Source organism: Marseilla massiliensis (genome assembly GCF_023336985.1).
In the GTDB taxonomy this organism is placed as follows: domain Bacteria; phylum Bacteroidota; class Bacteroidia; order Bacteroidales; family Bacteroidaceae; genus Prevotella; species Prevotella intestinigallinarum.
Genome location: NZ_JAMBLP010000004.1, coordinates 57672 through 115342, shown reverse-complemented (window position 1 = coordinate 115342; position 57671 = coordinate 57672). Strand labels below are relative to the sequence as shown.

General features: G+C 58.2%; 44 protein-coding genes and 1 tRNA gene (2 of these 45 cut by a window edge). 13 read left to right on the top strand and 32 right to left on the bottom strand.

Translation table 11 applies throughout. The features are described 5' to 3' along the window. The 4 genes from M3089_RS04590 to M3089_RS04575 form a co-directional block, all read right to left on the bottom strand. Positions 1-1004, bottom strand: partial view of a glycoside hydrolase family 2 protein gene (locus M3089_RS04590; RefSeq protein ID WP_249081989.1) — the start only. Its footprint begins 1738 nt before the window's first position; 1004 of the gene's 2742 nt are visible here — the first part of the coding sequence; its start codon is at positions 1002-1004; its stop codon lies beyond the left edge, outside the window. 86 nt (positions 1005-1090) lie between these two features. Then, positions 1091-4372, bottom strand: a complete 3282-nt coding sequence (locus M3089_RS04585) for a DUF5107 domain-containing protein (protein WP_249081987.1) — start codon at positions 4370-4372, stop codon at positions 1091-1093. Positions 4373-4573: 201 nt separating this feature from the next. Continuing rightward, positions 4574-5959, bottom strand: a complete 1386-nt coding sequence (locus tag M3089_RS04580; RefSeq protein ID WP_249081985.1) for a sugar porter family MFS transporter — start codon at positions 5957-5959, stop codon at positions 4574-4576. 231 nt (positions 5960-6190) lie between these two features. Beyond that, a complete protein-coding gene (locus M3089_RS04575; protein WP_249081983.1) occupies positions 6191-8086 on the bottom strand; it encodes a polysaccharide lyase family protein in 1896 nt (631 codons plus the stop codon). 423 nt (positions 8087-8509) lie between these two features. On the opposite strand from M3089_RS04575, the gene M3089_RS04570 reads away from it, so the two are divergent. Beyond that, on the top strand, positions 8510-9391 hold the full coding sequence (locus M3089_RS04570; RefSeq protein ID WP_205108578.1) for an AraC family transcriptional regulator: 882 nt from the start codon (positions 8510-8512) through the stop codon (positions 9389-9391). Between the two features lie 22 nt (positions 9392-9413). Here the strand turns inward: M3089_RS04570 and M3089_RS04565 are convergent, their stop codons facing one another. The 6 genes from M3089_RS04565 to M3089_RS04540 all read right to left on the bottom strand — a co-directional run bounded on the left by M3089_RS04565 (position 9414) and on the right by M3089_RS04540 (position 17130). Then, the gene (locus M3089_RS04565) at positions 9414-10967 is read right to left on the bottom strand and encodes a TlpA family protein disulfide reductase (protein ID WP_249081981.1); all 1554 of its coding nucleotides are present in this window, start codon (positions 10965-10967) and stop codon (positions 9414-9416) included. A gap of 291 nt (positions 10968-11258) precedes the next feature. Then, the gene (locus M3089_RS04560) at positions 11259-12533 is read right to left on the bottom strand and encodes an ABC transporter permease (RefSeq protein WP_249081979.1); all 1275 of its coding nucleotides are present in this window, start codon (positions 12531-12533) and stop codon (positions 11259-11261) included. A 4-nt stretch (positions 12534-12537) separates the two neighbouring features. Further along, positions 12538-13626 (bottom strand): ABC transporter permease, encoded by a 1089-nt coding sequence (locus M3089_RS04555; protein WP_249081977.1) that lies wholly within the window; start codon positions 13624-13626, stop codon positions 12538-12540. A 99-nt stretch (positions 13627-13725) separates the two neighbouring features. Then, entirely contained in the window at positions 13726-14715 is a 990-nt protein-coding gene (locus tag M3089_RS04550; protein WP_249081975.1) for an HlyD family secretion protein, read from the bottom strand. Positions 14716-14717: 2 nt separating this feature from the next. Next, entirely contained in the window at positions 14718-16232 is a 1515-nt protein-coding gene (locus M3089_RS04545; RefSeq protein ID WP_249081972.1) for a TolC family protein, read from the bottom strand. Between the two features lie 22 nt (positions 16233-16254). Next, positions 16255-17130, bottom strand: coding sequence for a hypothetical protein (locus tag M3089_RS04540; protein WP_249081971.1), 876 nt, complete (start codon positions 17128-17130; stop codon positions 16255-16257). A gap of 520 nt (positions 17131-17650) precedes the next feature. Here M3089_RS04540 and M3089_RS04535 point away from each other — a divergent pair. From M3089_RS04535 to porE, 6 genes are all read left to right on the top strand, one after another. Next, positions 17651-17890, top strand: coding sequence for a DUF4492 domain-containing protein (locus tag M3089_RS04535; RefSeq protein ID WP_249081969.1), 240 nt, complete (start codon positions 17651-17653; stop codon positions 17888-17890). Positions 17891-17919: 29 nt separating this feature from the next. Continuing rightward, positions 17920-19509 carry a cytochrome ubiquinol oxidase subunit I gene (locus M3089_RS04530; RefSeq protein ID WP_205108560.1) on the top strand — a complete coding sequence of 530 codons (1590 nt, stop codon included), beginning with the start codon at positions 17920-17922 and terminating at the stop codon, positions 19507-19509. Positions 19510-19663: 154 nt separating this feature from the next. After that, a complete protein-coding gene (locus M3089_RS04525) occupies positions 19664-20806 on the top strand; it encodes a cytochrome d ubiquinol oxidase subunit II (protein WP_205108559.1) in 1143 nt (380 codons plus the stop codon). A gap of 122 nt (positions 20807-20928) precedes the next feature. Beyond that, complete coding sequence (locus tag M3089_RS04520) at positions 20929-21564, top strand: lactate utilization protein (RefSeq protein WP_249081968.1); 636 nt, start codon at positions 20929-20931, stop codon at positions 21562-21564. Positions 21565-21818: 254 nt separating this feature from the next. Next, entirely contained in the window at positions 21819-23864 is a 2046-nt protein-coding gene (locus M3089_RS04515; RefSeq protein WP_249081967.1) for a DNA topoisomerase 3, read from the top strand. A 142-nt stretch (positions 23865-24006) separates the two neighbouring features. After that, positions 24007-26070 carry a PorE family type IX secretion system protein gene (gene porE / locus M3089_RS04510; RefSeq protein ID WP_205108650.1) on the top strand — a complete coding sequence of 688 codons (2064 nt, stop codon included), beginning with the start codon at positions 24007-24009 and terminating at the stop codon, positions 26068-26070. 380 nt (positions 26071-26450) lie between these two features. Here the strand turns inward: porE and M3089_RS04505 are convergent, their stop codons facing one another. The 3 genes from M3089_RS04505 to M3089_RS04495 are packed head-to-tail and all read right to left on the bottom strand — an operon-like array spanning position 26451 to position 27974. Continuing rightward, the gene (locus M3089_RS04505) at positions 26451-26792 is read right to left on the bottom strand and encodes a DUF5056 domain-containing protein (RefSeq protein ID WP_249081966.1); all 342 of its coding nucleotides are present in this window, start codon (positions 26790-26792) and stop codon (positions 26451-26453) included. Beyond that, complete coding sequence (locus M3089_RS04500) at positions 26782-27324, bottom strand: RNA polymerase sigma factor (protein ID WP_249081965.1); 543 nt, start codon at positions 27322-27324, stop codon at positions 26782-26784. The genes M3089_RS04505 and M3089_RS04500 overlap by 11 nt, the downstream gene beginning before the upstream one ends. Positions 27325-27326: 2 nt before the next feature. After that, positions 27327-27974: a DUF6249 domain-containing protein gene (locus M3089_RS04495; protein WP_249081964.1), complete on the bottom strand. Its 648-nt coding sequence runs from the start codon at positions 27972-27974 to the stop codon at positions 27327-27329. Between the two features lie 105 nt (positions 27975-28079). Here M3089_RS04495 and M3089_RS04490 point away from each other — a divergent pair, with 105 nt between their 5' ends. From M3089_RS04490 to M3089_RS04480, 3 genes are read left to right on the top strand one after another with little or no spacing between them, the layout of a single operon-like run. Further along, the gene (locus M3089_RS04490; protein ID WP_249081962.1) at positions 28080-29507 is read left to right on the top strand and encodes a methyltransferase RsmF C-terminal domain-like protein; all 1428 of its coding nucleotides are present in this window, start codon (positions 28080-28082) and stop codon (positions 29505-29507) included. A 23-nt stretch (positions 29508-29530) separates the two neighbouring features. Beyond that, entirely contained in the window at positions 29531-30325 is a 795-nt protein-coding gene (locus M3089_RS04485; RefSeq protein WP_249081959.1) for a thymidylate synthase, read from the top strand. A gap of 21 nt (positions 30326-30346) precedes the next feature. Beyond that, positions 30347-30838 (top strand): dihydrofolate reductase, encoded by a 492-nt coding sequence (locus M3089_RS04480; protein WP_249081957.1) that lies wholly within the window; start codon positions 30347-30349, stop codon positions 30836-30838. Positions 30839-31436: 598 nt separating this feature from the next. On the opposite strand, the gene M3089_RS04475 is transcribed toward M3089_RS04480, so the two are convergent. From M3089_RS04475 to M3089_RS04430, 10 genes are all read right to left on the bottom strand, one after another. Next, positions 31437-31940 (bottom strand): Lrp/AsnC family transcriptional regulator, encoded by a 504-nt coding sequence (locus M3089_RS04475; RefSeq protein WP_249081955.1) that lies wholly within the window; start codon positions 31938-31940, stop codon positions 31437-31439. Positions 31941-32030: 90 nt separating this feature from the next. Further along, the gene (locus tag M3089_RS04470) at positions 32031-32498 is read right to left on the bottom strand and encodes an ExbD/TolR family protein (protein ID WP_249081954.1); all 468 of its coding nucleotides are present in this window, start codon (positions 32496-32498) and stop codon (positions 32031-32033) included. Beyond that, positions 32495-33091, bottom strand: coding sequence for an ExbD/TolR family protein (locus tag M3089_RS04465; RefSeq protein WP_249081953.1), 597 nt, complete (start codon positions 33089-33091; stop codon positions 32495-32497). Before M3089_RS04465 ends, M3089_RS04470 begins: the two co-directional genes overlap by 4 nt. Positions 33092-33100: 9 nt before the next feature. After that, entirely contained in the window at positions 33101-33616 is a 516-nt protein-coding gene (locus tag M3089_RS04460) for a hypothetical protein (RefSeq protein ID WP_249081952.1), read from the bottom strand. Next, entirely contained in the window at positions 33600-34472 is an 873-nt protein-coding gene (locus M3089_RS04455; RefSeq protein ID WP_249081951.1) for a MotA/TolQ/ExbB proton channel family protein, read from the bottom strand. The genes M3089_RS04460 and M3089_RS04455 overlap by 17 nt, the downstream gene beginning before the upstream one ends. Before the next feature lie 31 nt (positions 34473-34503). After that, positions 34504-34591: transfer RNA gene (locus M3089_RS04450), tRNA-Ser, on the bottom strand. A 62-nt stretch (positions 34592-34653) separates the two neighbouring features. Next, on the bottom strand, positions 34654-35451 hold the full coding sequence (locus M3089_RS04445) for a TatD family hydrolase (RefSeq protein ID WP_249081950.1): 798 nt from the start codon (positions 35449-35451) through the stop codon (positions 34654-34656). A 414-nt stretch (positions 35452-35865) separates the two neighbouring features. Next, positions 35866-36564 carry a hypothetical protein gene (locus tag M3089_RS04440; RefSeq protein WP_205108529.1) on the bottom strand — a complete coding sequence of 233 codons (699 nt, stop codon included), beginning with the start codon at positions 36562-36564 and terminating at the stop codon, positions 35866-35868. Positions 36565-36716: 152 nt separating this feature from the next. Continuing rightward, positions 36717-37691 (bottom strand): polyprenyl synthetase family protein, encoded by a 975-nt coding sequence (locus tag M3089_RS04435; protein WP_205108527.1) that lies wholly within the window; start codon positions 37689-37691, stop codon positions 36717-36719. Positions 37692-37783: 92 nt separating this feature from the next. Beyond that, entirely contained in the window at positions 37784-38518 is a 735-nt protein-coding gene (locus M3089_RS04430; RefSeq protein ID WP_249081949.1) for an energy transducer TonB, read from the bottom strand. Between the two features lie 122 nt (positions 38519-38640). On the opposite strand from M3089_RS04430, the gene porQ reads away from it, so the two are divergent. Next, positions 38641-39585: a type IX secretion system protein PorQ gene (gene porQ / locus M3089_RS04425; RefSeq protein ID WP_249081948.1), complete on the top strand. Its 945-nt coding sequence runs from the start codon at positions 38641-38643 to the stop codon at positions 39583-39585. A gap of 3 nt (positions 39586-39588) precedes the next feature. Continuing rightward, positions 39589-40290, top strand: coding sequence for a (d)CMP kinase (gene cmk / locus M3089_RS04420; RefSeq protein ID WP_249081947.1), 702 nt, complete (start codon positions 39589-39591; stop codon positions 40288-40290). 164 nt (positions 40291-40454) lie between these two features. Here the strand turns inward: cmk and bglX are convergent, their stop codons facing one another. From bglX to M3089_RS04390, 6 genes are all read right to left on the bottom strand, one after another. Beyond that, the gene (gene bglX / locus M3089_RS04415) at positions 40455-42716 is read right to left on the bottom strand and encodes a beta-glucosidase BglX (RefSeq protein WP_249081946.1); all 2262 of its coding nucleotides are present in this window, start codon (positions 42714-42716) and stop codon (positions 40455-40457) included. Beyond that, on the bottom strand, positions 42713-43600 hold the full coding sequence (locus tag M3089_RS04410) for a 4-hydroxy-3-methylbut-2-enyl diphosphate reductase (protein ID WP_249081944.1): 888 nt from the start codon (positions 43598-43600) through the stop codon (positions 42713-42715). The genes bglX and M3089_RS04410 overlap by 4 nt, the downstream gene beginning before the upstream one ends. Positions 43601-43935: 335 nt before the next feature. Next, entirely contained in the window at positions 43936-45036 is a 1101-nt protein-coding gene (gene meaB, locus M3089_RS04405; protein WP_249081942.1) for a methylmalonyl Co-A mutase-associated GTPase MeaB, read from the bottom strand. Between the two features lie 3 nt (positions 45037-45039). Continuing rightward, positions 45040-46101: a DUF1573 domain-containing protein gene (locus M3089_RS04400; protein ID WP_249081940.1), complete on the bottom strand. Its 1062-nt coding sequence runs from the start codon at positions 46099-46101 to the stop codon at positions 45040-45042. A gap of 49 nt (positions 46102-46150) precedes the next feature. Next, the gene (locus M3089_RS04395) at positions 46151-51670 is read right to left on the bottom strand and encodes an alpha-2-macroglobulin family protein (protein WP_249081939.1); all 5520 of its coding nucleotides are present in this window, start codon (positions 51668-51670) and stop codon (positions 46151-46153) included. A 751-nt stretch (positions 51671-52421) separates the two neighbouring features. Then, positions 52422-53741: an MATE family efflux transporter gene (locus M3089_RS04390; protein WP_249081937.1), complete on the bottom strand. Its 1320-nt coding sequence runs from the start codon at positions 53739-53741 to the stop codon at positions 52422-52424. A gap of 208 nt (positions 53742-53949) precedes the next feature. On the opposite strand from M3089_RS04390, the gene bcp reads away from it, so the two are divergent. Then, complete coding sequence (gene bcp, locus M3089_RS04385; protein WP_249081935.1) at positions 53950-54405, top strand: thioredoxin-dependent thiol peroxidase; 456 nt, start codon at positions 53950-53952, stop codon at positions 54403-54405. A 232-nt stretch (positions 54406-54637) separates the two neighbouring features. Here bcp and M3089_RS04380 read toward each other — a convergent pair whose 3' ends face one another. From M3089_RS04380 to M3089_RS04370, 3 genes are all read right to left on the bottom strand, one after another. Then, on the bottom strand, positions 54638-55147 hold the full coding sequence (locus M3089_RS04380) for a hypothetical protein (protein WP_249081934.1): 510 nt from the start codon (positions 55145-55147) through the stop codon (positions 54638-54640). A gap of 363 nt (positions 55148-55510) precedes the next feature. Continuing rightward, entirely contained in the window at positions 55511-55789 is a 279-nt protein-coding gene (locus M3089_RS04375) for a hypothetical protein (RefSeq protein ID WP_249081933.1), read from the bottom strand. A gap of 158 nt (positions 55790-55947) precedes the next feature. After that, on the bottom strand, positions 55948-57671 hold the 3' portion of the coding sequence (locus M3089_RS04370; protein WP_249081932.1) for a hypothetical protein. The gene runs 22 nt beyond the window's last position; only the last 1724 of its 1746 coding nucleotides appear in the window; its start codon lies beyond the right edge, outside the window — the gene reads right to left on this strand; the stop codon is at positions 55948-55950.

The window sequence follows — 57671 nt, the reverse complement described above, 5'->3', positions numbered from 1 at the left end:
GCAAACACTTTCAGCCATCCGTCTTCGGTTGTCGGCGGCGTGCCGGTGAGCGGAAAGACACAGCACTCGAGCGTGCCCCGCAGGAAGGTGCGCCTCCCATTGACCAGCAGTCGGCCTCCTTCGGAGCCAATCTCGCGCATGCCGAAGGTAACGTTGCGCCCCGCATGTATGCCACCGCCGTCATATTCGGCTGTAAGCTCGTAGAGTGTGGGGTCGAACTCGCTCCACAGCCTTACGTCGTCGCCCATGTCATACCATGCCGTGACATCGGTGGCAGAGTCGGGCAATGCCACCCTCAGGCTCTTCACAGGCAGCCTGCAACCTGTTGAAAGTTGCCTCACGCCCAAGGTGAGCACGCCCTTGGCGCGACCGCCGCCATGCTTCGACAGCCTGGCAGCCACGCTGATGCGCCGTCCGGCCACGTCGGGATAAACATCGAGCGACGCTATCTCGACGTCGGCCAGCGCCGTTATCTCCATCCGTCCGAGCACCCCGTTCCATTTGATTTGTGTCTCATCGGTGTAGGCATGGCACATCTCATTGTACAATATATCGTATTGCTTGCTGTTGTCCACGCGAAGCTCTATCTCATGGGCGCCTTCGGCAAGCCCCCGGGGGATGGTGTAGACATGCGGGGAGACAAGGCTTTCCTGGCTCTGGCCCATGTCGCGACCGTCAACAAAAAGCCGGCTGCGCCACAACACACGCTCAAACGTTACCCTAAGCGGCCGTCCGGCCATGGCCTTGGGTATGTCGACACGGCGCAGGTAACGCGCCTCGCCCATGAAACAATGGCGTCGCGTGAGGTGGGTCAGCTGTGGCTTGGCCATTGCCGGCCCCAGCCTGTTAGGCTCTCCGAGGCGTGCGTCATCGGTGGTTCCGGGCAGTCTGACTGGCGTCGTGCCCCCGCAAAGCCATTCGCCGCTGATGTCAAGGCAGTCTTGCGCGGCGGCGGCTGAAGCCATGACGGCCACGAGTATCAATGAAAACAGATATTTGTACATAAGAAAAAGAACAATGTGCTAAGACGGGTTTGCAGATAAAGGCAAGCCGGTGGGCCATGACCAAAGCCACGGCCCACCGGCGTCAATCAAAACAACGAATGCAACGTGCGCAGTGCCTGCACTCCCTGGTGGTTTATGTCCATGCGCTCTACCTCGCCGAGATAGCGCAGCGCGTGCTTCATGTCGCCCAGTCCGTAATAGCCGAGCGCAAGCATATACGTGCAGTGTATGGCGTTCTTCGCGTCGAGCGAGTCTTCCCAGATGAGCAGGTCGGGCAATGAAACGGCAAAATAATCCATCACCACCTTCTCAAAAACATGCTGCTTGCCATAGTTGACAAGTCGATGGAAGCGCCCGTTGGCCTCGCCCTGCCTGCCAAGGCGCATCAGGGCAAGCCCCTGATAGAATATCTTGTCGGGCTTGGCGTCGTTGTAATACATGGCCGCCGCAGGCTCCTGGGGCCCCTTGGTGGCTTTTTCCCAGCACTCGCGGGCCTTGGCCTCGTTGCCCATGGCGCTGTATGCGCAGCCGAGGAAGTAGTGGAAATCGTTTTCCTGGGCCCCTTCGAGCCTGCCCTCGCCGAGGTTGTGCGGATAGACGAGGCACTCGTCGAGCAGCCTTATGGCCTTTTCATACTCATGCGACGCCAGCGCCCGCTTTGCCAGCTCAACGCGGCACGTCTGGTATTGGGCCGTAACCTTGCCTTCGCCTCCTTCCCACGGGTGGAACACATGGCCGTCGATGATGGCCATGGCCTCCTCGTAGCGTCCTGTCTGGTTAAGTAGCGTGGCCTCTTCGAGCAGCAAGTCGTCGCGCCGGGCCACGAGTTCGGGATGGCTCATCAGGCGTTCGAGGCGCCAGGCGTGCGGTTTCTGCAGGCGCTTGTAAAGCTGGTCGAGCTCCATCAGCACGCGGGCGTCGGTCTCATCGAGGCTGAACGCCCTCTCCATGCACTCGAGTGCCCGCTCGTGCTCGCCCTGTTTGTTGAACAAAGCCAGCGCCATGTTGCGCCAAACGGTGGGGAACTGCGGGTCGAGCTCGGCCGAACGCTGCCACAGTTCGGTGGCCACGCCATACTGGCGCTTGTCGTAATATAGGCAGCCAAGATAGTAAGGAGCGCGCGCATCCTGCGGGTTGGCGTCCATGGCGGCCTGCAGCGCCAGCACGTCTTCGATGCGGTTGGGGAAGCAATAGGCCGCATCGGCTGCGGCAGCACGGGCAAACGCGCCCGCATCGCCGGCCCAACCCATGTAGTAATAGGTCATCGGCGTGACCGCACCGGCGCTTTCGGCCATGCCCCACACGGCCAACGCCTCTTCCGGGCGGCCCATCTGCATGTAGTCGAGGGCCAGTTCGTCGTAGTTGTTTGGCATGCCGTGCATCATCTCGCGCAGCTTGTCGAGCAACTGTTCGTCGGCCGTGATGATGTATTTCTCGTAAAGGCAACCGTAGTTGAAGGGATCGAGGGCCAGCGACTCGTCGCATAATGCCACGGCATCGGCCTCGCGTCCCAACACCCTGAGCACCGTTGCGAGCAACGCGCGTGCCTTGTGGTTGCGTCGGTTGTTGTCGAGCGCACGTTCCGCCTCGTCGAGAGCATCGTCAAGTCGGCCCTGCATCAACGACAGTTGTGCGGCTGCCAGATAGCCGGCATCGGCCCATGCCTTGTTCCATGTCGACTTCCAGAACAGCTCGTATGCCTCGTCGCAACGTCCCATGCACTTGAGGCAGAGGGCCAGGTTGTATATAGGCTCGCCGTCGTATGGGTTTGGGTTGCGGCGCATTATCACCCCGACGGCATGCCTGAGGTAAGGCTCGGCAACGGCAAAGCGTCCGCGGCGCAGGTACCACAGGCCGAGAGCGTTGTTGCAACGGTAGTCGTTGGGGTCGCGGCGCAACGCCTCTTCATAGTAATCTACGGGCGAGAAGGTGGCGTGGCGGTACTGTTCGAGATGAAGCCCGGTAAGGTAAAGCTGCTCTGTTGTCTTTATCTCGGCCGGTTGCAGGGCCGCTTCGGCGGCATTGGGCACGGGGCGTATCTCGTCGGGCTCGGCGTGCCATGAAAGCGAAAGCACCCTCCGGCCATTGTCGTGGATGATGTACAGCTCTACTGTAAGGGCGTCGAGGGGTGTTCCGATTACATCAACAATCTCGTCGAACACGGCCTCCGGGCTCATGTCGATAGTGTTTCCATACAACACCCTGCCCCCTTCGTCGCCCCTGACGAGCACCTCTACGCGGGCCTTGCACGTGGCCTGGACCATCAGCCTGGCCCCACCGTCGGCCTCAACAATGTTCATCACCAGATCGCGCGAGGCGTTCTTGACTATCCCCAGTTCGCGATACGGCATGAAATACTGCGTGAAACGCTTCTCTTCATAAGGCATCAGCCACGTGAAGTCTGGCTGGTTTTCAGTGTAGACACCGGCCATCAGCTCGATGTACGGGCCGTCGCTGTCGGTCAGGTTGCGGTCCCAGGCACGCCCGAAATCGCCGTTGCCCCATGTCCACTGCTTCTTTCCGGGCGACAGGTGGTGGCTTGCCACATGCAGCATACCCCCATGTGAGTCGTTCTCGTAGCCCCCCTCGAAGTCGTACTTTGAGTTGACGGCCATGTAAGACGTGGGCACCTTTATGTTCTTATAGTTGGAAATGTCCACTCCCGCCGAGTAGTCCATCTTGTAATATGTGCCCGTTGCTATCGGGAAAGAGCTCACGGCGCGCTTGCCGTGGTCGAAAACGGCGTTGATGTCGGGCGGGAACACGCTCTGGTATTCGTCGTTCACGGCCACAGCCGGGTTGGCCCACCACAGGAATGTCTGCGGCATAGGCGTGCGGTTATACAAATGTCCGCGTATCTCGAGGCGGGCGCAACCGGGTCGAAGGGTGAATCCGGCCATGCCCTTCTGGTGGAACATGCGCTCCATCTCGTTGACCCAGACCGTTACCGAGCCGTCGGCGTTCTCCTCGATGGTGCTGTCCACGGGCAGGAAAGTTGACGGACGGTGGTGCTGCGGCCAGTTAAACTCGATGCCGCCGGATATCCACGGTCCCGTAAGACCTACGAGGGCAGGCTTCACCACGTGGTTGTAATACACGAAATGGCGCTGCTTCACCTTGTCGTATGCCATCTGCACCCTTCCCCCGAGCTCGGGAAGAATCATCACTTTGATGTATTCGTTCTCAAGAAACACTGCATTGTATTGCTTGTCGTGCTTCTCGTCGGCTATCGACTCTATCACGGGATAGGGATAAACCACGCCACTCGAGCCTTGGTATACGCGCTTCTCGAGAAACATCGGGTTCTTGTCGGGCTTGCCGACTTCATAGGTTGGTATCGTCACAACCTCTCTCCATGCTTTTACCATAGTGCTAAATATAAGCCCCTCCCTACCCCTCCCCCGTGGGGAGGGAACCCTGTGCCGGGGATGTCGACACTGTACTGGGAGTGGGGTTGGTGTTTGTCTTTATTTTATATATGTCTCGTTTTATATCATAATGCCATGCTTTGCCGCCGCATTCCGGCCAACGGGCTCCCTCCCCGTTATGTGGAGGGCTGGGGAGGGGCCTCACCCCACCATCTCTTTCTCCAGTTCTTCGAGCGACTTGCCCTTGGTTTCGGGCAGGCGGAACACAAAGAACAGCAGGCCGAAGAGGCACACCGCCGAGTAAATCCAGAACGTGCCGTAGCTGCCGAGGGCAGTGTTGAGCAGCGGGAAGGTGTAGGTGAGCGTGGAAGAACCCACCCACAGGGCAAAGGTACACGTGGCCACGGCCACGGCCCGCACCTTGTTGGGGAACAGTTCGGATATGAGCACCCACGTGCAAGGGCCAAGCGTCATGGCATAGCAGGCTATGGCGAGCACCACGAGCACAATCATGAAGAAGCCGGTGACGTGGAAGTAGTAGCACACACCAAGTATAAGGTAGATGGCGCAAAGCCCTCCGGCACCGAGCAACATCAGGGCCCGCCGCCCAAGACGGTCGACGGTGAATATCGCAACGATGGTAAACACCACGTTGGCGATGCCGGTCACGACGATGTTGAACAGCACATCGCCTATCTCATAGCCCGCCGACTGGAAGATTTCCTGTGCATAATTGAATATGACATTGGTGCCGCACCACTGCTGGAAGACCGCAATGACTACGCCAAGCAGCAGCACGCGGCGGAACGGACGGCTGAAAAGCATGCCCAAACCGCCCTGTTGAGCATCGGCGGCATTGGCCGACTTGACCGCCGCAAGCTCACGGCCGGCATACTCTGAGCCCCCTATGTGGGTCAGGATGGCAAGAGCTTCAGCGTCATTTCCCTTCAAAGCGAGCCACCGCGGACTCTCAGGAATGAAGAAGGCGAGCACAAGGAACAAGGCTGAAGGCACTGCGGCAGCCCAGAACATCCACCGCCATGCCATCTGTCCGTTCCACGACGCGGCGATGTCGGCGGCTGTGCTGCCACCGGGTATTGGCTCGGCAATGAGCCAGTTGGTTATCTGCGCGCCAAGTATACCGAGCACGATGGTCATCTGGTTGAGCGACACGAGCTTGCCGCGCACCTTTGTCGGGGCCACCTCGGCTATGTACATGGGCGACAGCCCGGAGGCGACGCCAATGCCGATGCCGCCGAAGAAGCGGGCCACGAGGAAAGAGTGGAAGTCGGAAAAAGCCCCGGTGGCTACCGACGAGAGCAGGAATATGAGCGCCGACACCACCAGCAGGCGCCTGCGGCCTATGCGGTCGGCCAACGTGCCGCACAGCATGGCACCTATCATGCACCCTATCAATGCAATGGTCATGGCCAGACCTTGGGCCGACGGTGAGTCGGCAATGCCGAAATAAAGTTCGTAGAACGGTTTCGCCCCGCCGATAACGACCCAGTCGTAGCCAAAGAGCAGGCCGCCCAATGCCGACACGAGGCAAATGAAATAGACAAATTTCTTGTTGTAACTGTCCATAATTATGTTGCGTTAGGTTTTTAGTTTGAGTCTCGGTGCAAAGATAATGAATATGGACAAGAGCGACAATAGACAAAAGCAACTAAAAAGATGGACAATATTACGGAAACGGCCACAGCATAGAACGAGCTTGGCCGAAGGCTGAAAAACAGCCTCCCGCACCGGCGTGCGGGAGGCTGTGGAAGTCGGCCGTGCTGCCGCCGACGGCTGATGCCGCAGCGGCTGGCTTGTTTAAAGCACTATTTTCCCCGACCGGGCGCCACGGCGATAGATGTAGATGCCGCCATCCAACCCGGCCTCGCCTATGGAGTTGAACACGCCAATCTTCTGTCCGCCGACGGTGAACAGCTCTACCGGCCCGTCGGCCACCTCGACGTCGGCCTCGGATATGCCCGACACCACTTTCGCGCCGGCCTCAAGCTTGATGCAATCGTACATCACCCCGCCGTTTCTCCGTATGCCCGACATGGTGAACGCCACCGTGTTGGTGCCTTTGTGAAGCACGGATGCGGGAAACTCACACGTCTCGACACGGTGGTTGCCGCCCAGCACAGCACTGCGGTATATGGCTGCATCGTTCTGGGCAAGGTTCCAATTGGCCTGCACAGTGCCATTGACGGCCACCTCGACCTTGGGGTTGTTGGTCACCCCGGCCATCGAAGCAGTGAGCAGGGCCGTGCCCGACAGGTTGTCGTCGAGATTGAACGACACCGTCCACGTGCCGTTCTTGGTCTGCGCGAAATACCAGTCGGTGGCCGGGTCGCTCTCACCTATTATATAATTAAGGTCGGCAGGGGGCAGCTCCCACAGCCCGTAAGCCCTGCAGGTGTCGCTATACATGAACCCGTCGGCCAAGCGATTGTTTTCCCCTATCTGCCACAACAGCCGCTCACGGCACTCTGGCGTCCACTCGACAACGCCGAGGTCGACGTCAGAACCGCCCACCTCGATGTCGGCGCGCTGCAGTTCGTCGGTCACGCCCCCCTTGGTTGCATATCCGTAAAGCGTGTAGGTGCCCTTGCGCACATTGGGAATGGCAAACGAACCGTCGGCTCCTGTCATTGCCCAAAACATGTATCCCTTGCCCTGGGCGTAGGGAGAGGTGCCGGCCTTGGCCAGCACCAGCTGCACACTGTCGCATGGCTGCCCGGTGGTAACGCTGAGCCGCCCCCTCACCGTCGACCTGTCAAGGGGATAGATCTCATGGTCAAACCAAGCGAAAGGCCACTCCGCCTGCTGCTGCGAGGCCTGCCGCTTGGCGTCGGCAATCATCTGTTGCTGTGAGCCACGATTGAGGTAGATGAGGAACGGGCCGTAAATCTTGCGTTCGCCATCCTCGTAACGCTGCGACGAAGCGCCGAAGTGCTCGCCCTGGAGCATCTGTATCGTGATGGGCGACTTGCTCGTTGCATGCACCGTAAGCTCCTGCCTCATAGGGCCACCGTTGAGCCACTCGTGGCTGCAAGGTATGTTCCACACGCCCGAGTTGACGTTCATGAGCCCGTGAAGGCTGTCGCGCACCACATACTGCGCCCAGTCGTACTTGGTGTATATCGACCCGTCGGCCATGCGGTATGTGGCATCCTGCACCACGTTCTCCTCGCGCTCGGCCACGGCCATCTCGGCATTGGTGGGTATCTTGCCATTCATCACCTCGTCGACATAACCGTTGACAAACGAAGAATTGAGCCTAGTGCACACCCGAGCCTCCCTCAGGTTGACCCCGGACGACGTGGGCGTGCCGTTGGCCACTACGTAGACGTAGACCCCGTTGACGCCCTTTCGCATGATGAAGCCCTGTTCGAAGCGCAGGTCGGCGGTGGTATTGCTGAACACAACCTCCGCGTAGTCGGCAGTCTGCCTTACTATTTTCGACGTCGTCGGGTTGAGGTTGTCGTTCTTGTCGGCCGTGTAGTCAAAGTAGACTCCATTGCTTGCCAGCACATTGGGGCCCCCGCGGAAAGTCATCTCGCGGATGCGTCCGTTGCTGCCGATGCTCACCGACACCGTTCCGTTGGACATTTTGTAGCTGTCGCCGTTGCGGGTAAGCGTCACGTCCGACTGTGCGCTTGCCCCAATACACACCATGGCTGCCATGCCTATGGCTGAAAGTAAACGTTGTCTCATTCGCTGATAAATTTTAGTTATAGTTATAGTTAGTGCCGCCCCAAACACGGTTGCGACGCACAAAGGTAGCTCTTTTTACAGCAAAAATCACAATTTGTGATTGCGAACGGGTGTGTTTAACGTTTTTTACACTTGCGGCTGCGCCGTTTGCCAGCCTGCCGCACACAGCGGGCAACGGCCTGCGGCAGGCCTGCCGGGGCACGTGAGCCACGGCGGCACGATACAGAGGAAACGCCGAAAGCGGCAAGCGCCCACCCACAGCCGCCACGGCTGCGTGCCGGGCGATGGCAGCCAGCCCCACCACAAGTAGCGGCCGTGGCTGGAAGACAGGCGGCAATGGTGGCCCGTGGGCAGCGTTTTGCAGGCAAAAGTTTTGGTGAACAGAAGAAAAATACTAACTTAGTGGCGGCAAAAAGCAATGGTATGAAACAGAAAGACGGATTCAACGGCGAACAGGTGATAGTATTGCCGCAGATGGCCATCGACATTGAGAGCGCCGACCCGCTGGCTTCCAGCCTATACATAACAGACATAGGATACTACCCAAAGGCCGCCGGCCACTACCGCGAACGCACGCAACCCATATCGCAATACGTGCTGATATACTGTGTAGAGGGCGCGGGGTGGTACTGTGTAGGCGGCGAAAGGCATGACGTAGGGGCCGACCAGTATGTAATCCTGCCTGCCGGCAAACCGCACACATACGCCGCCGACGAACAAGAGCCGTGGACCATCTACTGGGTTCACTTCACCGGGGCGCATGCCGCCATCTATGCCGAAGGCGCCCTCAGGCCAAACGACGTAAAGCCGGGGGCCATGTCGCGCATCAGCGAGCGCAACAACATTTTCGAGGAAATATTTGTAACGCTGCGCAACGGGTACGGGCGGGAGAACCTGCGCTACGCCTCGTCGCTGCTGCACCACTACCTGGCGTCGATGAGATACATAACGCTGTTCCGCAATGCCGACCCGAAGCCACGCTCTACCGACGTTGTCGGGGCGGCAATACACTATATGAAAGAGAACGCGGAGAAGCATCTGTCGCTGCGCGACATAGCCGGCTACACGGGATATTCGCCTTCTCACTTCTCGTCGATGTTCAAGCAGCAGACCGGCCACAGCCCGCTCGGCTACTTCAACTTGCTGAAAATCAATCTGGCGTGCCGCCTGCTGGCATCCACCGGGATGAAGGTCAACCAGATATGCCATAAGGTCGGCATTGAAGACTGCTACTATTTCTCACGCCTTTTTGCCAAGACCATGGGCATGTCGCCCAAGCAATACAGGCACGAAAGGCAAGGCTGACGCGCCCGCCGGCGCCCGGCGGCTACCTTGCCCCGGCCTCCCTCAGGGCCTTCGCAAGCTCGGCAGCCTGGCCGGGCCTGGGCACCACGCCACCTACCACATTGCCCTCGCGGTCTATTATTAGATATGTGGGGAAAGCATCCACCGAAAGATAGCTCTCGATGGCGGCCTGCTGGTCGGGCGGAAGGTTGAAGCTGACTGAGCCGGGGGCATCAAGCCCGAACCGCGAGACGAGCTCTCGGTACAGCTCGCCGTTGGTATTGTTGGCCAGATACATGAAAACCACACCCTCGGAGCGCAGCTTGTCGCGCAGGGCCTGCGCATGTTTCATCTCTGCAAGGCACGGTGCGCACCACCCTCCCCACAGGTCCAAGTATACAACCTTGCCGCGATAAGGCCGCAGAAGTTTCTCAAACAACAACCTCCCCTTGGCTTTCAACGAGTCGACAACAACCTGCCCTGCCCCCGACGCCGGGCATTGGGTTGCCTGTGTGAGATTGTTTTCCAGCACGAAACGCAACGGGGCATATACCTTCCTGAACGACGTGGCCGCCCACGATGGCGGAAACGCAGACGCCTCATAGTCGGCCGCAAACCCGGCAACCACCCGGCGGCATAGCGCCGGCACGCCATTGGTCGCGGCCAACCCGGCGGACAGCTCCCCCGACCTGTCGGCGGTGAGCTCGCTCCACGCCTTGTAAGTGCATTCAAAGGCATAGCAGAAGCGGCCGTAAGCCTCAAGGCAGCGCATGGTTGCAGCCGAGATGCCCGGTCGGACGGCGCAAATAGAATCGATGGACAGCCGGCTCTTTGCCCAAGAGCGGCCGAAAGCAGCCAAGGCAGAGTCGAGACCGTCGGTCTGCATCGGGAAAGTAAGCCGGTAAACAGAGGTTGCCCCTGCTGCCATCAGTTCGTTGTTCACCCTCGATTGGCTGCCCATGAAATAGGCACGCCCGTTGATGTCGTCGACGTAAAGCAGCGCGGTGTCGCCCGGACTGCAGTAGGCCATGACCGAAGCGATGGGCCGGTTCACAGTGTCGGCCCTGCTCAAAAGGCGCAGGCAGGCCGGTCTTCGGGTGGCATGGCGCACAACGACGCGGCCCAGCGAATCGGCATGGGGATGAAGCAAGACGCTTCCGGGCATCGAGTCGTCAACAAGTTCAAGGTAGTCGTAATACTGACGGCGGCTGCGGCTCACCAAAACGAAGGTGGCGGTATCCGTGCGCTGCAGGGGTGCCAACGCCATGGTGTCGGCCGAAGGCGATGGATATGGCGGCACAAACGGCCCGGAAAACTCGGTCACGGCATGGCTCTGCCCGCCGACTGCAACCCTGCCGCGCCCCAACGACACGCCTACCTGACGGTTGGCCGAAGTAAGCCGGTAGCCGCCGCCCGCCTCTTTGTCGCAACGCCATAGGCAATCATCGTAGACGGCACGGTCGCCAATCAATCCAATAATCCACTCGCCGGTAGCGACGTCGCGCAAGAAAACTCCGGCGGAACCGGCCTGTGCCAACGACGCGGAGGGCGTGGCCAACACTGCCAGCAAGGCAAGCAAAACCATCGAACGACTCATATAGACAACTATTTTATACGATGAACATTTTCAACATTCCACCCGTCATTAAGCCACGCCTGTGGAAACGCTGCGCAAAACGGGCCATGACGGCCTGCAAAACGGCCCATACGGCAATGCGGAAAGGCCCGTTTGGCAGCACAAAACGGCGTGTTTGGCAAACCGCTGGCTGTCAGATAGTTATGAAAAATGGCAAATGCGGCATAATTTTTTTACAAAAGCAATGCCGCAAAATCACTCACGCCTGCGCGCCATAAGCCCGGTGCCGGGCGGCTGCGGGGCAGACTGCAGTCACTTGCGGGCCGCGCGCTCACGCAAGCGGCGCTTCACCTCGCGGCGCCGGCGGATGTAGTCGAGCCTGTCGAGTGCATGGCGGCGCGACTGTATTATCTGGTGACGGTACACCAGGCAGGCCAGCAGGAAGTAGGCAGCAGCCTGCACCCACAAGGCCCTATACTCGAAGGCCACATCGTAAAGCGACGCCCCGAGGGTGTTGACACGCACGTAAGCCCTGATGCCGAAGGTTGAAGGAAACAGCCACGAGAAGCATTCCCAATACCACGGCATGTTGCTCTGCGGCCAAGACACGCCCGAGAGAAACAGCAACGGCACGGAAGCGAAGACCACCAGCAGCATTACGTTCTCACGGTAGCGCACCATGCACGACACGGCCATGCCGAAAAAGATGCTCGCAAATATATATGGCAGCATTATGGCGAGCAGCACCGAGGGCTCGGCCAGCACAACGAAATGGAACAGGCGGGGCACTATCATCGACAGGTAGGAGCCCAGCACGGCGTAAATCATGAAATAACACATGGCCTTGCCCATGACAATGCGGAACATTCCCTGGTAGCTGCGGCTGAAGGGAATAAGGTCTTGGTAACGATTGCGCTCGCGGGCGGTGCCGGCCGACAGGCCTATGCCCAGCACGAGCGTCTGCTGCAGTATGAGCATGAGCACCGCCGGCAGTATGAACGAGCCGTAACCGCCCGACGGATTGAACATTGGCACGGGCGTCACGGCCATCGGGCTCGTGGTGACAAGGTCTTCACGGTCGGTCGTGTTGCCCGCCACCTTCACCTGCAACTGGCTGTTCATGTCGAGGGCAACGCTCATGGCCGTCTGGTAAACGGCCTTGTAGGTGAGCATGAGGCTCATGTCGCAGTATACGCTGACGGCCGTCTGCTCCATGCGGTTGAGCCGCGTCGAGAAATCAGACGGCAGGTAATAAATGCCTTTCACCACCTGACGGCTGAGCAGCGCGCGGGCCTCGTCCATGTCGGATGCGTAGCACAGCACCCGCACATCGGGCGAAGCGTCGCAATGTCGCACGAACTCACGGCTCATGGCCGTGCGTGAGTTGTCGACAACGACCACCGGCACATCGCGCACTACCTCATTGTTGTATATCCAGGAGTAAAGCAACGGATAAAGCAAGGGCACGAGGATGAAAAATATAAGCACACCTTCGTCGCGGACGGTCTGCCTCATCTCTTCCGCCCAAATGCGGCAGGCGTCGACCACTCCGCCGCGTATCTTGTTTATGATTCCGTCTTCTCTCATCACGTCAAGGAATATATACGTATGTAAGCATGGCGTTGCGTATCTTGCGCAACACCATTATCGGCAACAAGGCAAAGGCCACCAACGCCGCTATGTGGAACCATGCGTCGAGCATTTCGTAACCGTTGAACACCGTAATCTGGTAAACCATGAAGTAATGGCGCAACGGGAAGAGCCACGAAAGAGACTCCAAGGCGGAGTCCATGCCCATCACCGGAAATGCCGAACCGGCCATCGAGAAGCTCAGCACGGCCCAAAGCGAGCACACACTCATCGACATACGCAACGATGGCATGAGCCCGAAGGCGAATATTCCGAACCCTTGCGACGACAAGACCGTGGCCAACCCGAGCATGGCTATGCGCATGGTGCCACCCGGATGGGGAAAGCCGAGCACCCCGAAGACATAGTACATGTATCCGTAGACTATGGCGAGGAATATCAGTGTCTGCGGCAGCATCTTGCCGGCAAGCGCCACCACGATGTTGCCGTCGGCCATCGAAAGCCACTGGCGTGAGCGCTTGAACTTAAGCTCTGTGCCCAATGAATATGCCGTTATGAGGAATATGAACAGCATGATGACGCCGGGCACGAGCACGGTGCTGAGGTATATGTTATAGTTTGTCCACGGATTGGATATCTGGTGTAGGTCGATTACTATGGGCTGGAGGAACGACTGTACCTGCGCGGGGGGCACACCCTTGGCCTGGAGCGTTGCCATGCCCACCGAAGCGGAGCCGAGCGTGGTTATGGTGGTAAGGTCGCGGTAGAGCAAAGTGCCCGCCGCGTAGTAGGCCATGTTGTAGTAAAACGACACTGTTGGGCGCCGCTGGGCCAGCAACTTGTCGGAAGTGCCTTCGGGAATGTACAGGAATGCGTATATCTCACCTGACTGGACGGCCTTGCGAGCATCGCGCACTGTGGGGTAGACGGCCACAACATGGCTGGTCTGGAAGGCGTCGAGCCGGCGCACAAGCTGCCGGCTTAGCGACGAATGGTCGTGGTCTACCACACCGACAGGCATGTCGGTGGGCTGCCCCTCCTGCATCATGGATGTGAAAAAAAACATCACCAGAAGCGGGAACACAACCATGCAAAACCAGTAGATGGGGTTTTTGCGCAGTATGCAACATTCGCGCCACGCTATACGCGCGACTTGGCTGAGACACTCTTTTAACCGCACCGACTTATATCATTTTTCTTTTACTACCAACGACATGCCCGGACGAAGCCCTTCAACCTGCCCAACCGGACGCGCCTTGACCTCGAATGTCTTCAAGTCAAACTGCCCGTTGGCCTTTGTTGCCTTCCATACGGCATAGCTTCCCTCGTCCTTCATATAATACACTTTCATGCTTATGTCCTTGCCGAACGCCGGCACATAGGCATTGAAAGTCTTGCCGACGGCAAGCCCGCTCAACTGGTCTTCACGCACATTGAACGTGCCCCACATGTCGGTCATTACCGATATCGACATTATCGGGGCGCCCGTGCCGACGAGCTCGCCCACCTTCGGGTAGATCTCGCTGACCTCACCGTCCATCTGTGCCACCTGGACGGTCTCGTTGATATATGAGCTCACCTCGGCCACCGCGCCCTTGGCACGGTTCACCTGGGCGGCTGCGGCCATCTTTTCTTCGCGCCGCGCACCGTTGCGGGCCATGTCATACTGGCTCTGGGCGGCCTTTACCTGGGCCTCCATGGCCTTGAAATTGGCAAAGGCCTCGTCGCGCTTCTGCTCTGTCATGACCCCTTCGTCGTACAGACGCTGCACCCGCCCGTATGACTTGCGGGCGATGTCGAGGCCTGCCTTGGCCTGCTGCAACACCTGGAAGGCTCCCCTCACCTGCTCGGCGCGGGCGCCGCTGCGCGCCATCTCGTCCATGGCGGCAGCCGCATCCTCGGCACTGCGAGCCTGGGCAAGCTTGGCCTGCACGTCGGGCGCGTCGAGAATGGCCAGCGTGTCGCCCTTCCTGACATAGTCGCCCTCCTTTACCCGAAGCTCGAGGATGCGCCCCGGCACCTTGCTCGACACCCGGTATTCTGTCACTTCCACCTGCCCCTGTATGAGCTCCGGCTCACGCCCGAGGGCAAAAAAGCCTATCAAGGCAACCACTACGACCACTGCCGCAAACCCGGCGACGGCAAGCAGGATGTTGTTATGTTGTGATTTTGCTGACATAATCAATCGTCTAATGTTCCAAGGGCCTTCTTCAGGTTGACTTGGCTTAGTTTAACTTCTATTTCTGCGTCTATCTTTTGCGACTGCGCCTTGAGCCAGGCGGTCTGTGCCTCCATCACCGTTGTGCTCTGAATCACACCTTCGCGGAAGCCCAGGTTGGCGCTGCGCAGGTTTTCCTCGGCCTGTTCGGCACTGGCCTTGGCCATGGTCAGCTTCTTGCCGGCTTCCGAAAGCTTGAACGAACTCTGGCTTACTTGCAACTCGACTCCCTCGCGCGCCTCTGCCAACTCGAGGTTGGCCATGGCTGTGGCGCCCTTTGCGGCCCTCACCTTATAGGCCACATCGCCCCAGTTCCAGATGGGCACGCGCACCAATACGCCTACGCTCCAAACGCCTCCGAACTTGTTTTGAAACCCGTTGAACACGTTGGGGTTGCTGAACGAATAGCCTCCGATGAGCGCAACCTGAGGCAGGTTGCCTGCCTTGAGCAGGTTTGTGGCCTGCTTGCTTATGTCGACGGCGTTCTGGAGCATCTGCAGTTCGGGCCTGTTGTTAACCGCGTCTGAATGGCTTCCGTACACCGTTGCGTCGGCGGTGGGCAGACTGCCGGAGTCTTCGTCGGCCAAGGCGATGTCGGTATCGAGCGGCAAGCCACATATCTGGCATAGCAACATCCGTGCCAGCACGAGCCCGTCGTTGACCTGAGTCAGCGACATCTCGGCTTCGTTGAGCCTCACCTTCACGCTGAGGCCCTCGGAGCGGGTGGCCACCCCTTCGCGTATCATCTTCTGAACGTCGCTGTCGAGCCGGCCCACCAACTTCAGGTAGCTCTCTGCCAGGCGCTTCTTGTTCTTCAGAGATACTATGGTCCAATAGGCATTGTCGACGTCGAAGAGCGTCTGCTGGCGCTTGGCGTCGATGCCGTTGGCCGCCATCTGCTCGCCGAGGCGGGCCATCTTGTTCATGGCCACGATGCTCCCGCCCATGAATATCGGCTGTGTTACCATGACCGAGCCGGCGAATATGTTGCGGGTATCGGTGCGGAAGGCGTCAACCACCTTCTGCCCTTCGGCGTTGAGTGCCGACGCCAGGCCGGTCACTTGGGCCCCGATGTTGCCCAGGGCCTGGTCGGTGGTGGTGCCAAACACCTTCAGCGCCTCGTCGAGAGCAGCCTTCTGGGCATCGGTGAGCCCCTCGCCAAATCCCTGGAGCGAGCCCGCCAGCCCCGAGGTGGCCGTGGTGCCTATCCCCGAAAGAGCCCCTTTCTGCCTGTCGTTGAGTATTGACAGCTCCCTGCTGTTGTACATGTAGCTGCCCACCGCGCTGACGTGCGGCAGGTACTTCGTGCGGGCCGACTTCCTCATGTTGGTGGCCACATCGCGCTGCAGCTCAGAGACAGCCAGCTGCTTGTTGTTGCGCAATGCCATGGCCCGGCAACTGTCGAGGCTCAGCACATGCGTTACGGCTGACGACGGCACCGCCCCTGACAACAGCAAGAGCCAAACGATACCTTTCATAATGACTGGAAATTAAAAACGTTTACTTGCTGAACGTAAAGCTCCGCGAGCCTATCATGTTGCCATCGGCAAAGACGCTGACGGTGTAAGTGCCCTTGCTCAAGAACTCCTCAACCGCCCTGTACATGGTGACCGGGGTCTCCTCGCCGGTGTACTCCACGCTTTTCTTCATAGAGCACTCTATGTCGCGGTTCTCGTATGCAAACGTACCGCCCCCACCGAGCACGTCGCCGGTGGGCGTGGTTATGCGGACGTAGAACGTGCGCACGCCGTTGGTGGCAGTGACGTTGCGCGTGATGCGGAACGACACCTCTATAGACTTGCAGTCCTTTATGCGTTTCACGGCCTTGCCGTTTTTCTTCTTGGCTATCATGTTGATACCCGTGGCATCGAGCTGGGCGGCAATGGCCACCTTCTCCGACAGCGAAGCCTTCTCGCTGCTGAGCCCGGCTATCTGGCGTGTGGCCTCGTTATACTGGCCCTTTACGCGGCTGTTCTCCTCCCTGAGGTTCTGGTTAAGGCGGTTGAGCGAGTCGATCTCAAGCACGTAGCTGCGCAACACGGCACGCACCGTGGCCAGTTCCTTCTTGAGACGTGCTATCTCGCGGGCATCGGTACTCTTCACCTGGCGGAGCTCCTCGAGCAGCCTTTGCGTCTTGAGCTGCTCTTGAGTGAGCTGCGCGACTATCGAATCGTTGTTTATTTGCGTCTTCATCTCGCTATACTGGCGGGCGAATTGCTCATACTCATTCTCCATTTCCTTCTTGTCAAGGTCTGCCAGTTCCTGCATGTCCTTGTTCACCTGACGCTGATGGGTCAGCCCAATTGCAAGATATGTAACGCCACCCAATAGCAAAACGATAACCACGATGAGTGGTATCAACAATTTCTTGTTCATATACTTATTTACTTTTAAACAGATGCAAAGTTAAAGTTTTAGAACGAAACGGCAAAAGAAAAGGGCGCGGCATTGAGCAAACGGAAGCAAATTTAAGATTATTACGGAAAAAAAGAACAAATTTAGCACACCCCCGGAGATGTGGGGCTGCACCATGAGGAAAGCCTCTGCCTACAGCCGCGGCAACGGGAAGGCGACGCTGCACGTGGCGGCCGGATGTGGTGCCGGTGCACTTTGGCACTGTCGGATTTCCTTACACGCATTGCCATAAGGCACGTTTGGCATTGCAACATGGCCCGTTTCGCACCACGGAAACGGCCGTTCGGCACACCCGCAACGGCCGTTTCGGAATGCAAAACGGCAGGTGTGATGCAACCATCTGGGCCACAATATGTTACAAATCGAAAACCACAAGCAAGCCAACCGTAAACTGTTTTTACATTGCCGACAAAAAAATCAGGCATAAAAAGACGGCGTTATGAAAATAAATATGTAAATTTGCAAAATAAACAATACCGATATGAACAAGCAAAGCCTCATATACCGAATATATGACTTGTATGCCGACGGGTTCCGAAACATGACGATTGGCAAGACGCTTTGGACGGTGATACTGATAAAACTGTTTATCATCTTCGCCGTGCTCAAGGTGTTCTTCTTCCCCGACTTCCTCAAGACGAAGACTGAGAAGGGCGGCGAAGCCGACTTCGTGGCAACCGAAATGATAACCAGGGGCGCCGGCCCTGAGGCATCGCGATAACCAGACATAACCCCAAAAAACAAAACGATATGACAAACATCCTTATGAATGTAGATGCAGCGGCCATCGACTGGGCAAGGGCGCAGTTCGCACTGACAGCCATCTACCACTGGCTCTTCGTGCCACTCACGCTGGGCCTGGCCGTCATCATGGGCATCATGGAGACGTGCTACTACCGCACGCGCAGTGCTTTCTGGCGCGACACGGCCCGCTTTTGGCAGCGGCTGTTCGGCGTAAACTTCGCAATGGGCGTCGCAACGGGCATAATACTTGAATTCGAGTTCGGAACCAACTGGAGCAACTACTCATGGTTCGTGGGCGACATCTTCGGCGCGCCGCTGGCCATCGAGGGCATCGTGGCTTTCTTCATGGAGTCGACCTTCGTGGCAGTGATGTTCTTCGGGTGGAAGAAAGTGTCCGCCGGGTTCCACCTGGCAGCCACATGGCTCACGGGCATCGGGGCCACACTGTCGGCCTGGTGGATACTGGTGGCCAACTCATGGATGCAATACCCCGTGGGCTGCACGTTCAACCCTGACACCATGCGCAACGAAATGACCTCGTTTGTCGACGTGGCCCTGTCGCCGATGGCCGTCGACAAGTTCTGCCACACGGTGACATCGGCATGGATCATAGGCGCCCTGTTCACCGTGGCCGTAAGCTGCTATTACCTCATGCGCCGCCGCCACCAGGCCATGGCAATCGAGAGCATAAAGATAGGCGGCATCGTTGGCCTCGTGGCATCGCTGCTGGCTGCATTCACGGGCGACGGCTCGGCATACAGCGTGGCCAAGACACAGCCAATGAAACTGGCTGCCATGGAGGCCCTCTACGACGGCGGGCAGAGCCAGAGCCTAACGGCCATAGCGCTCATCAACCCCTTCGCACAGCCCGACTATGCCGCAGGCGGCGAACCGCCAATGCGCATCGGCATACCCAAGATGCTGTCGTTACTGGCCACACGCGACGCCGACGGCTTCGTGCCTGGCGTCAACGACCTGCTGAATGGCGGATACACGCTGCCCAACGGCGAGACGGCGCTCTCGGTAGACGAGAAGATAAGGCAAGGACAGGCAGCCATACTGGGCCTGAAAGAGTATCGCGAACTGAAGGCCAAGGAACGGGCCGACGGCCTGACCACAGCCGAAGCCCAGCGCCGCGACGAGCTGAGCAAAGACCTGCAGGCGAACATGAGATACTTCGGTTACGGCTACCTGAAGGACAAGTCGGAGGCCGTGCCCTTCATACCTGTGTGCTTCTATGCCTTCAGGATAATGGTAGGACTCGGCATGCTGTTCATCCTGTTCTTCGCCGTGGTGCTGTTCTTCGCCTACCGCAAGGACTTGGCCCGCACGCGATGGATTCACCTGGCCGGACTGGCACTGCTGCCCCTGGGCTACATAGCCAGCGAATCGGGATGGATAGTGGCCGAAATGGGCCGCCAGCCATGGGCCATCCAGGACATGATGCCGACATGGGTGGGCGTCAGCGACATTGGATCGGCAAACGTGATGGTGACGTTCTTCATCTTCCTCGCCCTCTTTACAACACTGCTGGCCGTTGAAATCAACATCCTGTGCAAGCAGATCAAGAAGGGGCCGGAGACGAGCGAAGGGTGACGCAAGCCGGGCATAAGCCCGCGGCAACGGCCTGAGGCATGGCTGAACAGCCGGCCAACGGCAAGCCGGGGCGCCCTTAAGGCACACTCATGTTTACAGGAGAAAAAGCAAGGCAAATAGCCATTAATGAATCACTAATTATGAATTGAACATCATGTCATACGAATTTTTGCAACAATACTGGTGGTTCCTCGTCTCATTGCTTGGGGCCATACTCGTCTTCCTGCTCTTTGTGCAGGGCGGCAACTCACTGCTTTTCTCTGTCGGACAGACCGACGAGGAACGCCGCCTGCTGGTCAACTCGACCGGACGGAAGTGGGAGTTCACATTCACGACGCTCGTAACATTCGGAGGAGCGTTCTTCGCATCGTTCCCGCTGTTCTACAGCACCAGCTTCGGCGGGGCCTACTGGCTGTGGATGATAATACTCTTCTCGTTTGTGCTGCAGGCAGTCAGCTATGAGTTTCAAAACAAACTGGGCAACTTTCTCGGCACACGCACCTTCCAGTGGTTCCTGGTCATCAACGGCATTGTGGGCCCGCTGCTGCTCGGAGGAGCCGTGGCAACATTCTTCAACGGCTCAAACTTCATTGTGGAGAAAAACAACCTGGTGACCGGCCCGACTCCAATCATCAGCAGCTGGGCCAACGCCAGCCACGGACTCGACGCCCTGCTCGACCCGTGGAACCTGGTATTGGCCTTCGCGGTGTTCTTCCTCGCCCGCGTGCTCGGGCTGCTTTACTTCATCAACAATGTCAACGACGAGGCCATACGCTCGCGCTCGCGCCGCCAGCTCGTCACAGCCAGCGCCCCGTTTGTGCTGCTCTTCGTTGCTTTCCTGCTGCGCACGCTGCTCAAGAGCGGCTTCGCGGCCGACCCGGCAACAGGGGTCATATCGATGGAACCGATGAAGTACCTCAACAACCTCGTCACGATGTGGTACGTGGCCGCCGCCCTCGTGGTGGGCATCGTGCTCGTCCTCGTCGGCATAGTGCGCACAATAGTGTCCAAGACATACATCAAAGGCATCTGGCCGACGGGCATCGGCGTCGTGATAACGGTCTGCTCGCTGCTGCTCTGCGCTGGATGGAACGACACGGCCTACTATCCGTCGACGGCCGACCTGCAGAGTTCGCTCACCATTGCAAACTCGTGCAGCAGTGAGTTCACACTCCGCACCATGGCGATAGTGAGCATCTTCATACCATTCGTGCTCGCATACATATTCTATGCATGGCATTCCATCGACAAAAAGAAAATAGACAAGAAGGAGATAGCCCAAGACGAAGCTTATTGAACGACATCGGCAGCCGCGCAGGACACACACCAAGCGGCTGCCGATGCCTTTTTGTATACACCTGACACTTGCACGTTCGGAATATTATTAGTAACTTTGCAGCCAGCAAAATCCCAACACACATGACACCGAAAGAATCAAGAAACGAACGATTGGCACAACACCTGATACGCCATCTGGAGCGCCGCAACATGTCAGCATACTATTGCCCGACCGCAAAAGAGGCCGTATCAAAGGTCGTTGAATTGATACCAGACGGCAGCAGCGTCACCTGGGGAGGCTCAATGACGCTGCGCGACATGGGGATACCGGCCGCGCTGCACGCCAGGAACAGCCTTGACGTCACGGATCGCGACCTGGCCGCAAGCCGTGACGAAGCCCAAGAGATATACCGTAAGGCCTTCACCGCCGACTACTACCTGTCAAGCGCCAACGCCATTAGCGAGGATGGGGTCATCGTAAACATCGATGGCACCGGCAACAGAGTGGCCGCCATCACGTTCGGGCCTAAGCACGTGATATTCGTAATCGGCCTGAACAAAGTGGCACAGACAGCCGAAGCCGCACTGGCAAGGGCAAGGTCGACGGCCTCGCCCATCAATGCAGCGCGCTTCGACATAAAGACCCCGTGCCACACAGACGGGGTTTGCCACAACTGCAACTCGCCCGAATGCGTCTGCAACCACATACATTTCCTGCGCAACTCGCCCGGCAAGCGCCACACAGTCATACTCGTAGGCGAAAGCTGGGGCTACTGACGCAACGCCGACAGGCACCAACCACAGCGGTCTTCCATCCAAACCAAGACCGCAAACAGCCATGACCACCATTTACCAGGCGGCTTCCTGACATGCCGGAAGGCTCGAAGCGCAGCACAGCCAAGCCGGTAGTGCCTTACAATGGCAATGCCACCGGGCCCGGCCGACACCGATAGCGCCATACGGCACGAACGCCATCGGCAGCCAAGACGCCATGGCCCATCATCTAACACACCACATCCAACATTACGACAATGATTGTTTGCATAGCCGAGAAACCAAGCGTGGCCAAGGACATTGCCCGAATCCTCGGGGCAACGACAGGCCACGAAGGATACATGGAGGGCAATGGCTACCAGGTGACATGGACTTTCGGCCACCTGTGCACGCTCAAGGAACCGAACGACTACACCCCCCTGTGGAAGCACTGGAGCCTCAGCGCCCTGCCAATGATACCGAAACGCTTCGGCATCAAGCTGATAGACGACCAGCGAATACAACGGCAGTTCGCCGTGATAGAGCGCCTGATGCAGGCTGCCGACGGCATCATAAACTGCGGGGATGCCGGCCAGGAGGGTGAGTTGATACAGAGATGGGTGATGCAGAAAGCCAAGGCCACGTGCCCTGTCAAGCGCCTCTGGATCTCATCCATGACAGATGAGGCCATAACCGAGGGCTTCAGGTCGCTCAAAGACCAATCCGACTACCAGCCACTCTACCTCGCCGGGCTGAGCAGAGCCATCGGCGACTGGATTCTCGGCATGAATGCAACACGCCTCTACACGCTCAAGTATGGCCAGAACCGCCAGGTGCTGAGCATCGGACGGGTGCAAACCCCCACTCTCGCGCTCATAGTCAACAGACAGAAAGAGATAGAGAACTTCAAGCCCGAGCCTTATTGGATACTGTCTACCACCTACAGGGAGACGGTGTTCAGCGCAACCAAGGGCAAGTTCACGGTGAAAGAAGAAGGCGAACAGTTTCTGGCCACCATAACAGGAAAGCCTTTCACCGTGACCGACGTACAGAAAAAGAACGGCACCGAAGCCCCTCCTCACCTCTACGACCTAACGTCTTTGCAGGTAGACTGCAACAAAAAGTTCGGCATGAGCGCCGAACTGACCCTCAACACAATACAATCTCTCTACGAAAAGAAGCTGACAACATACCCCCGTGTGGACACTCAGTACCTCAGCGACGACATATATCCGAAATGCGCGGCCACGCTATCGGGACTGAGGGGCTACGAGACGCTCACCCGGCCGCTGGCAGGCAAGCCGCTGAAAAAGTCGAAGAAAGTGTTCGACTCATCCAAGGTGACAGACCACCATGCCATCATTCCCACGGGCGTGGCGGCGCTCAACCTCACCGACATGGAGCGCCACGTCTACGACCTTGTGGCGAGACGCTTCATAAGCGTGTTCTACCCGGACTGCAAGTTCGCCACGACCACCGTCATGGGCAAGGTCGAGGACATCGAGTTCAAGGCCACCGGCAAGACCATACTCGACGAAGGGTGGCGCAGCGTCTATGCCAAGGATGTGCAAGCGGGCAGCGACGACGACGCAAAAGCCGACGACGAGGAGCGCACCCTGCCGCAGTTTGTTGCCGGCGAGAGCGGCCCTCACACGCCGAGCCTGGCCGAAAAGTGGACCACACCGCCAAAATTCTACACCGAGGCGACACTGCTACGGGCAATGGAGACGGCAGGCAAGTTCGTTGAAGACGAGGAACTGCGGGCCGCCCTGAAAGAAAACGGCATCGGAAGGCCGTCGTCGCGGGCCGGGATAATAGAGACACTGTTCAAGAGGCACTACATAAAGCGCGAACGAAAAAACCTCATTGCCACGCCAACAGGTGTGGAACTGATTGACACGATAAAGGAAGAGCTGCTCAAAAGTTGCGAACTCACGGGCATCTGGGAGAAGAAACTGCGCGACATCGAGCACAAGAAATATGACGCGGGGCAGTTCATCGAGGAGCTGAAACAGCAGATTGGTAGCATCGTCAACGATGTGCTCTCTGACAACAGCAACCGCCGCGTGAGCGTAATGACAGACGAAGACATGAAGAAAAAGATGGCCCCGAAGGTGGCCCAGGCGCCGAAGCCCAAGGCGCCCGCCCCACAGAAGAAAGCCACAACGGGCCTCAAGCCCGACGACAACATCATCGGACGCCCCTGCCCAACGTGCGGGAAAGGCACGATAATAAAAGGGAAAACAGCCTACGGGTGCAGCCGATGGAGAGAGGGGTGCACCTTCAGGCTGCCGTTCGCGGCCAAGCCTCCTGCCCAACAATGACCTAAGCAACCAACAGCCCCGTCTGTCACAATGCGTCAGACGGGGCTGTTTCGTTGCTCCGCAATCCGTTTTTGCCGCCCCCAAAAGCCCATTTCGCCACATCATTATAATAATAAGCCGCGATTTGCGTTATTATAATGACATGCGATACACATCGACCATAGCATCAATCATTGTCGTGGCCACACTCCTTGTGGGGTGTGGCGCAGACTCACACATGAAGAAAGGCGACAAGTTTTTCGCGCTTGGCGAATACTACGACGCCGCAAACCAATACAAGAAAGCATATTCTGCCACCGCACCGAAGGAGAGGGCAACCCGCGGACAGCGCGCACTGAAGCTCGCCGAGTGCTACCGGCGCATCAACTACACGCAAAGAGCAATAGCAGCATACAACAATGCCATACGCTACAACCAAGCCGACAGCATGACGCACCTGAGGCTGGCGCAACAGCAAATGAAGGCGGGCAGCTACAAGGAAGCGGCAAAAAACTTCCAGGCCGCACTCGACAGCCTGCCCGGCAACAGGCTCGCCGCCAACGGGCTGAAAGCTGCGCGCATGGCACCCGAATGGAAAGAGCAAGGCTCGCAGTACACAGTGAAGCGCGAAAACTTCTTCAACTCGCGCCGCGCCGACTACTCGCCGATGCTGGCGGGCGACAACAACGACCAGCTGTACTTCACATCGACGCGCACCGAGGTGAAAGGCGACGAACTGAGCGGCATCACCGGCACGAAGAACGGCGACATTTTCGTGTCGACCAAAGACGAGAACGGCAAGTGGACCAAGCCGCAAGACATAGACACCGAGCTGAACTCGGAGTTTGACGAAGGCGCATGCTCATTCAGCCCCGACGGCAAGACGATGTACCTGACGCAGTGCACCACCGACCCGCAATACCCGCGATACGCCACAATATGCACGTCGACGCGCTCCGACGCGTCGTGGGGCAAGTCGACCACGCTCGAACTGACCAAAGACACGCTGTCGAGCTACGCCCACCCGGCCGTGTCGCCCGACGGCGAATGGCTCTACTTCACGAGCGACATGCCCGGAGGAATGGGCGGACTCGACATCTGGCGCGTCAGGCTGACGGCTGCCGGAGTGGGCGGGGTGGAAAACCTGGGCGAGCCGATAAACACCGAGGGCGACGAGATGTTCCCGACATTCAGGCCAAACGGCGACCTATATTTCTCGTCCGACGGGCATCCCGGCATGGGAGGCCTCGACATATTCATAGCCAAGCCCGACTCCGTGGGGGGCACGTGGCACATTGAGCACCCGGGATACCCGCTCAACTCGCAGGGCGACGACTTCGGAATGACCTTCGAGGGACTGCACAACCGGGGATACTTCTCGTCGAACCGAGGCGACGCCAAGGGCTGGGACCACATCTACAGTTTCGTCAATCCCGAGATAATACAGACGGTGAAAGGATGGGTTTACGAGCAGGAAGGCTACGAACTGCCGCAAGCCGTGGTCTACATGGTGGGCAACGACGGCACCAACCTGAAGCTCAGCGTCAAGGGCGACGGCTCGTTCACACAAGAGATACGCCCGGGAGTAGACTACGTATTGCTCGGCACATGCAAGGGATTCCTAAACCACAAGGAGCAGTTGAGGGTTGAACCGGTGACCGAGTCAACCGAGTATGTGCTCCAGTTCCCGCTGGCCTCAATCACCGCCCCGGTGCTGATAGACAACATATTCTACGACTTCGACAAGGCCACACTGCGGCCCGAGTCGACCAAAGCGCTCGACGAACTGATAAAACTGCTCAACGAGAACCCCAACGTCACCATAGAGCTGAGCGCACACTGCGACTACCGCGGTGCCGTGGAATACAACAAGGTGCTGTCGCAGAAGCGTGCCGAGAGCGTGGTAAACTACCTGGTGGAGCACGGCATAGCCGCCGACAGGCTCTCGCCTGTGGGCTACGGCAAGGAGAAACCGAAGACCATAAGGAAGAAACTGACCGAGACGTACACCTTCCTGAAGGAGGGCGACGTGCTGACCGAAGACTTCATAAAGAAGCTGAAGCCCGAGGAGCAGGAGATATGCAACCAGCTCAACCGCCGCACGGAGTTCATCGTGCTGCGCACCACCTACGGCATGTTCGACGAAAAAGGCAACCTGAAGAACCCGCCAAAGCCCAAACCGGCCGAAAACCAGGCCCCGGCCGAGCCGGAATGGACGCCGTGGTAGGCACATGAAGCAAAACCGGCAATGGACAAACGCCACGCCGCAACCGCCTGCCCTACGCACGGCCACAACCCTTGACGGCAACAGCGTCAGGGCGGCGGGCCCGCCGAGAACAATCGGTGCAGCAGTGCTCCCTGTCTGGAACAAATGCCCCGGCCATCCGGTTTCAGTAGCAAATGCGCCGCACCGCCCCAACTTGGGCAAGCCATATCATCCAACCGGCTATTCCTTTGGCATCCAGCCACTTACGGAAAATGCCGGACTGCGGTTTCAAAACGGCCCGTATTACAACACAAAACGGCCCGTTCGGGCTTGCAAAACGGCCTGTTTTGCAAGCCCGAACGGGCCTTATCGGATTCTGCCGGATGCGCCCCGCCGGCCTGTCACCACCACGAGCGCTCCCTGTCCATCACCTCTTTGATTAGCAAGGCCATCACCACAGCCATGGCAACAAGCAGGTGTGCCACGTGGTGCCATTGCAAATCGGCCGCCATTATCGTGCGCACGGCTCCGGCAAGCCACACGGCCGCCTCGTGCCAGACACGGAAACCGACAGCCATCACCACTCCCAATGCCAGGCAGAAAGCCGTCCACAGGCGGGCCTTCAGCAGCGTGCGGTCGGGCAGGCTGCGCATCACCCTGCGGCTGAACCCCCCGTCGGCAATCTCCGTGCGGGCCGCCTCGCTGAAGAATTTCTCTAAAAGCTTATCGTCATTATTTGTCATATCCATTCTGTCTTAAATAATCCGCCAGCCTGTCCTTTCCCCTCTTAAGGTGCGACTTCACCGTGTTGGCCGGCATGCCGGTGATGCTTGCAATCTTGTCTACGGTCTGCCCGTCAATCAGTTGCAGCGTAACGCAAGCCCTCTCGGCCGGTTTCAGCCGGGCCAGGGCCTCGTACACATCCATCCCCAACGCCCCGTCGGGCTCGATGCCGCGGGCTGCCATGGCGGCACAACCGTCGATGTCGGCCGTCGGCCTGTGCGTCCTGCCATAGTCGTAGAGCACGCGCCACGCTATCCTGAACAGCCAGGTAGAGAACGACGACATGCCCCTGAAGCCCGATATGCCCACATACGCCTTGACAAACGTGTCTTGCGCCAGGTCGTCGCTGAGCTGGCTGTCGCCCAGCGTCTGGCTCAGGAAGAAACGGCGGAGCCTCGACTGGTATTTGCAGACAAGGGCGTCGAAAGCCTTCTTGTCGTGCATCACAGCCACACGGGCCACAAGGTATGTGTCATTGGGCTGCAGGCTCATGGTCAGTTGTCTTGCGTTGGGTTCATGTCTCCGTCGCTGCAGTCACGCCCTTTCTTCGATGCCGACGTGCGGGCTATCACCATCTGCCCCACGCCATAGAAGGTAAGGAGGACAGCCAAGCCTATGCCAAGGTCAAAATTCATTATCCCGAACAGGCAGCACAGGCCAAGGCCAACCGACACATTCTTTATTCCATTGCGCCAAACCTGTTCGGCCGGCTCCAGGCCCTCACGCATTATGCCGCCGGGTATGGGCTGCCCCTTTTCCATGGCCATCTCGGCAAGCCTCACTTTCTGCTTGCGTATCTTGTAGATGAAATAAAACAGCAGGCCGAGAATGACGGCGGGGGCCAGCACAAAGAGCAGCAGCAATATGGAGAACACTCCGAACAAGTCGGTACTGCTTTCAATCATGTCGCGCAAAGCGCTGTCGAAGCTGTCGGAATCCATGTTCACGCTGTAGGTGGCTTGCTGCGGCACATAGTCCGAGTCGGCTGCAGTAGTGTCCGAATAGGCCTCAATGCCGGTGGTGTCGCCTGCCTGCGTGACGCTTACCTTCACATGCTGCGCCACGGCGGACGGTTGCGCCGAGACTGCATTGCCGCACAAAGTGTATGCGGCCATTGCCAATGCTATGAGATACTTCTTCATATATCGTATTTTGTTGTATGTTACATCGGTTTGACGCATCGCCACCCCCGGAAGTTGCAAAGATGCGATTTTTTTTCTAATTTTGCATCCGCAAACAAGCAAACAATGACTCTGCCCGACTCATTTACACAATATACCCGAAGCCTTATGGGCGACGAGCTCTACGGAAAGCTGCTGCGGGGGCTCGCCGACGAGCCTCCTGTGAGCATACGCATCAACAGGGCCAAGTGCCACGCAAGCCCCGATGGTGCCCGGCCTGTGGGCTGGTGCACCGACGGATGGTATCTGCAGGGCAGGCCCGCCTTCACGTTCGATCCCCTGCTCCATGCCGGCTGGTATTACGTACAGGAGGCGTCGTCGATGTTCCTGCACCACGTGATAAGCCAACATGTGGCCGATGCCTCGCTGATGCTCGACCTTTGCGCAGCCCCGGGCGGCAAGTCGACGGCCGCCCTCGGCGCGTTGCCCGACGGAAGCGTGCTGTTTTGCAACGAACCTGTGCGCCAAAGGGCCCAGATTCTGGCCGAGAACATGCAGAAATGGGGGCGCCCCGAGGTAGTGGTCACCAACAGCATGCCTGCCGACTATGCCCGCTCGGGGCTGGAGTTCGACGTGGTGCTGTGCGATGTGCCATGCTCCGGCGAAGGCATGTTCCGCAAAGACGAGGGCGCCATAGGCGAGTGGAGCCCTCAAAACGTGGATCGTTGCGCCGCCCTGCAACGCCAGATAGTGGCCGACGCCTGGCAGTGCCTGCGCCCGGGAGGCCTGCTGATATACTCTACATGCACGTTCAACGCCAAGGAAAACGAGCAGAACGTGGCGTGGATATGCTCCAGTCTCGGGGCCGAACTGCTGCCGGTGTCCACCGATGCGGCCTGGGCCATCACGGGGTCGCTGTCCGATTGCCTGGCCGGGCCGGTCTACCGGTTCATCCCGGGCGTCACCACGGGCGAAGGACTCTTCATGGCCGTGATGCGCAAACGGGGCGAAAGGCTGCCTGCCGCCGCGCCGCCGCGCCGCAGGCAAAACCGGCAGGGCGCCCGCAACCGGGCGGCCGAGTACAACGGATGGATAGAAAAGCCGGATGATTTCGACTTCTTCACGCCGGCCGACAGCATAGTCGCCATACCCAAGGGCATGGCCGCCCACTATGAGACGGCGGCGCGCACGCTGCGCATTGTGCATGCCGGGGTTACCATAGGCACCATAAAGGGCAGAGACATCATCCCGGCACAGTCGCTCGCCCTGTCTGTCGCACTGCGGCCCGGAGCGTTCACGCGCGCCGAACTGCCATACAGCCAGGCCATAGCCTACCTCCGAAAGGAACAGCTGCAACTGCCAGAGGGCACGCCACGGGGCTTCACGCTCGTTACCTACGGCGGCGCGCCGCTGGGATTCGCCAAGAACATTGGCCCAAGGGCCAACAACCTGTACCCGCAGGAGTGGCGGATAAAAAGCTCGCACGCGCCCGGCGACGACTCGCGACCGGCCGTGATATGCACCGACATGATGAATGACGGGTGCCGGGAATAATCATTTTAGCAATACAAACAGAAATGAAACAATACTTAGAACTGCTCAACCGCATCCTCAACGAAGGCACGCGCAAGAGCGACCGCACCGGCACCGGAACGCTGAGTGTGTTCGGCCACCAGATGAGATTAGACATGGCAGAGGGCTTCCCGCTGCTCACCACAAAGAAACTGCACCTCAAGTCAATCATCTACGAACTGCTTTGGTTCCTGCGCGGCGACACAAACGTGAAATACCTCCACGACCATGGGGTGAGAATATGGGACGAATGGGCCGACGAAAACGGCGAACTCGGCCCCATCTACGGCCATGAATGGCGCTCGTGGCCCGACTACCAGGGGGGCACGATAGACCAGATAGCCAACGTTGTCGACCAAATCAGGCGCACGCCCGACTCTCGCCGCATGATAGTGAGCGCATGGAACGTGGCCGAAGTAGACAGCATGGCCCTTCCTCCCTGCCATACCATGTTCCAATTCTACGTGGCCGAAGGGCGACTGAGCCTGCAACTGTACCAGCGTTCGGCCGACACCTTCCTCGGAGTTCCGTTCAACATCGCCTCATACGCGCTGCTGCTGCAGATGATGGCGCAAGTGACGGGACTGCAACCGGGCGAGTTTATCCACACCACGGGCGACACACACCTCTACCTTAACCACCTCGACCAGGCACGGCTCCAGCTTACCCGCACCCCGCGCAAGCTGCCACGGATGGCAATCAACCCCGATGTCAAAAGCATATTCGACTTCACTTACGAAGACTTCCGCCTCGAAGGCTATGACCCATGGCCGCATATAAAGGCCGAAGTGTCTGTATAACGCAATACAACCTGAACTGAAATGAGAATAAACATCATTGCCGCCGTGGCCCGAAACAGGGCCATAGGCAAAGACAACAAGCTGATTTACTGGCTTCCCAACGACCTAAAGAGGTTTAAGGCGCTGACAACCGGGCACACCATAATAATGGGGCGCAACACTTATATGTCGCTTCCAAAGGGGGCGTTGCCCAACCGGCGCAACGTGGTGCTGAGCCGAACGGTGAGCAATCTGCCCGGATGCGACTGCTATGCGTCGCTTGCCGAGGCCCTGGCCCACTGCCAGCCTGACGAAGACCTGTACGTAATAGGTGGCGCAAGTGTCTACGGGCAAGCCATGGAAATGGCCGACCGCCTATGCCTTACCGAGGTCGACGACTGCCCGGAAGGGGCCGATGCCTTCTTCCCAGAATACGAAGGGTGGCATGAAGTGGCACGCGAAGAACACAAGGCCGACGAGAAGCATGCGTTCAACTATGCTTTCGTTGACTATGAAAAAAATGCAAACAAATGACAAAAAGGTTTTGGCAATGTCTTGAAAACCGCCTGCACAGGTAGCCAAAAGCTAAAAATCCATAGATTAAAAAGTGCAGGTTAAACCGCCAAGTGCAGCATCCGTCATAATTAAAAAAACTGTTTGATTATGATGAGACACATAGCTTACATTGCATTGGCGGCACTATTGTGCTTCAGCACAGCGTCATGCATAACACGGCCGCCCCACCGTTACCATTACTCAATGGATGAGGGGCGTCACCACCACAGGCATCACAAGAAGCCCAAACCACCAAAGAAGCCCGGAAGACCAAAGCCGCCGGGAAAGCCAACACCCCCTCCGCCACCGCTACACCACCGCCGGTGAAAGGCCAACTGGGCCACAGGCAAAGGCAGAAAGCATGAAGCCAACGGCCACGGATGCCGCGGCCATGGCGCAGCAAAGCCAAGCCACGACCGTAGCCCGCAGCCAACGAAACAAGGAAAATCCCGTTTGCGGCATTGAGTGAAGGCATCCGCCATAACAAGACGAAGCCGACGGCAATGCAGCAAACGGGGTTCTGTGGTGCCAATACACCGCTGCCGACGCATCAACATACTGACGCCGGCATGCTGTGTCAGATATTCCGATCCATCATATCATCCTGGTCAATGACAGGAATGTCAACTATCGGCAGCTGGCGGTCTATCGACGTGTTGAACGAAATTATTGTCTCACTGCGTGAAAGGCCCAGCGGCTGCAACTTGTCGTGGATGATGTTGAGCAGATGATGGTTGTTGAAAGCGTATATTTTAATAAACAAGTCAAAGTCACCGGTGGTATAGTGGCATTCCACTACCTCCGGAATCTTCCTCAACTCTTCCACCACGGAATCGAACTTTTCCGGGTTTTTGAGGTTAAGACCTATGTAAGCACATGTTTCGTAACCTATTTTCTCAGGGTCGATGACAAAGTGCGAGCCCTTGAGAATGCCCAGATTAGTCAACTTCTGTATACGCTGATGGATGGCGGCGCCGCTTACATTGCATGCGCGAGCCACCTCGAGGAACGGTATCCTTGCGTCTCCAGCGATGAGACGAAGAATCTGTTTGTCCAGTTTATCCAATCTTTGATATGCCATTATCTATTTCTTTTGTGGCACAAAAATACAATAAAAATTCGACATATCAAACAAAACTATAAGTAAAAATATAAGAATTGCTATGAAATATCAGTGTTTTTCGTCGGTATTGGCTGAATAAACCACTTTCAGGGCGTGCGCCGAACGCAAGGCTCGCTTTACGTCTTCAATTACGCCCATGGGCGTATCGCGGTCTGCCATTATGCTGACGGTCATGTTGGCCGCGTCTTCCGGGGCCATGCGTGAGCGCTCCTTGGCTATGTACTCGGCTATATCGTCGATGTCGCCGTACTTGTCGTTGAGCTGAATGCGCATCGGCGAACCATCCGAATGCCCCTGTCCCTTCACCGGGCGGCCTATGTAGATGTATGTAGTGGCCGACTTCTTGGCCAGCCTCACCAGTTCTGTACCTTGCGGTGTACGGTATTCCACCTTCAGTTGTGCCTGGCGGATATGCGTCACTATCATGAAAAAGAACAAGACGGTGAATATCAAGTCGGGCAGCGAGGCCGTATTGAGCCCCGGCACCTCGTGGTGTGACGTGCGGAAACGGCTCATTTGCCACCTCCTTCCACCTCGAGGTCGCCCTCCGACAGCCGCAATGGATAGTATTCGCACACGGCTTGCTGCTCCTCGTCGTTGCATTCGGCATACGGATGGCCAAAGCGGCGCGTCGCCAAGCGGTCGCGCAGCGCGTTGTAAGCAGCCATCACGGCCTGCTGAACAGCGAAATAAGCATTGTAGGTCGACGCCCGGTCGGCCTTGATGAATATCTGATGGTTGGCTGTGACAGCGCAACGCCCAAGCAGAGGGATGTCGCGCCACACCTTTTCGGGCAGGTCTTTGCTGTCGCTTTCGTTGTCTACGAACTCCATGACCTTGGCCTTCAGCCCGTCGGCGCTCACCTCCTTGCCGTTGCAGGTGATGCGGTCGGCATCGTCCAATGCCACCAGCAGCACATTGCGCCGCTTGACCTCGGCCACAGCCTGCTCCTTTTCCTGCGGCATGGGCGGCAGTTGCTGAGTGATGCCCCTGTCGGTCTCCATCGACGTTGTGACAAGAAAGAAGGTAAGCAACATGAACGATATGTCGGCTGTCGACGTGGTGTTCAGTTCCGGAACACGGTGAGTCTTTTTCCTTTCCCTAAGCATGGCCACCTCCTACCGGTCTTTCCTGTTCATCCGCCGGTTAAGCCCCGACACACCGTATGCCACCACTGCCACGGCCACAAGGCCGAGCACTATCGACGTATTGATGAACATGTCGGTGAGCTTGAGCCATCCGGCCTCGGCAAACCACTTGCCGTTGACCCTCACCGGCTCCGCCGAGCCCATGGCAAACGTAACTCCCAAGGTGGCCACGAGCAGCAAGGCAACTCCCAGTGATATGCGTCCGGCTGGCACGCCGTGGGTCTCATAGCGGCTGCCCCCGTGCACTGTTATGCCCCTGACCATTGCAACCACGGCCACGGCCACGGCCACGCCACACAGCACATAGGTGTAGACCAGGAGCACGTCGGTGAGCAACGGGGCGTTGAAATTGGTGTCGGCCACGTATGGCATGTCGTAGCCCACGAGGAAGAATGCGCCGAACACCAGCGCAGACAAGGCTATGAGCAGGGCCAGGACACGGCCCGACACCCTGTCGGCCGACAGCCCCTTATGCATTCTTTTCACCGTCTTGCCCATTGCCAGCCAACTTATACTTCATTATTGTGTCCAGAAGGGTAATCGAAGATTCCTCCATCTGCGACGTGATATGCTCTATCTTCGACAATATGTAGTTGTAAAATATCTGAAGGATGAGCGCAACTATGATGCCGAAGATGGTTGTCAGGAGGGCCACCTTCATGCCTGCGGCCACGATGGTGGCGTTGATGTCGCCCGCAAGGCGTATCTGCTCGAAAGCCATCACCATACCGATGACGGTACCAAGGAACCCGAGCGACGGCGCCATCGAGATGAACAGCGTTATCCACGAGCAGCCTTTCTCGAGGTTGGCGGCCTGCACCGACCCGTAAGAAACTATCGACCGCTCGATGTTGTCTATCGACTCGCTGATGCGCGTAAGGCCCTGGTAGCAGATGGAAGCCACGGGGCCGCGCGTGGCGCGGCACAGGTCTTTGGCCCCCTCGATGTCGCCGGCCTCGACACGCCCGCCAACATCCTCCATGAAACGCTTGGCATTGATTTCCGAGAGCGTCAGGTAGATGATGCGCTCTATGCAAAAGGCAAGGCCAATGACAAGGGCAAGGGCCACCAGCGACATAAACCCGGCACTGCCTTCGATAAACTTCACCTTAAGCTCCTTGTGCAGCCCGCCGCCCTCTTCGGGCACGACCTCCTCCACATCGGCGTCGGCCAACGCGGAGTCGCTGACCAACTCTGCTGCCGACGAGTCGCTGACAACAGCCGATGCCGGTGCTCCGACAGCAATAGCGGCAGTGTCTTTATTGGGGGTAACCTGCGCCATAGCCACCGGGCTATAAGCAATCAGGGCACTAATTGCGCACAAGGCAATTAACTTCTTCATAAGCGTGGAAGAACGAATTAGTATTGTTCAGCGGAGAGAGGGGGATTCGAACCCCCGTGACGCTTTTGGCGTCTACACGCTTTCCAGGCGTGCCTCTTAAGCCACTCGAGCACCTCTCCTTGCGTTTTGCGGTGCAAATTTAAGCCATTTATGTCTATTTCCCGCAACGCGCACAGCCCTTTTATGTTTCTTTAACCAATGATTTCACGTCAAGAGGGCCGAAGATACGGCTCACCGTGGCGTTGGTTGCTTCGGCAAGCTCATCTTCCGAAACGCCATAACACTCTGCAGCCTTGGCCAATACGTAGCTCACATAGGCGCTCTCGTTGCGCTTTCCGCGCATGGGCACGGGCGCCATGTATGGTGAGTCGGTCTCGAGCACTATGCGGTCGATGGGCACGTGGGGCAATACCTCGGGCAGGTGCGACTTCTTGAACGTCAGCACGCCGCCTATGCCGAGGGCAAAGCGCTCGAAGCGCAACAGCTCGGCGGCCTCGCGCTCGTTGCCCGTGAAGCAATGGAACACGCCTCCGGGCAGGTCGGCCTCATATCGGCGGAGCATGGCCACCATCTCGTTCTGGGCCTTGCGGCAATGAATCATTAGCGGCAAGCGTGTCTCTACCGACCATCTCACCTGCTCTTCGAAAGCCTCGAGTTGCTCTTTCTCAAACTCACGGCTCCAATAATAGTCGAGTCCCACCTCGCCAATGGCCACGAATCGGGGCGAGAGCTGCCGGCGAAGGCTGGCCAGCACCTCCCTGTAACCGCCATTCACCTCCTCGGGGTGGAGCCCTATCATTGGATGGGCAAAGCCCGGATAGCGGTCGCACGTGGCAAGGACGGTGCCCACCGAGGGCAGGTCGATGGCCGGTATGAGCACATGCGATACACCCGCAGCGCGGGCGCGGCCTACCACTTCGTCGCGGTCGGCGTCGAACTCGGCACCGTCAAGATGGGCGTGTGTGTCTATGAAATGCATAAAAAATATTCTTTTAAAATGATGTTTCAATATTAACGGCATGGCTGCATGCCGCCCGCACGGTGGCAATGCGGCTACGGGAGCGCGGCCGGGGCGGCCGGGCTGCAACCGTTGACTGCGGTTACGGAAACCTCCGGCATCCTTTGTATGTAACGATATTTCGCATTTGGGCGAGCGAAAATGCACATCTGCATAAACACCTGTGCCCCAGTCACTTGCCCACCAATGCCATTCGGCCGTGCAAAACGGCCTACATTGCGGCGCCAAACGGCCCGTATGGGGTTGCCAAACGGCCCGAATCGCGCGCCCGGACGGCCCCCGTGGCGCCGCCACGCCTGCATTGTAATCATTTGTTCAGCCACATGCAGCCATGGCAAGCAGCCGATGCCGGCATGCCTCCGCCCCGAGTATGCATCAATACAGATGGGGTTCCTTCCGACGGTAATAGTAAACCACCCCCAGCTTGCGGCACTCGGCATAGCGCACTTCGGGTGGCTCGGAGGCGAAATAGGCCTCGATCTGGTTCCACAAGTCGAGCAGCACGGCGTCGACCTCGGGCCTGAGCCGCTGCACGGCGGCCAACGCTGCAGCCGTATGCCGCTGCCGCAGCCGCTGCTCGTTGTAGGCATCGCGGAATATGTCGATGTGTGTTGCCACCTTGCCAATGGTCGGGTTGTATATGGGCAGCCCTCCGCCACGCAGCCGCTCGCGCTCGCCGTCGACCACCTTCTGCCCCCACTCCAGCAAGCTCTCGGCCGACTTCAGGCTTGGCACGGCCGCGTCGCTCTCGGCAAAGCCGTAGAGTTGCTTGTAGCGCGGCTTTATCTCGCCCCGCTCCATGGCCAGGAACAGCACCTGTATGAAATGGCTCAGAAACATGGCGGCGTTGCGCTGCAGTTTCTCCATCTGCCCCGTCTTGCGCTTCTGTGCCATCATGCACACCCTGTACTGCTCGCAAGCGGTTAGCAGTCTGTCGTATGCAGGGCGGCAGCGATTGAGCACCTGCCAGTCGACAATGCGGTTTCTAACCGTGTAAATGTCGTTGCAGTCGAGCACGGTCTTCAGTGCCTTGAGCCTTGCGGCGTCGGTCTTTGGCAATCTTCTGTAGGGCATTGGGCTATCTGTTTGTTTGTTGTTGGCTGTAAGAATGAGTGTCGGGCATGGCTGCCGGAGCCACGTCAGGCAACGGCCATGGCCACGGCCGGCTTTCGCCTGCCACGTCCATGGCCCCCTAACGGCGTCACGCCTGTGGCAAGGGATTGGGGTCAGACCTCGCGGTGCATCATTTCCTGGGCGAAACGCCGCAGCTGTTCCTTGCGCGCATCGTCCACTCCGACGGCTGCAAGGTATTCGCTGGCACGGTCGAAATACTGGTTTATGCGTGCCTCGCACAGGCCCCTGATGCCCAGTTCGTCGTAAATCCTGGTCACGGCGGCCACCTTTTCGGCCCTGTCAAAATCGACGGCGGTAATCCAGCGCATCAGTTCCGAGCGCTGCGACGGCCCGGCCAGCTGGTAGGCATTGATGAGCATGTATGTCTTCTTGTTCGACACAATGTCGCCGCCGATGGCCTTGCCGAACACAGCGGGGTCGCCGTAGACGTCGAGCAGGTCGTCTTGCAGCTGGAAGGCCAGCCCTATCTGCTCGCCAAACTGATAAAGGCGGTCGGCGTCGGCTGCCGGCGCATCGGCAAGTATGGCGCCAGTCTTCATGGCACAGGCCAGAAGCACGCTCGTCTTCAGGCGTATCATCTCTATATACTCGGCCTCGGTCACATCGGTACGCCGCTCGAAGTCCATGTCATACTGCTGCCCCTCGCCTATCTCCAGGGCCGTCTCCGTAAACAGGTCGAGCACGGGCTTCAGCTTCGAGGGGGCGCACTGGGCCATGCGCTGGTATGCCAGCACAAGCATGGAGTCGCCCGAGAGAATGGCCGTGTTGGCATCCCACTTGCGGTGAACGGTGGGCATGCCCCTGCGTACGTCGGCGTTGTCCATCAGGTCATCGTGCAAAAGGGTGTAGTTGTGGTATGTCTCCAACGCACAAGCCTGCATGAGTATGCTCTCCGGATTGTCTTTGTAGAGATTGTACGACAGGAGCATCAGCACCGGGCGGATGCGCTTGCCACCTATGGAAAGTACATACTTGATAGGAGCGTAGATGCTCTCCGGCTTGCGGTCATAGCTCAGGTTAGCGATGAAGTCGTTAACCTTGCTGAGCAGTTCGTTTGATGTAAACATATCTTTTCGTTTTTTTTGATTTCACTAACGATGGCGGCACAATGGCTGCACAATCGGCCAAGGCTGCCGCACGGGCCTCGGCGCGCTGCCGCCTACAGCTTGAACACTACCGGGATGCACACCATCGTGCGGCAGGGCCTGTCGTTCTGCATGCCGGCAGTCCATTTCGGCATGGTGTTCATCACCCTCATGGCCTCGCGGTCGAGGTATGGATGGGCCGGCTGCACCACCTTGAGACCGGTGATGGAGCCGTCGCGCTCAACCACGAACTGCACTACCACGCGCCCTTCTATCTTCTGCCGCTCGGCAGCAAGGGGGTAACGCAGGTTGCGCGTGAGCCATTTCATAAACTCGACGGCACCGCCCGGAAACTGGGGCAGGCTCTCTACGACGCGGAAGTCGAGCGGCTTGTCGTCCATAAGTTCCGACGGCGGCGACGTGGGGTCGTCTACGCTGGGCTTCGGCTCGTCGCTTATCGGCACCATGGCGTGGTCTGACTGCACAGCCATGGCTATCTCGGCAAGGGTCTCGCTGTCGCGCATGGCCTTGTCGTTGTCCACCAACCGGGTCTTTGTCGGGGCCTCGTGGTGAACCTCTGTGGGCTGCACCACACGCAGGGTGGTGTGCGGAAGCATCATAGGCACCAACCCGTCGTCTTTCTCGGGCAGGTCGTCGAGCATGTCTTCGTCGGCCTCTTCGGGTGCCGGCCCACTCTCATTATACTCAAAGACAACAAAAAAGACAGCCAAGATAAATATCAGTCCGAGCAGAAACCACGTCATCCTGCCCGACTCTAAATCGGCCGCCTTTGTCTTCTTTATCTCCATCTACAGTATAATATTCGCCGTTGTTTCACGTTATAAAACAGTGGCGCCATCATTTGCAGCTACAAAAATAGCTCAGATATTTGAAAAAAGGCGTAACTTTGCCGACAAAATCGTTTAAAGAAATGAAAAAAGTTGTTTTTGCATTGCTTTGCATTACCATTGCAACAGGAACGCAAGCGCAGGAAAGCCAAACGGATTACAACTTCCTGCGGCTGCCGGTAAGCGCGCACGTGGCTGCCCTCGGTGGCGACAACATAACGATAGTGGAAGACGACCCTACCCTTATTTTCCACAACCCGGCGCTGATTACGGCTGTGACCGACATGTCGATAAACCTCAACTACATGACTTACATGGAGGGAAGCAACACGGCCAGCGCATCGTTTACAAGGGCATGGCGCGAGCGAGGCACATGGGCCGTCACCGCACAGTACATGGACTACGGCAAGATGAGGGAGGTGACGGCCGACAACATCGAGACGGGCACATTCTCGGCAAAGGACATCGTGCTGGGCGGAGCGTTCGCCTACATATTCAACGACAGGCTGGCCGGAGGCGTATCGGGCAAGTTCATCACCTCAAGCATCGCCGGATACAACTCGCTCGCCGTGGGAGTGGACCTCGGAATCAATTACTACGACGAGGACAAGGGGCTGTCGCTGTCGGCCGTGGCACGCAACCTCGGCGGGCAGATCAAGGCATACAACGATGACTTCGAGAAGATACCGTTCGACCTGCAGGCCGGCATCAGCAAGCAACTGGGCAAGGCCCCGCTACGGCTTTCGGCCACCATGACAAGGCTGAACGACTGGCACGGCGATTTCGCGAGCCACTTCGTGGTGGGCGTCGACGTGCTCCTTTCGAGCAGCATCTACGTCGCCGGGGGCTACAACTTCCGCAGAGCGGACGAGATGAGCATCGATGACGCGGAGGGAAGCAGCAGCCACGGGGCAGGGTTCTCGTTCGGGGCAGGCCTCCAACTGGAGCGTTTCAAGCTGAATGTGGCCTACGGCAAGTACCACGTCTCAACCGCGTCACTAAACTTCAACGCCACTTATACACTTTAATTTATGAAGAAGATCACGATAGCCATCGACGGATTTTCGTCTTGCGGAAAGAGTACGATGGCCAAAGACTTGGCCCGCGAGGTGGGTTACGTATACGTAGACACCGGCGCAATGTACCGTGCCGTGACGCTGTATGCGCTCGAAAACAACATGTTCTTGCCCGATGGGGGCATCGACGCCGATGCCCTGAGGCGCAAGATGGGCGACATCGGCATCTCATTCAGGCTGAATGAGGCCACGGGGCGGCCCGACACATACCTCAACGGTGAAAGGGTGGAAGACAAAATCCGCTCGATGGAAGTGTCAGACCATGTTAGCCCGGTGGCCGCCCTGCCCTTTGTGCGGTCGGCCATGGTGGCCCTGCAGCAGGCAATGGGCCGCGACAAGGGAGTGGTAATGGACGGGCGCGACATCGGAACAACCGTATTCCCCGACGCAGAGCTGAAGATTTACGTCACCGCCTCGGCCGAAGTGAGGGCCCAAAGGCGCTTCGACGAGCTGAAATCGAAAGGCATGGACGCCGATTTCGACGACATTCTGCGCAACGTAAAGGAGCGCGACTACATCGATTCGCACCGCGATGTGTCGCCATTGCGCAAGGCCGACGACGCCATAGAGCTTGACAACAGCCACATGACGATAGCCGAGCAGAAACAATGGCTGCTGGAGCGCTTCCGCGAGGCGTGCCAAAAGCAGGCCGATTAAGCAAAAAGCGTAACGCCGGGCCACCCTCACGGCCTGCAGGCATGAGGCAATCCGGCATGAAACATGCACACAGAAGTGGCGGGCGCAATGTCTTTGCGCCCGCCACTATGTTTTTCCTGCCACAACAGATGCTGCCCCGACAGGCTGAAGGCACTGCCCTCCGATCAATAGACGGTGAGCTTGCAACCCTTCACCCGGCGGCTGTCTGGCCCGGTCATTACGGTAAACTCGCCCGCGTCGAGGCCATAGTTGAGCTCGCTGTCGTAGTATTTTAGCATGTCGGGCACGATAGTAAACTCAACCGTACGGGTCTCACCGGCCTTGATGTGCACCCGACTGAACCCCTTGAGTTCCTTCACCGGACGGCTTATCTTTGCCACAAGGTCGCGTATGTACAACTGTACTACCTCGTCGGCATCTCGCTCTCCCGTATTCGTAACGTCGACACTCACCTTCACCGAACCGTCTACGGCCATGCTGTCGGCGCTGAGCCGGGGCTCGGAATACTTAAACGTGGTGTAGCTCAAGCCGTAGCCAAAGGGATATAGCGGGTCGTTGCGCACATCGAGATAGTTGCTCTGGTACTTGCGGTACGACTTTATGCCCTCGGGAACAGGGCGCCCCGTGTTCATGTGATTGTAGTAGAGAGGTATCTGCCCTACCGCCTGCGGCATGGTCATGGTGAGCTTTCCCGACGGGACACGGTCGCCAAAGAGCACGTCGCAGATGGCGTCGGCAGCCTCGGAGCCTCCGAACCACACGTTCATGATGGCCGGCACACGGGCCTGCTCCCATGTCATCACAGTGGGGCGGCCCGAGAAGTTGAGCAGCACCACGGGCTTGCCGAGCTTCAGCAGCTCTGCCAACAGCTCGCGCTGCACGTCGGGCAGCTCGAGGTCTACGCGGCTGGAGCTCTCTCCCGTCATGTCGGAGCACTCGCCCATGGCGCACACTATCACGTCGGCCCCGGCCGCCACACGCAGTGCCTCGGCCTTCATGGCCTCGTCGTCGCCACGAGGTATCGTCCTGCCAAACTCGGCGGCTTTCTGCAATGCGGCATCGCGCGTAAGGTTGCACCCCTGCGCATACAGCACCGTGGCCTTGCCGCCGACAGCCCGCTCGAGCCCTTGGCGCAGCGTGGAGTAGCGCTCCGGGGTGTAGGCCACGCACCACGTACCGCACAGGTTGGCGGCGTTGTCGGCCAGCGGGCCTATCAGCGCTATCTTTCCCTGCTTCTTCAGTGGCAGCAGGCCGCCCTCGTTCTTAAGCAGAACAAACGTCTTGGCAGCCAGCTCGCGTGCCTCGGCGCGGTTCTCGGCCGTATACACATCGGTGGCGTGGCGGCTTTCGTCGCAATACTTGTACGGGTCGGCAAAAAGGCCCAGCTTATACTTGGCCTCAAGCACGCGCCGGCAGGCCCGGTCGATGTCGTCGGTTGAAACGCGCCCATCCTTCAACGACTGCCCCAACGTCTTGTAAAAGCCCTCCGAACACATCTCCATGTCGGTGCCGGCCTTCAGCGCCTGCACCGAGACCGAGGCGAGGTCGCCCACCCCATGGCGCGTCATCTCCATCAGAGACTCATAGTCGGTGACCACAAAACCGTCGAATCCCCACTGCTTCCGCAACACATCGGTGAGCAGCCAGCGGTTGCCCGTGGCCGGAATGCCGTCGACAAGGTTGAACGAAGTCATGAAGCTGCCAGCCCCGGCGTCAACAGCCGCGCGGTAGGGAGGGAAATAACGGTTGTACATTCGCATGCGGCTCATGTCCACGGTGTTGTAGTCCTTGCCCGCCTCGACGGCCCCGTAGAGCGCGAAATGCTTGACGCAAGCCATTATGTCGGCCTTGCCCGAATAGTCGCCCTGATAGCCCCTCACCATGGCCCGGGCTATGCACGAGCCGAGATACGGGTCTTCGCCGCTGCCTTCGGCCACGCGTCCCCAGCGCGCATCCATGCTGATGTCTACCATCGGGCTGTAAGTCCAGTTGATGCCGTCGGCACTTGCCTCCTTGGCGGCTATGCGCGCAGAGCGCTCTATGGCCAGGGTGTCCCAGCTGCACGACATCGCCAGCGGTATGGGGAAGATGGTCTCGTAGCCATGCACCACGTCCATGCCCACGAGCAAAGGTATGCCCAGTCGCGTCTGCTTGACGGCAATGTCCTGCAACTGGCGTATCTTGCCCGCCCCTTTCACATTGAACACACCTCCCATCCGGCCCGCGGCAATGCGTTCCGTGACGGGCGACGACTGCACAGAGCCGGTGGTTATGTCGCCGGCCACCTGCAAAGTGAGCTGCCCAATCTTTTCTTCAATGGTCATTTTCTGCATGAGCGAGCTCACAAACTCGTCCATCTTGCTGTCCTGCGCGGCGCCGGCGAGGGCTGCCGCCGCCATGACGGCTGTCAGTAAAGTCTTCTTCATTGGTCGTTTATGTTAGTAATGGTTTTCATGTCACAGCCTTTGACCAACGCGTCGCGGCACTGCTCCATCAGCCACTTGGGCGTGCTCGTGGCCCCGCAGATGCCCACCGTGTCCACGCCCTGCAGCCATCGCGGGTCGATTTCGCCCGGCCCTTCCACGAGATGGCTGTTGGGGTTAACCCTCAGGCACTCGTTGAAGAGCACCTTGCCGTTGCTGCTCTTATGCCCGCAGACAAACAGTATGAGGTCATGCCGGGCGGCAAATGCGCTCACGTTGGGCATTCGGTTGGCCACCTGCCGGCATATCGTGTCAAAGCTGCGGAACGTTGCCGATGGCGATATGTGCCCCTGGATGTAGTCTATGATGCGATGGAACTCGTCGAGCGACTTTGTTGTCTGCGAATAAAGGTATATGTCGCGGTTGAAGTCGAGCTTCACCACATCGTCGAAAGCCTCTATCACTATGGCCTTGCTCTCTGTCTGCCCCACCAGCCCAAGCACCTCGGCGTGGCCGTTCTTGCCGAATATCACAATCTGCGCGTCGGGGTTGGCGTCAAACTGCCGCTTTATCCTGCGCTGCAGCTGCAGCACCACAGGGCATGTGGCGTCTATTATCTCGATGTTGTTGCGCCGCGCCAGCTCGTAGGTCTCGGGCGGTTCGCCGTGGGCGCGCAGCAATACCTTGGCGTTGCGCAGCCTGCGCAGGTCTTCGTGATTGATGGTCACGAGGCCCATCCGGCGCAACCGCTCGCACTCCATGCCGTTGTGTACTATGTCGCCGAGGCAATAGAGCGTCTTGCCACCGGCCAGTTCTTCCTCGGCTTTCTTTATGGCAGTGGTCACGCCGAAGCAAAATCCGCTGCCATTGTCTATTTCTATCTGCACTTGTCTTATGTTGTTTTGGTTGTAAAACAATGTGTGCCGCACAGGCTAAGCCATGCCCGTGACTCGGCACATGTGTAAAGTTTGCTTACCGTCGTGGGCAAGGCGCGCAACCACCTCAGTGCCAACGCTTTGCGATACGGCACATTTTACGTTGCAAAACGGGCCGTCCGGCACCGCCAAACATGCCGTCCGGCAGGGCAGAACGGGCCGTTTCGGCCGTCAGCATGGCCCTTGTGGGCGCACATGAATGGCATGGTAAAGTTTTTTCGCCACCCGGGGCACAATGCTACATCCCCCAGCCGCCATGCCTCAACGGCAGGAGACAGGGGGATGTGTCATTTCTTCATCTCGGCAAAATAGGCATCGAGAAGCTCGCCTGCGGCCGCGAAGCTGGTCTTGCCTCCGGCCAGCACCATCCTCTCGGCGTCGGCCAGCCGCTGCTGTATGAGCCTGCTGTTGTAGAAACTGCTGCGCAGGTGCTCGTTGATAGTCTCGTACATCCAGTACTTGCTCTGCTCGTTGCGGCGATGGTCGAAGTATCCATTGGCCTTGACAAAGTCGACATAGCGGTACACCATGTCCCATATCTCCTTTATGCCCGTGCCATAGAAGCCGCTGTAACACATCACCTGCGGCGTCCATCCGCTCTCGGGCTTGGGGAAGAAATGCAGCGCGTTGCGGAAGTTACGGGCGGCGAGGTGGCACTTGTCCACGTTTTCGCCATCGCATTTGTTGATGACTATGCCGTCGCTTATCTCCATTATGCCGCGCTTTATGCCCTGAAGCTCATCGCCGGTGCCGGCAAGCTGTATGAGCAGGAAGAAGTCGACCATCGAGTGGCAGGCCGTTTCGCTCTGCCCCACTCCCACCGTCTCGACAAAGATCTTGTCGAATCCGGCCGACTCGCACAGTATGATGGTCTCCCGAGTCTTGCGGGCCACCCCGCCGAGCGAGCCTGCCGTGGGGCTGGGGCGTATGAACGAGTCGGGGTGCTGGGCCAGTTTTTCCATGCGGGTCTTGTCGCCGAGTATGCTGCCCTTCGACCGTTCGGAACTCGGGTCGATGGCCAACACGGCCAGCTTGCCGCCATGTTCGCCAAGCACATGGACGCCAAACTGGTCTATCGACGTAGACTTGCCTGCTCCGGGCACTCCGCTTATGCCCACCCTCACAGACCTGCCGCTGTATGGCAGGCACTTGTCTATCACCTCCTGGGCCTTGCCCACGTGGTCGGGGTTGACGCTCTCGACGAGCGTCACCGCCTGGCTCAGCACGGTGACATCGCCTTTCAGTATGCCTTCAACCATCTCGCTCACCGACAGTTCGCGGTGCCTGCGGCGGAAGCGCTTGAGGTATGGGTTCACTATAGAAGGCTGCTCTACACCGCTGTTGACGGTCAGCCCCTTGTATTCTGCATTGTTTTCGGGGTGTTGCATAGCTCACTTGGTTTTAATTTTCACTACTACCTTCGGCCTGTCGGGGTCGTTGGTTATCATAAGTATGCGCGGCCGCGAATGCACTTTCGACAGTTCATCGCGGTAGGCCGTCACCTTCAGTTCTGTCGACTCGCCCGCGTCGAGCTCCCGCTTGCCCAACGTGACGCGCAGGCCTGCGGTGAACATCTGCAGCGAACCTATCTTCAACGTCGAGCGGCCGGCGTTGGTTATCTTTATCTCGCCCTTCTTCCGGCTCTTGCCTTCGAAGTCGAACACTATCGAGTCGGCCGACATTTCCATCTTGGGCGCAAACTTCTTCACCTCGGCGGTCATGCCGTCGAAGCCCGGCAGCAACACCGACGACACGGTGATTTCCTTTTCCGGGCTCACTTCCTCGCCGGGCATGTTGGCCAGGTAGACCGATGTCTGCGTAAGGCCGTAGTCGCGCAGCTTCTCCGAATTGAGCGACACGCTGATGCGGCCGGCGTGGCCGGGGCGCAACTTCTCGGGTGTTACGGCGGCCGAGAGGTAAGACGGCAGGTGCATTATGTTTGGCTGGAGCGTCTTCGTCCCCGTGTTGCGTATGTAAATCTCAAGCTCCGGCGTGTCGCCCTTGTTCACGTCGTCAAACTCCAACACGTTTTTGTCGGCCCTGAGGTCGCCGAACTCATAGGGGTAGCTGCCCGTGTAGTCTTCTACCTCGGCAAGCACCACTCCCCTCATCGTGAGGTATACGGGTTTCTTTGAGCCGTTGCTGTAGATGGCGGCCGTCTTTTCAAAGTGGCCAAGCTGGCGGGCGTCGTATGTAAGGCGAACCTTGAAGCGGTCGCCTCCGCCCACCTCGCCCTTGGGATAGTCTACGCCTATGCATCCGCAACTCACCCTTACGTCGTTAATCTTCAACTTGCGTGCGCCCTTGTTGCGCAGCTCGAACACTGCGGTAACGGGGGCGTCGTAAGCCACGCTGCCGCAGTCGACAGTCTCTTTCTCTACGGTCAGGCGCTGGGCTCCGGCCTGCAATGAGGCCATGGCCACCAGCGCTGCCAGCAATATTCTCTTGTCCATATTTTATTTTGAAGCATCTGCCGCCCTGGTCGCGGCAGAATCGTAATGTTCATTCTTTCACTTCTATTGCCACCGACGGCGCCGTGGCGCGGTACTCGGGGGCATAGGCACAGCCGGCGGTGCACGTTCCGGTCTCGTAACGGCCCGCGCGGTCAATGTAATACTCGGTCTCCACCACGTGCGTGCCCTTGCTCATGCGGTCAAAGTAATAGTTGGTAGCATTGTCCTTCGGCGAGCAGTATGCGCCGTTGCGGTAGCCGCTGAGCTGTCCCACGGGCTCCATGCAGGCTGCGCGGCGGTCGGCCACGTGCACAAAGTCGAGGTCGCGGTCGGCCCGGATGGTTATGCGCACCCTGACGCGGCTGCCCACATGCAGCCCGGCAGAGTCGGCCACAATCTCGCGCTTCACGCTTATGCCCGAGGCAGACGGTGCCACCTTGGATGCGTCTTGCATGAACTGGGCGTAGACTGCGCCCCACGACGTGCCGCCAGACGTCTTTGTTGCGGTAAACGTCGTGCCCTTGGGGTTGTGCAAGGCCGTCTTCACATAGCCCAGGCCGGCCGTGGCCTGAGGCGCGTCGATGGCCTTGCCGTCGATGGCGAGGGCCGTGCGCCCGCCCGATTCGAGCAGCTCAGTGCCCCCGGCGAGGAACGCGTAGATGGCGTTGACGCTGTTGATGGGCGTATCCCAAGCCTGTGTGCGCTTCTGGCCCAGCAGCCAGCGGCGCATCTGGTCGAGCGTTGCGCTGTCTTGCGGGGTTATGGCGGCTATGGCTTCCATGGCCGCCACCTGTGTCGGTATGCGGTAGTCGCGCCACGAATAGGCCGCGCGCGGTGTGTCGTAATAGCGTCCGGCCTCTTCGGTAAACACGGTGTATTCCTTCAGGCTCTGCACATACTCACGGCCGAGGCGGCTGTCGCCCCGCTTTGCAAGCACGATGGCGGTGAGAGCTTTGTCGTATATCGACTGCCCTTTTGCCTCTTTCCGGAGCAGGGCCACGAGGTAATCGGCGGCGGCCGAGGCCGAAGCGGAGTGCTTGCGGCCGTCGACGGCGCAGAGATATAGGTAGCGCAGAGCCTCGCCACCGGGGAAAGCCTGTGGCCGTCCAGCGCGTTCGGCGCGCTTCATGTCGGCCACCTGCTCAACAAAACGCTTGTCCATGTAGCCGAAAGCCTTGTTGAGCATCGCGGCAGACAGCTCCTGCCGGCCTGCCATATTGTCGAGGCGGACGAGCATCTCGGCCACCTCGACGGTCATGCTCAGGCTGCCGGGCATGTCGGGCCACCAGCTCCACGACCCGTCGGGGTTCTGCAGGGCACGCAACTTGCCCGCCGCGGCATCCATGCGGCTCTGCATCAGCGACTCGTCGAAGAAGTCGGCGAGGCGTTGTTTCTGCTCCGTCTCGCGGTCGGCATCGGCCACCCAGGGTGTCTCGCTCATCACAATGTCCTTCAGTTCGGCGTTTTTCGCAAGGCTGCTTGCCAGCGACTGCGCCCCCGCGGGCTCCATTCGCCAGCTGTCGAAGACGGTCTTGACGCGCGGCGAGCGCAGTGCCATGCTGCGGCCGAGGGCGTTGGCATAGAAGGCGGCGGCCTGGTCGACGGCGTTGTCGTCGCGCGGCGTGCCCACATACGGCAATGCCTGCACCATCAGCCATGCCGGATTGTTGGTATATTCTATTGTCAGCTTGCGGTCGGAGGCGCCTTTCCTGAACATGGTATCAATGCGCACGGCCATGGTGCCGGCCCCGTGCTGGGTGAACGGCACCGTGACGGTGACGCGCTCGCGGTCGGGCAACACCGGCAGATAGTGCTGCTCGCCATCGCTGAAGCCATTGCCGGATGCCGTTATGCGGCATACGAGCAGCGGCTGCGCGCCGTCGGGGCTGCAGTCGAAGGCCACAGCTGCCGTCGCCCCGGCCTCAACGGCAAAGCTCTGCGTGCGGCTCAGCACCACGGCCTCGGTCTCGGGGTCTATCAGTTCCATGCGCGCCGTTCCGCCAACGCCCCTTTCCGACGTGTTGATAACGCGCGCGGTGATGCGTGCCTTGTCGCCCACGCGGACAAAGCGCGGCACGTTGGGCTGCACCATCACGTCTTTACGGGCCACGGCCTCGCCACCGATGGTGCCCGTGAGCATGTCTTTTGTGTGGGCCACACCGATGAAACGCCATGTTGTGAGGCTCTCGGGCAGCGTGAACTTCAGTGTCACCCCGCCCTCGGCGTCGGCCTCGAGGGCCGGATAGAAGAACGCGGTCTCGTTGAGATTCTCGCGCACCTGTACCCCGGCCGCTCTCCCGCCGCCACCGGCCGGGGCGCCTGAGGCCGCCTCCGGGGCCGGAACGGCACCTGTCAGAGCCACGCTCTGCTCGGCTTCGACAGCCATGTCGGCGGCCGCCTCGGCAGAGTTGAGCGCGGCCTTGGCCATGGCCATCGGGGCGCGCTTTACCGAACGGGTGCCCCTGATCATTATGTTTGAATAACCGTAAAGCATGGGAAGAGAAACGGGGAACACCGAACTGTCGAATGAGCTCACCGCGAGTTCGCGGAAAGCAAACGGTTTCCACGACTGCTCGGCACTTTGATAAATGCCAATACTCGGCCTGGACAACCATCCGGCATAGGGCAGCGACAGCCACTCACTGACGTCGAGCGACCACGAATGGGGCACCACCTGGTCGAGCGACATGTCGTAGAGCGTGGCCATGAGCTGAGCCTTGGCCGGCGTTCCGTCGGGGTTGGTTATGCTGAGCCGCCACTCTTCCTTCTGGCCGGGGGTCAGGCGGTCGCGGAACGTTGTCCATGCCATGCGGAGCCTGCGGTCGGGCACCGGCCTGGCGATGGTGGCACTGTATTTGTGGCACTGCCCGTTTTTCACCCAGGCGTATGTCAGCAACAGGCCGTCGCCATACTCTTCCTTATACACAAACTTGCGGTTTACCAGCCTGTTGGTCACGTCTGCCGCCCCGCTCTCGATGATGCGGTCGCCCGACGCCAGGCAGTAGACTATATGCACGGTGCTGTCTGACGAGCCCACCTGCACCGTCACAGGCCGCCCGTCGGCCGGGAACTCAGTGGCGGATGCATAAAACCAGCTGCGGCTGTTGATGCACGGCACCGTGTCGTTGAGCGAGAAGGCCACAAACTCGGTATCGATGGTGTCGGTCTCGCACACTGCAAAGAGCCTGTGGCGCCCCGAAGCAAGCCGCCGCCCCACTGGCAAGGGGGCCGAGGTCTTGCCCGACAGCCACTCGCCGCCACCGTCGATGCGGAAGCGCACGTCGGCGCTGATGGGCTCGCCGGCGGCATTGCGCAGCGTGAACACCACGGTCTTGAAACTGTCGGCCACCACCTTTTCGGGCAGGTCGCAGCTGAAGGCCGTCGGCTTGGTGCCTATTGGCACGCTCACTTCGCCCGTGCGGGTCTCGCCGCCCACGTCGGTCACGTCGGCCGTTGCCACGATGTTGTAGAACATGCTTATGCCCTTGGGCATCTCGGGCAGCACCATCGGCATGGTCACGGCAAACGAACCGTCGGCACCGGTTACCGCATTGCCGCTCCACAGCTCCGTGTCGTCCATGCCGGGCAGAGCCTTCGACGATGCCGAAAAGCCCGGCGCGGGCCGCCACCAGAGCGACCGGCGGCGCCTAACGGTATATTTCACCTGTGCGCCCTGCACCGGAACGCCGGCAAAGCTCAGGGCCTTGGCCCTCACCACGAGCGTGTCGCCCGCGGCATACTTCTCGTTTATCTTCGGGAACTCAACCTTGAAGGTGGGTCGTTTATACTCTTCAACACGTATGCGTGCCGACGAGTTGTTCACGAAAACGGTAAAACTGCCGTTGAGAGTGCCCACGGGCAGCACGAAGTCGGCGGCGCAAGTGCCATAGCCATCGGTCACAATCTCTTTCTCAGACACCACCTTGAAGTTGGCGTCGCGCAGCAAAGCCTTCACCCGCCGGCCTGCCTTGGCCTTGGCGTCGGTGCCGCCTGCCGACTCATACACCACAGCCGAGGCGTGCACCGTCTGCCCCGGGCGATAGACGCTGCGGTCGGTGAACACGCGCGTTTGCTCAGACTGGCCGTCGCGTGAGCTGTAAGAGAACACGTTGTAAGCCCACGCATTGGGGCTGTACCTGTCGGTGTCGGTAAACGCGCGGGCCATGGCTGGCTGTCTCTTTCCGTATGCATATACTGTTTCGCCGTCGGCGTTGCATGTCAGCGTGGCTGCCACGGGCTTGCCGCCATAGCGGCCCTCGGTCTCCAGCCTAACGCGTGCCCCGGGCAACGGCTGCCCCGTGGTGGCGCTCACGGCCACATAGCGCGTGCGGTTGCCGGGCAGGCCGTGGCTCAGCAAGTAAACGTCGGTGACGTAATACAGCCATCTCACGGTCTCGGTTGCGGGCGATGTGCGCACCTCAATCATGTAGACACCGACCGGCAGGCCCGGCACCACCATCGAGTCTTCAAAGAACTGATAGTCGGGATGGCTTATGTATCGGTGCTCTTGCGCCTTGTCCTTGAGCTCTTGCAGCCCGGCGCGCATTTTCTTGTAGTCGTCTTCGTTGGCGGGATTCAGGTCGGTGCCGCCCTGCAGGGCCGTGCGGTAGACGGCCATCTGCACCGAACCGACGTTGCGCAGGCCGCTCAGCGCCATGGTCTGCGCCTTGCCCGGCTCAACCACCGAGCTCGCCATCTGCACAGTGAAGCACGGCGCGGTGAGCTCGCGCTCGGCGTTGCGCAACTGGCCGGCGTTCTGCCAGCCGCCCCATTTGTCGAGAGCGTAGTGTATGTAGCTTATCTTCTGCTCTGCCGTCACGCCCGGGCAGTCCTCCATGTAGCGGTATCTCTCGATGGCGGCCTCGCAGGCCACGTCGAGGTCGGAGTAGACATGGGTGAGCGAGTCGAGCCAGTTGATGTATTCAGACTTGTTGACGCACACCTCGGCCTGCCCCTTGTGCTGCCTTATCATGCCCAGCGCGGCGAGGCATGCGGCCTGCCTGTTGCCGGCGGCATGGTAGTGGTTGTAGAGCGCGCCGAAGTCGCCCACCTCGTATCCTACCACGCTCAGCATGTCGTCGCCGAATATCTTGCCGTTATATCCCTCTGTCACCATAGGGCTGAAAGCGTCGGCCTTGGTGCGCGCCAGGGCCCCCACGTCGGCCATGGCCATGGCCTTGTACCTGCCGGCCAGCACGGAGGCCGAGTCGTCGACATCCGGGTTTGCGGTGTATATGCGGTATAGCACGGCGGCGCAAACGGCCTTCAGCACCGGGTCGTCGGCCCCGTGGCATTGGGCAGCCAGCCTGTCGACGGCCGGGCGCAGCGAGTCGGGGGCCACCTCGGCCGCAACCCGGGCCTTCAGCAGCCCGGCCTTGAGCAACTGGCCGTATGCCTTTTCGGCGCGGGCCTTGGCCTCTATCTTTTCCAAAATGCCTATTCTTGTCTTTGGCAAATCCTTGTCGGCTGCCTCGTCGGCCTGCTTCCACAGCGCCGAATAGCTCTGCCCGAACATCGACACGGGCAGCAATGCCAACGCAACGACTATGCTTAATGCTAACTTCTTCATGACCTGCTGTTTTGAGTGGCCCATGTTGCGCCTCGTGGCTGGGTGTCCCCCTGTTCGGGGCCGGTTTACTTGGCGCGGTGCCTGTATTGTTTTAAATGACGATAAGTGCGGGAGTGCAAGTGAATGCGGCCTCCCGGATGGTGTTTATCTTGTTTTTCAGACTCTGCAAGCGAGCGGAATGCAAGCTTGCTTGCACATTCCCGAGCGCAGATTATCTTATGCAAAGATACTGAAATAAACCATACGAACCTAATAAATCATGCGTTTTTTGTTGCCGGGGCAGCGCGCCGGCACGCCCCGACAGCCGCCCCTGGCCGCCCACCATGACGGGCCGGGAGGTAAAAAGTATTGAAAAACGGTTTTGACGAAACAGGAATTGCAATACGCACGGATGCCTCGTGACGGGCCGAACGGTGGCCGGAAATCTGCGATATGTGCCGTACGGCATTGTAAAACGGCCCGTTTTGCCAGACGGGAAAGGCCGTTTTGGCACGCAACGGCGGCCGCCCGGCAAGCCATTTTCTCACCAAACATCACCGAAAAGCCCCGCTGGCAGGCCCCCACACAGCCCACGATGCCGCGGCAGGCGCGCCACGGCGCACGTAAACACCTGGCATAGTGGCGATTAGCCAAACCCATCAAAAACCGCCATATTTGCCGCCACAGCCCCTGACGCCGTGGCGGAGGCAACATCGGGCAAGATAATCCTGCGACTGCGGCGGCCCAAACGGCTGCCCAAGGCGGCGCCGGCTCAGAAGTCGAGGCGCAGCCAACGCTTGAAGAAAGCGTAGACGGCGGTCTGCGTGAGGCCGCGCATAAACAGATAGACAATCATGGCCAGCCACAGAGCATGGTTGCCCATGGCACTGTGAAAGGCCATGTAGACGCCGAAAAACGACGCCGCAGCCACGGCAAGCGACACGAGCATGGCCCTCGTGGCGGTGATGCCGACAAACACGCCGTCCCATACGAAGGCGGCAACACCGGCAGCCGGTATGGCCACGGCCCAAGGGAAATAGGCCGCCGACGCGGCTATGACGTCGCCGTCAGACGTGAGCAGGCGCAGAAAAGGGGTGCCGCCGATGGCATAGACGGCCGTGAACAGCACCACCATGGCCCCACCCCACACAAACAGGCGGCGCAGCGTATCGCTGAACGCGGCCCTGTTGCGCGCCCCGTAATATCGTCCGCAAACGGCCTCGCCGGCATAGGCAAAGCCGTCCATCACATAAGAGAACAGCAGGTAGAGCTGCAACAGCAACGTGTTGACGGCCAGCACAACGGCTCCCTGCCTGGCCCCGGCCGAGGTGAAATACAGGTTTACGGCCACAAGGCAGAGCGTGCGGAGGAATATGTCGCGGTTGACGGTGAAGAAGCGGCCCATGGCGCGGCGGTCGGGAACGGCGCCGAGGCGGAAGTGGCGGCGCAACCTGCCATAGTGGCGGGCCAGCAGGCACAGCGCCACGATGAAGCCGGCATACTGGGCAATGACCGTGCCCGCGGCCACACCCTCAAGTTTCAGGCCGCCCCAAACCACGAGCGTGAGGCTCGCAGCTATGTTTACCACGTTCTGCATGATGGATATGAACATGGGCGCGCGGGTGTTCTGCATGCCGATGAACCACCCGATGAGCCCGTAGAGACCGAGCATGGCGGGGGCGCCCCACACGCATATATGGAAATAACGGGCCGCCAGAGGGGCCACGTCGGGCGTGGGCTTTATCAGGGCGAGCATAGCCGCAAGCAAAGGGCCGCGCAAGAGCAGCAGCACAAGGGCCACGCCAAAGGCTACCGCGAGCGAGCGGGCCAGCAGGAGCGTCACCTCCGGCAGGTCGCGACGGCCCAGGGCCTGCGACGTCATGCCGCTGGTGCCCATGCGCAAGAATCCGAATATCCAGTAGACAAGGTTGAAAATCATAGACCCCACGGCAATGGCGCCGATATAGACGGCATTGCCCACGTGGCCCATGATGGCCACATCGACCAGCCCGAGCAGCGGCACGGTGATGTTGGACACTATCGAAGGCAGGGCTATCGATAGTATCTGCCTGTCGCGTTGTTGAAGTTTCATGGTGCAAAGTTACGCTTTTTAGGTCACAATGGCAAAAAAAGCGGGCACCGGCTTGCCCGTAAGCCGGGAATGGTGTATATTTGCAAGTGCATCGGCGGGCACGGCATTGACAACCGGCCACTACGGAGCCGCCAACGCAAGGAGGCCCTGGCGGCACGCCAAGCTGCCGCCGGCGATGCCGGGAATAAACTTAACAACATCAAGAAACATGGAAATAGGAGACAAGGCGCCCGAGATACTGGGGCGCAACGAAAACGGACAAGAGGTGAGGCTGAGCGACTACGCCGGCCGCAAACTGGTGATATACTTCTACCCAAAGGACATGACGTCGGGCTGCACGAGCGAGGCTTGCAACCTGAGAGACAACTATGCGGAGCTGCGCAAGCAAGGATATGAGGTGGTGGGAGTGAGCGTCGACGACGAGAAGTCGCACCAGAAGTTCATCGCCAAGAACGAACTGCCGTTCTCGCTCATAGCCGACACCGACAAGAAACTGGTAGAGGAGTTTGGCGTATGGGGCGAAAAGAGCATGTACGGCCGCAAGTATTTCGGCACGTTCCGCACCACGTTCATCATTGGCGAAGACGGCACGGTGGAACGAATCATAGGCCCCAAGCAGATAAAGGTGAAAGACCACGCCGCCCAGATTATGGCCGAACAATGACTGCAAGCAGCCTGCGGCCTGCCACCGGCTACGGCCAAGGGGCGGCCGCAGGCCCGCACAACAAAAGCGAGGCGCAAACTGCAACAGGCAATGGCAGCCAAACCATTGCGCAGCAGTTTGCGCCCCGCTTTTCTTCATCACGCCCGGAGGGCACCGGCAACCACATGCCGCCAAGGCACTATGCCCCGGCCCACACGGCCGCAAGACTGCCGCCGCTCAGGCAACAGGCACGTCAGAACGAAAAAGACGCCCCGAACATGACGTAGAAACGGAGCTTGTTGCCCGAGAAATCGTTGCGCGAATCATAATAGCGGGCACCAAGGCCTAAGCCAATCTTCCACGAACCGACTTTGCGGTCTAACCTTACAAGACCGTCATAATAGGTGTATTTCCATCCGTTGCCTTTCAACGAAGCGCCTCCCGAGGCCGAAAGCGAAAGCACATTGCTGTCAAACTTAAGCACATTGAAGTTGGTGTAAAGGCCTGCCGTGGCGTTCTTGTCGGCCAGGGTAATGCCGTCTGTCTTGAACATCGACACGGAACTCTCAAGCCTCAAGCCTGCCGAGAACCAGTCGGTGAAGCCATAACCAAACTGTGCGCCGGTAGCAACTAACGACAAATCATCGTCGTAAAACGACATGCGGGTGTCGACACCGCCTTCCAACTTGCCCTTTTGGGCATACGCAACACTACTCAAGGCCAACAGCAATGAGGCCAACAGAATGACTTTTTTAATTCTCATAACCTGTCATTTTTATTGATTAAACATAAGACTCTTGCACAATGTGCTCGCCAAATATACTCAATATCTCTATCAAAGAGGTTTCAATCTATCGCCATTTTAGCCCTTATTCGGTAAAAAGAGCTCTTTTACAGCGCAACGAACTACTAATTGTCACTTGCATCGAGTGCTTCGGCGAGACAGAACCATCATTGAATATGATATCGAAAACACTTGTTCATAATTACAAAAACTAAATAGTTAAACTAAAATGTATGATTAAATAAGTTGCCGAACTTTAGAAGTTTCTCTTGTCAATCTTCCTCGAAGACGCCCCAATATACCTCCTTACCGCAGTAAATCTCAATACTCCGTTTGTCAGAATCAGGCACATACAAGACCTGTGGCTGTTTTTTTTATATCCAAGATACCATCATATAACACTTGCCCGAATTTGTTTTTTACGACAATACGCGCAGAATTATAAGTTGTGTCCGCCTTGATTACCAACAGCTCACAATCATAATCCACCTCAGGGGCCTCGCTATGAGGACCGCCTGGAAATTGTTTAATTCTACCAGATTGCATTTCTATGCTCTCAGCATTTAAGTTAATGACAGAACTAACAGCAATAACAAATGCAAAAAATGTCTTTTGTCTCATGTCAATCCAAATCTATTGATTAATAATTTTCAACGCTGCAAAATTACGATATGGCATGCGTAAATCACAAAAAAGCGATTGAATTAAAATTGAATTCACACTTTCAATTTTAATTCAATCGCATTTTCAGCCAACGAACCAGCCTGCTACACAGTCAATTACAATGAAGTTACAAACTCCTCAAAAGTCGTTTTATCATGGTCATCGCCCAAAAACCGCTCCTGCAATTTTCTTTTTGCCTTAGAAACTGCGCCATCTGTGCGCCCCAACAAGATGGCCATATCCTTTCCAGCAAGCCCACCGATACGTATCAAAAGACAAAGCCTGTAATCCTGCTCGCTTATTTCACTTATACAATATAATCCATTCCTAAAGTTAGGAATAAGCTCATTGATGAATGTGTCTATCTCCATCCAGTCACTTTTCGACAAAACACGCCCGTCCTTTGCAGCCGCATGAACCATAGAATAGACACTCGACGTGACCAAACGCTCTTTTATTGTATCACAAATTGTCCGCTTTTGGTGAGCCATAGACACAAGCATCTCCAACTTTTCCTTCTGTTGCATCAACAACTTTGACTGCCCGGCATTGCGATCCTTGGTTTCCTCGAGTTCAAGTGCAAGCTTGTATATCTGTTCCTCTTTTTGTTTTATATTTGCTTCGCTTATCTCCTGCATTTCTTTCTGAAGAGAAATCCATCGTAGTTCGCGTTCCCTGCTATTACGACGCGACACCTTTAAATGCCTGACATAAAGCAAAACAACTCCCATTACAGCAAGACCGAGAGTCCATAAGGCCGCAAATGTCTTGAGTTTTCCGGCTTTTAACTCAGCATTCTCTATCTTATATATATTATAATTATAGCTTGCGTTCATACGAGACACGACCTCTTTGGCCGTCAGTCTATCCAAAGAGTCTGAATATTCAGAGAACAACGTTACATATTTTGACACTTTCTCAATTGCACCTTGCCGTAGATAATACTGTATTAGCAAGCGACATGCAGTCTGCTTAGACAATACAGTGCCATCATCCAACATCATTTTACAATATGAATAGCCTTCATCATAACGCCCGGTGTTCATACATACAATGGCCTTCATACCGTAAAATGGTATCCTATCGAACTCCTTAATATAAGGACTGTATTTAGCCAAACAACTGTCAGCCTGCCCATACATTCCCGACTTGACATAATAAGAAGCCATTGAAGCAACCATACGTTTATATAATACACTGTCACGCGAATCCTTGGCACACAATATGGCTAACCGATGATAATGCAAGGCACTGTCACACACCCCGCCATCTTCATAAGTATATGCCAGTTTCTCGTAGCAGTAAGCCATCATGGCCGTATCCTTGCGCAGCCGTTCAAGCCTGAGCGACTCTTTGAAATAATTCACAGCGGGCGCATACACCCCTTGTTCAAACAGCAGGAAGCCGGTCTGGAAGTTGAGAATGCTCCTCAGTTTCAGGTCGGTGGTGTCTGCCATGGCGTCCATGCCCTGCTGAAACAAGTCGATGGCCATTGGCGCGTTGCCAATGTCGCGCACCACGCAGCCCGCATAATAATAGGCTTGGGGCAGCAGATGGTGGTCGCCACGTCGCCGGTAGTGGTCGAGCACGGCAAAGGCCTCGGCGCTGTCGGCGCGTGAAAACGCCTCGTAAGCCTTGCCGCGCACCTTAAGCCGCAGCAGCCTGTAGTACCACAGCGCGTCGTCGTCCATGGCCTTCAGCCCACGTTCAACACTGCCAAGCACCACCATAGCGCTGTCGGGGCTCACTTCGCTGAGACTGTCGGCTGCCACAAGCCCGGGCGGATAGCCGGGCCTGCCACAAGAAAACAGGGCGGCAGCCAATATAAAAAATGCGCAAA

What these genes read in the sequence shown, in the direction of transcription:
- M3089_RS04585 (WP_249081987.1), bottom strand. Translation starts at nt 4,372, where the DNA reads ATGGTAAAAGCATGGAGAGAGGTTGTGACGATACCAACCTATGAAGTC.
- M3089_RS04580 (WP_249081985.1), bottom strand. Translation starts at nt 5,959, where the DNA reads ATGGACAGTTACAACAAGAAATTTGTCTATTTCATTTGCCTCGTGTCG.
- M3089_RS04575 (WP_249081983.1), bottom strand. Translation starts at nt 8,086, where the DNA reads ATGAGACAACGTTTACTTTCAGCCATAGGCATGGCAGCCATGGTGTGT.
- M3089_RS04570 (WP_205108578.1), top strand. Translation starts at nt 8,510, where the DNA reads ATGAAACAGAAAGACGGATTCAACGGCGAACAGGTGATAGTATTGCCG.
- M3089_RS04565 (WP_249081981.1), bottom strand. Translation starts at nt 10,967, where the DNA reads ATGAGTCGTTCGATGGTTTTGCTTGCCTTGCTGGCAGTGTTGGCCACG.
- M3089_RS04560 (WP_249081979.1), bottom strand. Translation starts at nt 12,533, where the DNA reads ATGAGAGAAGACGGAATCATAAACAAGATACGCGGCGGAGTGGTCGAC.
- M3089_RS04555 (WP_249081977.1), bottom strand. Translation starts at nt 13,626, where the DNA reads ATGGTTGTGTTCCCGCTTCTGGTGATGTTTTTTTTCACATCCATGATG.
- M3089_RS04550 (WP_249081975.1), bottom strand. Translation starts at nt 14,715, where the DNA reads ATGTCAGCAAAATCACAACATAACAACATCCTGCTTGCCGTCGCCGGG.
- M3089_RS04545 (WP_249081972.1), bottom strand. Translation starts at nt 16,232, where the DNA reads ATGAAAGGTATCGTTTGGCTCTTGCTGTTGTCAGGGGCGGTGCCGTCG.
- M3089_RS04540 (WP_249081971.1), bottom strand. Translation starts at nt 17,130, where the DNA reads ATGAACAAGAAATTGTTGATACCACTCATCGTGGTTATCGTTTTGCTA.
- M3089_RS04535 (WP_249081969.1), top strand. Translation starts at nt 17,651, where the DNA reads ATGAACAAGCAAAGCCTCATATACCGAATATATGACTTGTATGCCGAC.
- M3089_RS04530 (WP_205108560.1), top strand. Translation starts at nt 17,920, where the DNA reads ATGACAAACATCCTTATGAATGTAGATGCAGCGGCCATCGACTGGGCA.
- M3089_RS04525 (WP_205108559.1), top strand. Translation starts at nt 19,664, where the DNA reads ATGTCATACGAATTTTTGCAACAATACTGGTGGTTCCTCGTCTCATTG.
- M3089_RS04520 (WP_249081968.1), top strand. Translation starts at nt 20,929, where the DNA reads ATGACACCGAAAGAATCAAGAAACGAACGATTGGCACAACACCTGATA.
- M3089_RS04515 (WP_249081967.1), top strand. Translation starts at nt 21,819, where the DNA reads ATGATTGTTTGCATAGCCGAGAAACCAAGCGTGGCCAAGGACATTGCC.
- porE (WP_205108650.1), top strand. Translation starts at nt 24,007, where the DNA reads ATGCGATACACATCGACCATAGCATCAATCATTGTCGTGGCCACACTC.
- M3089_RS04505 (WP_249081966.1), bottom strand. Translation starts at nt 26,792, where the DNA reads ATGACAAATAATGACGATAAGCTTTTAGAGAAATTCTTCAGCGAGGCG.
- M3089_RS04500 (WP_249081965.1), bottom strand. Translation starts at nt 27,324, where the DNA reads ATGAGCCTGCAGCCCAATGACACATACCTTGTGGCCCGTGTGGCTGTG.
- M3089_RS04495 (WP_249081964.1), bottom strand. Translation starts at nt 27,974, where the DNA reads ATGAAGAAGTATCTCATAGCATTGGCAATGGCCGCATACACTTTGTGC.
- M3089_RS04490 (WP_249081962.1), top strand. Translation starts at nt 28,080, where the DNA reads ATGACTCTGCCCGACTCATTTACACAATATACCCGAAGCCTTATGGGC.
- M3089_RS04485 (WP_249081959.1), top strand. Translation starts at nt 29,531, where the DNA reads ATGAAACAATACTTAGAACTGCTCAACCGCATCCTCAACGAAGGCACG.
- M3089_RS04480 (WP_249081957.1), top strand. Translation starts at nt 30,347, where the DNA reads ATGAGAATAAACATCATTGCCGCCGTGGCCCGAAACAGGGCCATAGGC.
- M3089_RS04475 (WP_249081955.1), bottom strand. Translation starts at nt 31,940, where the DNA reads ATGGCATATCAAAGATTGGATAAACTGGACAAACAGATTCTTCGTCTC.
- M3089_RS04470 (WP_249081954.1), bottom strand. Translation starts at nt 32,498, where the DNA reads ATGAGCCGTTTCCGCACGTCACACCACGAGGTGCCGGGGCTCAATACG.
- M3089_RS04465 (WP_249081953.1), bottom strand. Translation starts at nt 33,091, where the DNA reads ATGCTTAGGGAAAGGAAAAAGACTCACCGTGTTCCGGAACTGAACACC.
- M3089_RS04455 (WP_249081951.1), bottom strand. Translation starts at nt 34,472, where the DNA reads ATGAAGAAGTTAATTGCCTTGTGCGCAATTAGTGCCCTGATTGCTTAT.
- M3089_RS04445 (WP_249081950.1), bottom strand. Translation starts at nt 35,451, where the DNA reads ATGCATTTCATAGACACACACGCCCATCTTGACGGTGCCGAGTTCGAC.
- M3089_RS04440 (WP_205108529.1), bottom strand. Translation starts at nt 36,564, where the DNA reads ATGCCCTACAGAAGATTGCCAAAGACCGACGCCGCAAGGCTCAAGGCA.
- M3089_RS04435 (WP_205108527.1), bottom strand. Translation starts at nt 37,691, where the DNA reads ATGTTTACATCAAACGAACTGCTCAGCAAGGTTAACGACTTCATCGCT.
- M3089_RS04430 (WP_249081949.1), bottom strand. Translation starts at nt 38,518, where the DNA reads ATGGAGATAAAGAAGACAAAGGCGGCCGATTTAGAGTCGGGCAGGATG.
- porQ (WP_249081948.1), top strand. Translation starts at nt 38,641, where the DNA reads ATGAAAAAAGTTGTTTTTGCATTGCTTTGCATTACCATTGCAACAGGA.
- cmk (WP_249081947.1), top strand. Translation starts at nt 39,589, where the DNA reads ATGAAGAAGATCACGATAGCCATCGACGGATTTTCGTCTTGCGGAAAG.
- bglX (WP_249081946.1), bottom strand. Translation starts at nt 42,716, where the DNA reads ATGAAGAAGACTTTACTGACAGCCGTCATGGCGGCGGCAGCCCTCGCC.
- meaB (WP_249081942.1), bottom strand. Translation starts at nt 45,036, where the DNA reads ATGCAACACCCCGAAAACAATGCAGAATACAAGGGGCTGACCGTCAAC.
- M3089_RS04400 (WP_249081940.1), bottom strand. Translation starts at nt 46,101, where the DNA reads ATGGACAAGAGAATATTGCTGGCAGCGCTGGTGGCCATGGCCTCATTG.
- M3089_RS04395 (WP_249081939.1), bottom strand. Translation starts at nt 51,670, where the DNA reads ATGAAGAAGTTAGCATTAAGCATAGTCGTTGCGTTGGCATTGCTGCCC.
- M3089_RS04390 (WP_249081937.1), bottom strand. Translation starts at nt 53,741, where the DNA reads ATGAAACTTCAACAACGCGACAGGCAGATACTATCGATAGCCCTGCCT.
- bcp (WP_249081935.1), top strand. Translation starts at nt 53,950, where the DNA reads ATGGAAATAGGAGACAAGGCGCCCGAGATACTGGGGCGCAACGAAAAC.
- M3089_RS04380 (WP_249081934.1), bottom strand. Translation starts at nt 55,147, where the DNA reads ATGAGAATTAAAAAAGTCATTCTGTTGGCCTCATTGCTGTTGGCCTTG.
- M3089_RS04375 (WP_249081933.1), bottom strand. Translation starts at nt 55,789, where the DNA reads ATGAGACAAAAGACATTTTTTGCATTTGTTATTGCTGTTAGTTCTGTC.